The sequence below is a fragment of the Acidovorax sp. YS12 genome, from assembly GCA_021496925.1.
Classification (GTDB): Bacteria; Pseudomonadota; Gammaproteobacteria; order Burkholderiales; family Burkholderiaceae_C; genus Paenacidovorax.
In genome coordinates, this window is the sequence record CP053915.1 from 2,042,728 (window position 1) to 2,097,790 (window position 55,063).

Genomic DNA, 55,063 nt, shown 5'->3' on the forward strand with positions numbered 1-55,063 from the left:
GGGCACGGCCGTGGTGCTGCTGGACATGCGCATGGAGCCGCTCTCGGGCCCCATGACCTTCGAGCAGCTCAAGGCCCTGGGCTGCCCCTGGCCGGTGCTGTTCCTCACCGGCCACGGCGACGTGGGCAGCGCCGTGGAGGCGGTGAAGAACGGTGCCTGGGACTTCCTCGAAAAACCCTTCCAGGACAACATGCTGGTGGACCGCGTGGAGCAGGCCATGCGCGCCGTGCGCGCGCAGACCGACGCCGAGCGCGAGGCCCAGCGCCTGCGCCAGGCCCTGGCGTCCCTGAGCCCGCGCGAGCGCGAAGTGCTCGACGAACTGATCCGCGGCCACTACAACAAGAACATCGCCGAGCACCTGGGCATCACGGCACGCACCGTGGAGTTCCACCGCGCCAACATCTTCGAGAAGATGGGCGTGGAGTCGGCCATCGAGCTGGCGCACAAGCTCGGGCGCCTCACGCCCATGGGCGGCGGGCGCTGAAAGCTATCGAAAAGAGAGCTGCAAGCGCTTGCCAGCAAAGGGCTGGAGCCATTTTTCCCTCTTATTTCCCACCCCACGCGAGGGATGCCCGCGACCCTGCCTAGAATGGCGGGCCGGCCCCCAGGCCGGCAATCGCGTCTTCAGGGCGGGGCGGAATTCCCCACCGGCGGTAGGCGAAGCAGCGGCACCCGTGCCGCCGGTCTTCGCGAGCCCGCGAGCGCCCCTGGCCAGGCATCGCCCTGGCCGGGGGGTCAGCAGATCTGGCCACACACCAGAGCCGACGGTCACAGTCCGGATGAAAGAAGATGCGCTGCCCGTGCGTGCCCTTTTGGCACAGCCTTGGCATGGCCTTGGCCGTGCGCAGGGGCGCGTGCGGCTGCGTGCCCCGAAAACGTCTTCTCAACCTACTCAAGAGGAGCGTTTGAATGTCTCAAACCCACACCACCACCGCGCACCAGCGCGTCCAGACCGCCCTGCAGGCCGTGCGCCAGGGCGTCCCCATCGTCCTGCTCGACGATGACGACCGCGAGAACGAGGCCGACCTGATCGTGGCCGCCGAACGGCTGACCGAGCAGACCATGGCCCAGCTCATCCGCGACGGCAGCGGCATCGTCTGCCTGTGCATGACCGACGAAGACCTGCGCCGCCTGGAGCTGCCGCCCATGGTGGAGCGCAACGAGAGCGCGCACGGCACGGCCTTCACCGTCTCCATCGAGGCGCGCCACGGCGTCAGCACCGGCGTGAGCGCGCGCGACCGGCTGACCACCGTGCAGGCCGCCGTCCACCCCGAGGCCCGGCCCCAGGACCTGGTGCGCCCCGGCCACGTCTTCCCGCTGCGCGCGCACCCGGGCGGCGTGCTGGCGCGCCAGGGCCACACCGAGGGCACGGTGCACCTGTCCCGCCTGGCCGGGCTGCGCCCCGCCGGGGTGCTGTGCGAACTCATGAACCCGGACGGCACCATGATGCGCGGCGCGCAGGTCACGGCCTACGCCAGCGCGCACGGCCTGCCCGTGCTCACCATCGCCGACCTGGTGGAGTGCAGCGGCGCGTGAACCGCCCTTGTGTGGATTGCGCTGGCGGCTCTCTTTTTTGATCTCTTGCTGTGGATTTGCTTCCCGGGGCCGGGACTCGCCCCGGCGGGCGACTCCCTTTTCTTGCGCGTGCAAGAAAAGGAAGCAAAAGAAGCACGCCCCTGCTGCCCGTATCCCCTTCGCTAAAGCGAAGGGGCAGCCTGCGGTGCTCGGGCGCGGGGCGGTGCCGCGTAACTCACTGCGCGCCTACGGCGCTCCGTTCAAACAGACGCGGCAAGTCAGTTCACGAAGCGCGTGTGTCCTGCGGCACACGCGCCCGCCCCACGCCCTGCGCTCCTCGGTACGGCCAGAAGGGGGTTGAAGACGACACGGGCCATCGCTGCGCTCGGCCCCCAACACGCAGGCGCTGCGCGCCGCGAAGTCCAGGCCGAGCGCAGCGATGGCCCGTGTCGTCTCCACCCCCTTTCAGGCTGCGCCTGGGGCGAGGCGGTGGCGGGGTGGCATGCGCGAAGTCGCGCATGCTTCGTGGTCTGACTCGCTGCGGCTGTTTGAGCGAAGCGCCGCAGGCGCGCAGCGAGTTCCGCAGCGCACCCCGCCAGCGTCTCGCCCCAGGTGTGCCCCGTAGCGCAGCGAAGGGGCCGCAGACTGCGGGGCGCGTTTCTTTGCCTCCTTTCTTGTCGCGCGACAAGAAAGGAGGTCGCCCGCCGGGGCGAGTCCCGGCCCCGGAAAGCAAACCCACCACAAGCATCAAAACAGCCCTAAACCCAATCCCAGCAAGCGCCACAAGCTATCAAAAAACAACCGACACCTTGAAAGGCACGGTGCCTATGGCGCCCGCCCCGGCGCGGCGCACAGATAGCCCGCGAGCATGTCCACGATGGTCTGCTCGACCTGCGCCATGCCGTGGCGCGGCAAGGGCGTGATGACGGCCGCGTGCACCAGGGATTCCATGGCCTGCAGCACCGCCCAGGTGGCCAGGTCGAGGTCGCGCGGCGCGATCTCGCCGCGGTGCTCCTCCAGCAGCTGCCGGATGCGCCGGAAGATGCCCTGGTCGGCCGGGCTCTGCTCGGTCGGCGCGTCGAAGAACGGAAACTCCTTTTCCAGCACCCGGTGCAGCGCCGGCGCGACCTGGTGCGCCGCCAGCAGCGCGTGGACGATGGCCGCCAGGTGCCCGCGCAGGCCGCGCGGCTGGGCGCCCGCCAGCACCGCCTCGATGGCGGCCTGCATCTGCGCCGCGTGCTGCTCGTGCAGGGCCGTGATCAGCGAATCCTTGTTCGGGAAGTACTGGTAGACCGAGCCCACACTCACCCCGGCGCGCTCGGCCACCAGGTTGGTGTTGGTGCCGGCGTAGCCGCGCTCGGCCAGAACGCGAGCCGTGGCTTCCAGAATGACCTCGACCAGCGCCCGGGAACGGGCCTGGCGCGGGATTCTGCGGGGCTGGGGCAGTGCCTGCATGGGGGATTCCAAAGGCGAGTTTTCAACGTGAGCGATGGCTCATATTCTCGCAGATACCGAGCAAATGCTCATATCTGGAGTCCATCCCATGCCTTCCCATGCGCCACCCGGCGTCAATGTCTTTCTTCGGCTGCTGCCCATCACGCTGGCGGTCTTCATTGGTTTCCTCGCCATCGGCCTGCCGCTGCCGGTGCTGCCCCTGCACGTGCACGACGGGCTGGGCCTGAGCCCCCTGGTGGTGGGCGTGGTCATCGGCGCGCAGTTCGCCGCCGCGCTGCTGTCGCGCGCCTGGGCGGGCCACCTGGCCGACACCCGGGGCGCCAGGCGCGCCGTGGTCACGGGCCTGCTCGTCTCGGCCAGTGCGGGCCTCGCCTACCTGGCGTCGCTGGCTTGCGCCACGCCCGCCGCCTCGGCCGGGGTGCTGCTGCTGGGGCGCGTGCTGCTGGGCTGCGGCGAGAGCCTGGTCGTCACCGGCGCGCTGAGCTGGGGCGTGGGCCTGGCCGGGCCGCAGAACGCGGGCAAGGTGATGGCCTGGGTGGGCATCGCCATGTACGGCGCCTACGCCCTGGGCGCCCCGGCGGGCGTGGCCGTGCATGCGGCCCACGGCTTCGCGGGCATTGCCGCCGCGAGCTGCCTGGCCCCGCTGCTGGCGCTGGGCGCGGTGTGGGGCGTGCGGGCGGTGGCGCCCACGGCGGCGCGGCGCACGCCGTTCTACCGCGTGCTGGGCAGCGTCTGGCTGCCCGGGCTGGGGCTGGCGCTGTCCAGCGTGGGCTTCGGCGTCCTCACCGCCTTCATCGCCCTGCTGTTCGCGGCCAAGGGCTGGGGCAACGCGGGCCTGGCGTTCACGGCGTTCGGCCTGGCCTTCATCGGCGCGCGCCTGGTCTTCGGCCACCTGCCCGACCGGCTGGGCGGCGCGCGCGTCGCGCTCGCCTGCGTGGTCGTCGAGGCCGTGGGGCAGTTGCTGATCTGGGGCGCCGACACGGCCGCCCTGGCCTACCTGGGCGCGGCCCTGACGGGGTTCGGCTACTCGCTGGCGTTTCCCGGCTTCGGCGTGGAGGCGGTGCGCCGCGCGCCGCCGCAGAGCCGGGGCGTGGCCATGGGCGCCTACGTGGCGTTCCTGGACATCGCGCTGGGCATCACCGGCCCGGCCCTGGGCGCGGTGGCCGGCGCCTGGAACGTGGGCGCGGTGTACCTGGCCGGCGCCGTGGCCGTGGGCCTGTCGCTGCTGGTGGCCGTGGGCCTGCTGGCGGCGCCGCTGCCGGGAGGCCGCCATGCGTGACGCGACCCCGCCCCGCACGGCGCGCGCGCTGGCCGAGGTGCTGGCCGCCCGCACGCTCACGCCGCACATGCGGCGCATCACGCTGGGCGGCGCCGAGGTCGCCCGCTTCCTGCAGGCGGACGGCATCGGCGCGCCAGCCGCCTGGGTGAAGGTGTTCCTGCCCTGCGGCACGGGCCGCGCCTACACCCTGCGGCACATCGACCGCGCGGCGGGAACGCTGGACGTGGACTTCGTCCTGCACGGGCACGGCCCGGCATCCGGCCCGGCCTCGGCCTGGGCCGCCCAGGCGCGGGCCGGGGAGCGCGTCGGCATCGCGGGGCCGCGCGGCGGCGGCTTCGCGCTGCCCGCCGACGCCCGCTGGGTGCTGCTCGCCGGGGACGCCACCGCCCTGCCGGCCCTGCAGCGCATCGCCAGCGCGCTGCCCGCGCACGTGCAGGCCAAGGTGTACGCCGAGGTGCCCAAGGCCGCCGACCAGCAGCCCATCGACAGTCCCGCCCGGCTGCGCACGGAATGGTTCACCGAACGCCAGGCCCCGGGCCTGGCCCTGTGCCAGGCGCTGCTGCACCGCCCGCTGCCCCCGGGGCCGGGCTATTTGTGGATGGCGGGGGAGTCGCAGGCCATGCGCACCCTGCGGCAGCACTACCTGCAGGCGCGCGAGATGGAACCCCGGCGCCTGCATGCCCAGGGGTACTGGAAGGCCGGCCAGGCCGACCACCGCGAGGGCTGAGGGCCGACCACCTGACGATCACGCGCGCACCGCGCTCCGGAACGCAGTGGCCAGCGCATCCAGCGCGTCGCGCGGCCGCCCGGCGCGCACCCGCGTGTGCAGCAGCACCGGCAGGCGCGGCAGGGCGGGCAGCCCGAGCCTGCGGCCCACGTCCTCGGCCCCCAGCGGCAGCATGCGCGGCGCCAGCGCGGCCACGCCCAGGCCGGCCATGACGGCGGCGGCCACGGCGGCGATGCCGCCGCCGGTGAACACCTCCGTCCACGGCACGCCCGCCGCGTCGAGCACCTGCCCGGCCAGCGCGCGCACGCCGCAGGGCGCGGCCATCGTGGCCAGCGGCAGCGGCTCGCCCGCGCGCGGCTGCCAGCCCGGCGCGGCGAACCAGCCGAAGGGCTCCTCGGCCAGCAGCTCGCCATCGCCACGGCCCGCGTCCAGGCGCACGATGGCGGCGTCCAGCTCGCGCCGGTCGAAGCGCTGCAGCAGCTCGCCCGACGAAGCGATGCGGATCTCGATCAGCAACTGCGGCGCCTGGGCGTTCATGCGCGCGATGAGCGCGGGCAGCTCCAGCCCCGCCACGTGGTCGCTGATGCCCACGGCCAGGCGCTCGCGCGCCGTGGCACCCGCGGCCAGCGCGCGCGCGTGCGCCTCCAGCAGGGCGCGCGCATGGCCGAGAAAGGCCGCGCCCTGCGCGGAAAGCTGCACGTGGCGCGGCGTGCGCTCGATCAGCCGCACGCCCAGCCGCGCCTCCAGCCGCTTGAGCTTGAGGCTCACGGCCGCCTGCGTGGCGCCCAGGGCGTCGGCGGTGCGGGTGAAGCTGCCCAGTTCGGCGATACGGACGAAGGCCTGGACGGCGTCGAGGTCGAGGGGGCGGTCAATCATTTCAAAAAATTATCTCTGATATTTTTTTTGATAACTTGTTGAAATCATTCTCGCATCCTAAGGTGGCACCCATCGCCCCCCCCCCCCAAAGGAACCACCATGCCCCTCGTTCACATCGCCCTGCGCGCCGGCAAGCCGCCGGCCTACCGGCAAGCGCTCTGCGACGGCGTGTACCACGCGCTGCAGGAGACCTTCGACGTGCCCGAGGACGACCAGTTCATGGCCATCACCGAGCACGAGGCCGCCAACTTCCGCTACGGCGCGGCCTACCTGGGCGTGGCGCGCAGCGACGACTTGGTGTTCATCCAGATCACCGCCAGCGCCACCCGCACGGCGGCGCAGAAGAAGGCGCTGTACCGGCGCATCGCCGAGCGGCTCGGCCAGCAGCCCGGCCTGCGGCCCGAGGACGTGTTCGTGAACCTCGTCGAGGTGGCCCGGGAGAACTGGTCTCTGGGCCTCGGGCAGGCGCAGTACGCCGAGGAATTTCGATAAAAATGGCCACTAGCCCTTTCCCAGCAAGCGCAAGGAGCTCCTGAAAGCAGAGCAACCGCTCAAGGCTCCGCACCCTGCCGCGCACGCCACTGCACCGGCGTGCACCCCGTCCAGCGCTTGAACGCGCGCCAGAACACCGCCGGCTCGGCAAAGCCCAGCGCCTGGCCAATGTCGGCCAGCGCGCGCCCGGGCTGCGCCACGGCCTGCAGCGCGGCCTCGCGCCGCACGGCGTCCCGCAGCGCCGAGAAGCTCAGCTGCTGCGCCCGCATGCGCCGCGCCAGCGTGCGCTCGCTCAGGCCCAGCGCCTGCGCGGCCTCGGCGCGCGTGGGCACGCGGCCGGGCAGCGCGGCGGCGATCCAGGCGCGCAGCTCCTGCGCCAGCGCGCCGCCCTCGTGCAGCACCGCCAGGCGCTGCGCCGCGTACTGGTGGTGCAGGCGCGCCAGTTGCGCGTCGGCCTGGGGCAGGGGCGCGTCGAGCAGCGCGTTGTCCAGCAGCACGCCGCTGAACGCCTGCTCGAACGCCACCGGGCAGCCGAAGGCCTCGCGGTAGCCCGCCAGCGGCCCCACGCGCGGCTGGCTGAACTGCACCTGCAGCGGGCGCACGGCCTGGCCCGTGACCCAGCGCGAGAACGCCACCACCGCCGCCAGCACCGCCTCGATCTGGTGCGGGCTGAACGCCAGCGCGCCCTGGCGCGGGTGGTAGACCACCCAGCCCGCCTGCGCGCCCGCGATCATCTGGAAGCGCCCGCCGTCGCTGATCAGGCGCTGGTACTGCTGCACCACGCCGATCGCCCCGCGCAGGCTGGGCGCGGACTGCAGCAGGTAGCTCACCACGTTGAAGCTGCCCGGCCCCACCAGCGCCCCGGCCTTGAGGCCAAAGCCCGCGTCCTGCGTGCAGTGCGCCGCCGCGCGCCACAGCCGCGTGATGTGGTCGATGGGCCAGCGCTCGCGCGCCAGCTCGGCCGGGGCAATGCCGGCCTGCGCCAGCAGGCGCGCGCGCGGCACCCCGGCGCGCTCGCCCGCCGCGAGCACGGTGTTCACCCAGCTCATCGATACGCTGGCCTGCAAAGTCAAAACAGATGGCCTCCAAAGTCAATGTAAACCCATCATAAGGGCCTATCGTTGCCAGCCAGCGCACCGCCCAGAGTGCGCGCAAGGAGACTGCCGCATGGCAACCCAACATTCCGACGCCGTCGTCCTCGGCGGCGGCCTGGCCGGCATCGTGGCCGCGCTGGAGCTGCTGCGCGCGGGCCAGCGCGTCACGCTGGTGGACCGCGATACGCCCGAACGCTTCGGCGGCCTGGCCCTGTGGGCCTTCGGCGGCATGGCGCTGGTGGGCACACCGCTGCAGGCGAAGATGAAGATCCCCGACACGCCCGAGCGCGCGCTGGCCGACTGGCTGCGCTTTGGCGAACTCGGGCCCGAGGACCATTGGCCCCGCGCCTGGGCGCGCCACTACGTAGAGCACTCGCGCGCCCAGGTGCACGACTGGCTGGTGCAGGAGGGCGTGAAGTTCATGCCCGCCGTGAACTGGGTGGAGCGCGGGCTGCACGGCGACGGCAACAGCCTGCCGCGCTACCACATCGTCTGGGGCACCGCGCGCGAACTCACACGCTGCCTGGTGGCTGCGCTGCGCCGCGCGGGCGAAGGCGGCATGCTCACGCTGCTGCACGGCCACCGCGCCACGGCACTGGAGCGGCAGAACGGCCGCATCGCGGGCGCCATCGCCGTCAACGAGGCCACGGGCGAGGAAGTGCGCCTGCAAGCGCCCGTGGTAGTGCTGGCCATGGGCGGCATCAACGGAGGGCACGAGGAAACGCGCGCCAACTGGCCCCCGGGCAGGCCGCAACCCGCCGCCATGCTCAACGGCGCGCACCCCTTCGCCGACGGCAAGCTGCACCGCCACGCCGCCACGCTGGGCGCGCAGATCACCCACGCGGGCGAGATGTGGAACTACGCGGCGGGCTTTCCGCACCCATTCCCGCATTTCGACGGGCACGGCCTGTCGGCCATTCCGTGCAAGTCGGCGCTGTGGCTGAACCACCGGGGCGAGCGCATCGGCCCCGAGCCGCTGGTGACCGGCTTCGACACGCACTGGCTGTGCCAGCGCGTGGCGCAGCAGGAAAAGCCCTGGACCTGGCACCTGCTCAACTGGCGCATCGCGGCCAAGGAGTTCGCCATCTCCGGCGCCGAGCACAACCAGCGCATCCGCGACAGGCAGTTCCCGCTGTTCCTCAAGGAAACGCTGCTGGGCAACCACCGCCTGGTGCGGCAGATGCAGCGGCAAAGCCCGCATTTCCTGGTGGACGACACGCTGGCCGGGCTGGCCGCGAAGATGAATGCGCTGACCTGCTCGCTCGACGTGGCACCCGAGGCATTGCAGGCCACGGCCGATGCGTTCGACGCCAACTTCGCCCACGGCAGCAAGCTGCACAACGACGACCAGATCCGCCGCATCCTGCACGCGCGCCAGTGGGGGCCGGACAAGCTGCGCACCTGCGCGCCCGCGCCGCTGCAACAACCCGGCGCGGGGCCGTTCATCGCCATCCAGATGCAGCTCATCACGCGCAAGAGCCTGGGCGGGCTGCAAACGGATTTGCAAAGCCGCGTGCTCGACGGCGCGGGCCAGCCCATCGGCGGCCTGTACTGCGTGGGCGAGGCGGCGGGCTTCGGCGGCGGCGGGGCCAATGGCAAGCGCTCGCTGGAGGGCACCTTCCTGCCCGGCTGCATCCTCACGGGCCGGGCGGCGGCGCGCGCCATCGCGGCCGGCGGCTGAGACAACCACGGCGAAAGGAGACGACACCATGCAGGGAGACATCGTTTCGGGCGTGCTGCTGCCGCTCATCCTGGCGTTCATCATGTTCTCGCTCGGCCTGGGGCTTACGCCGGCCGACTTCCGGCGCATCCTGGCGCAGCCGCGCGCGCTGCTGGTGGGCGTGGCCTGCCACTTCGTGCTGCTGCCGCTGGTCTGCTACCTCATGCTCACGCTGCTCGGCATGGGCGGCGTGTTCGCCGTGGGCTTCATGATCCTGGCCGCCTGCCCCACGGGCAGCACGTCGAACCTGCTGACCTACCTGGCGCGCGGCGACGTGGCGCTGGCGCTGAGCTTCACCGCCGTGGCCAGCGTGCTCACCATCTTCACGCTGCCGCTGGTCGTCACCTGGGCGCTGGGCCACTTCCTCGGCGCGGCGCGCGCCGTGGACGTGCCCGTGGGCCTGATGATGGGCCAGGTAGCGCTGGTGCTGGGCGTGCCCGTCAGCCTGGGCATGTGGGTGCGACGGCGCTTTGCCGCCTGGGCGCTGCGTTTCGAGCCGCGCGCCACGAAGGTGGCCACGGTGCTGTTCGTGCTCATCGTGGTGCTGGCCGTGGCCAAGAACTGGGCGCTGCTGGTGGACAACTTCGGCTCGCTCGCGCCCTTCGCCGTGGTGCTCAACCTCAGCATGCTCACGCTGGGCTTCGCCGTGGCCTGGGCCGCGCGGCTGTCCTACCGCCAGTCGGTCACGCTGGGTATCGAGACGGCGGTGCAGAACGCCGCGCTGGCGCTGGTGATCGCCAGCACCGTGCTCAAGGACGACGCCATGGCCATCCCCGGCGCGCTCTACGGCGTGCTGATGTACGCCGGCGGGCTGGTCTTCGCGCTGGCCATGCGGCGCTTCGGCCACGGCCGCGCCACGGAGGCCGCCCATGCTGCCTGACCTGTCCTACCCCGCCTCCACCGAGGACTGGCGCCGCCTGGCCGCCAAGCGCCTGCCGCGCTTCCTGTTCGACTACATCGACGGCGGCGCCAGCGCCGAGCGCACGCTGGCCGCCAACGTGAGCGACCTTGCCGCCCTGCGCCTGCGCCAGCGCGTGCTGGTGGACATGGCCCAGGTGGACACCCGCGCCACCCTGGCGGGCCAGCCCTGCGCAATGCCGCTGGCGCTGGCGCCCATTGGCCTGGCCGGCATGGCCGCGCGCCGGGGCGAGGCACAGGCCGCGCGCGCCGCGCACGCGGCGGGCGTGCCGTTCACGCTCTCCACCGTGGGCATCTGCGCGCTGGATGAAGTGGCCGCCGCCAGCGCGCCGCCCTGGTTCCAGCTCTACATGCTGCGCGACCGCGGCGCCGTGCGCGCGCTGCTGGACGATGCGTGGGCCGCAGGCTGCCGCACGCTGGTCTTCACCGTCGACCTGCCGCTGCCCGGCATGCGCCTGCGCGACATCCGCCACGGCATGGCCGCCAGTGGCGCGCGCCCCGCGCTCATCCGGGCCGCGCAGGTGCTGGCGCGCCCCGGCTGGGTGTGGAACGTGGCGCTGCGCGGCAAGCCGCTGCGCTTTGGCAACCTGACCGCGCAGGTGCCCGGCGCGCGCGACCTGAACGCCTTCAAGGCCTGGGTGGACGCGCAGTTCGACCCCGGCGTGACGTGGAAGGACATCGAATGGCTGCGCGGCCAGTGGCAGGGCCGCCTGCTGCTCAAGGGCATCCTCGACGTGGAGGACGCGCGCGCCGCCGTGGCCGTGGGCGCACAGGGCATCGTCGTCTCCAACCACGGCGGGCGCCAGCTCGATTCCGTGGCCTCGACCGCTTCCAAGCTGCCCGCCATCGCCCAGGCCGTGGGCGCGCAGACCGAGGTGCTGATGGACGGCGGCGTGCGCGGCGGCGTGGACATCTTCAAGGCCCTGGCGCTGGGCGCGCGCGGCGTGCTCGTGGGCCGCCCCTGGGTCTGGGCGCTGGCCGCGCAGGGCGAGGCGGGCGTGCGCACGCTGCTGGCCCAGTGGCAGCGCGAGCTGCTGCTGGCGATGACGCTGGCGGGCGTGACGCGCACCGCCGACATCGGCCCGCGGCACCTCGACACGGATTCATAGCCAAATCAGCCTCTAGCGCTTACAGGACAAGCGCAAGCAGCTATCAAAAAAGGAGAAACCATGAACGGCGCACAAGCCCTGCTCCAGACCCTGGCCGACGCGGGCGTGGAGGTCTGCTTCACCAACCCCGGCACGAGCGAGATGCACTTCGTTGCCGCGCTAGACACCGAGCCGCGCATGCGCGCCGTGCTGGCGCTGTTCGAGGGCGTGGCCACCGGCGCGGCCGACGGCTACGCGCGCATGGCGGGCAAGCCCGCCGCCACGCTCTTGCACCTGGGCTGCGGCCTGGGCAACGGCCTGGCCAACCTGCACAACGCGCGCAAGGGCAAGGTGCCGGTGGTCAACATCGTGGGCGACCACGCCACCTACCACACGCGCTACGACGCGCAGCTCCAGTCCGACATCGAGACCGTGGCGCGCAACGTCTCGCCCGGCTTCGTGCGCACCGCGCAAAGCACCGCCGCGCTGGGCCAGGATGCGGCCGACGCCATCGCCGCCGCGCGCGGCCTGCCGGGGCAGGTGGCCACGCTGATCCTGCCCGCCGACGTGTCCTGGGGCGAGGGTGGCCAGCCCTGCCCGCCGCCGCAGCAGCCCGCGCCCGCCGCCGCCAGCGACGAAGCCGTGCAGGCCGCCGCCCAGGCCATCCGCTCGGGCGAGAAAACCATCGTGCTGCTCGGCGGCCAGGCGCTGCGCGAAGGCGCGCTGCGCACGGCCGCCCGCATTGCCGCCAGCACCGGCGTGCAGTTGCTGGCCGAGGTCTTCCCCACCCGCATGGAGCGCGGCGCGGGCCTGCCCTTCGTCGAGCGCGTGGCCTACCTGGCCGAGCTGGCGGGCGTACAGCTCGCGGGCGCGCGGCACCTGGTGCTGGTGGATGCCAAGCCCCCCGTCTCGTTCTTCGCCTACCCCGGCAAGGCCAGCGACCTGGTGCCCGAGGGCTGCACGGTGCACACCCTGAGCAGCCCCGCGCAGGACGCGGCGGCCAGCCTGGAGAAACTCGCCGCCACGCTGGGCGCCGCCACCGAGCCGCCGCTGGCCCCCGCCCGGCGCCCGGAGCGCCCGCGCGGGCCGCTCACCGCGCCCAAGGTCTGCAAGGCCGTGGGCCACCTGCTGCCCGAGAACGCCATCCTGATCGACGAAGCCATCACCTCCGGCCTGATGCTGGGCACGATGACGGCGGGCTGCCCGCGCCACGACCTGCTGACGCTCACGGGCGGCGCCATCGGCCAGGGCCTGCCCAACGCCGTGGGCGCGGCCATCGCCTGCCCCAGCCGGCCGGTGATCGCGCTGATCGGCGACGGCACGGCCATGTACACCATCCAGGCGCTGTGGAGCATGGCGCGCGAGCACTTGCACGTGGTGTCGGTGATCTTCAACAACGCCAGCTACTCGGTGCTGAACGTGGAGCTGGAGCGCGTGGGTGCCGAAGAGGCTGGCCCCAAGGCGAAATCGCAGCTCGACCTGAAAGGGCCGGTGCTGAATTTCGCGCAACTGGCCCAGGGCATGGGCGTGCACGCGGTGCGCGCCCGCACGGCCGAGGACTTCTGCCAGGCGCTGGAACATGCGCTGGCCCACCCGGGGCCGCACCTGATCGAGGCGCTGGTGCCCGAATCGCTCGCGGGCGCCAAGCGCAAGGTGCTGCCGTGGCTGCTCAAGTCGCTGCCCAGCCTGCCTGCGCCGGTGGCGCGCGCGCTCAAGCGCAAGATCGCGCCATAAGATCGTGAACCAATGGGATGGACGCCCCTACCCTAAACGGCATCAAAGTGCCAAAGTGGAGACGTCAGTTCTCTTCCACTTCAACGAGCAGGAGCGTCCACCATGAAGGTTACAACCATTGGCATCGATCTGGCCAAGAATGTGTTTCAAGTCCACGGCGTTGATGAACACGGTCGGGCAGTGTTCAACAAGCCGCTCAAGCGCAACCAGATAGCGGCATTCTTTGCCAACCTACCCGCCTGTCTGATCGGCATGGAAGCTTGCGCCAGCGCCCATCACTGGGCACGCAAGCTCCAGGGCATGGGCCACACCGTGCGCCTGATGGCCCCGCAGTTCGTCAAGCCCTACGTCAAGACCAACAAGAGTGATGCCGCCGATGCTGCTGCCATCTGCGAAGCTGTTACCCGCCCGAGCATGCGTTTCGTGCCCGTCAAGAACATCGAGCAGCAAAGCGTACTGGCCCTGCACCGGGTGCGACAGGGGTTTGTCCTGGCCCGCACCGCGCAAGCCAATCAAATCCGGGGCCTGCTCGCCGAGTTTGGGCTGGTCATTCCACAGGGCATCGGCCACATCCACCAGCGGGTGCCAGAGCTCATCGAGGATGCTTCCAATGAACTGCTCGGCATGTTCCGCCAGCTCATGAACAAGCTGCTGGAGCACCTCAAGGAGCTTGACCGCCAGGTTCAGGAACTGGAAGCGCAAATCGTCGCCTGGCACCGCCAAAGCGATTTGAGCCGCAGGCTCGAACAGATACCCGGCATTGGCCCCGTGACGGCTTGCGCATTGGTCGCTTCGTTGGGCGATGCCAGGCACTTCAAGGATGGTCGACAAGTGGCTGCCTGGCTGGGCCTTGTGCCACGCCAGCACTCCAGCGGGGGCAAGCAAAACTTGCTGGGCATCAGCAAGCGGGGCGACACCTATTTGCGAACCTTGCTGATTCACGGTGCACGCTCGGTGATCTACCACACGCAGAACAAAGCATCCGACAGTGCGCAATGCCGCTGGGTCAATGGCGTGCTACAGCGGCGCAACAAGAACGTGGCAGCGGTGGCGCTGGCCAACAAGAATGCACGCATCGTGTGGGCCTTGCTCGCGCATGACAGAAGTTACGAGTCAGGCTACACACGGCAAGCAGCCTGAGCAGCCACAGCGCCGCTACGGCAGGAACAACGACGACAGGGAGCAAAACCACCGATTGCTCAAGCAATCATGAAGTGATGGCAAGACAGGTCAGACCGTGGTGGATGCAATCCGATGAGAACGTAGCACTTCGAGTGCGCTGAACCGATAGGAAATCCGCCAGCGAATCCCATCAGGGACCGTGGCTCATGCCACATCAAGTCCGGATATACGGGTGCAATCTTTACCTACTTGACAGCACTGCATGAGGGCTTGGCTTATTCGGGGCGTCCATATACGTTCTCAGAACGTGAACAGGGTCACGCGCCGTCGGGCATCTTCTCCACGCTGCCCGAACGCAGCACGCGCCCGTCGGCGCCGAAGGTCACGGTGAAGACCATTTCGCGGCTCGGCGGGTCGATCCAGTTCCAGTCCCAGTCGGTTTCCTGCTTGAGCGCGAAGGCCATCTGCTTGGCGGGCTTGCCCAGCAGGCGGCGCACGGCCTCCTTGTCCATGCCCGGCTGCACCTTGGCGAACTGGTGCGGCGCCAGCACCTGGCGCAGCGCCGTCATCTTGCCGCCGGGGCCGATGGTGATCATGTAGTTCTGGTGGCCCATGGGCTGGCGGTTGTACTCCAGCGTGCGGCCGCCATCGCTCTCCTGCCAGATGCCATCGGGCTCGCCGAAGCGCTCGCGCACGTCGGCCTCGGTGGAGACGTCTTCCTCCAGTTCGCGGATGCGCTGGGCGTCGCAGCCCGCCAGCGCGAGCAGGGCCAGCGCGCCAGCGCCCAGCAGGCGGGTGATACGGTTCAAGGGCTTCATGGGTGTGTCGCTAAAATCGAGGGTTCTGAGAGGTTCACCGTCCATGTCTATTTTCCGCCGTCCCGACTACCAATCCGAAACCACCCAGTTCATCAACCAGATGAAGACGCAGAAGCCCGAGCTGGATGCCCAGCAGCAGGCCGGCCGCGCGCTGCTGTGGGACAAGAACGTGGACCGCACGCTGTGGGACGACTACCGCGCCGGCCGCGTGGCGCAGAAGTCCTACGTGTACTACGCCTACAGCCAGACCGATCAGCAGTAAAAACAGCCTCCAGGCCAATACTGGCAAGCGCTGGCAGCTATGCAAGCAGTAGCAGGCAGGGGCCCCGGGAGCGACGCCGATGCGCCCCCGCCACCGGCCGCCATGCCCGAGGTGGTCGACCAGGTGGCGCTGGCGCGCCTGTATGGCGAGCCGCTGTTCGCGCTGCCGCAGGACCTGTACATCCCGCCCGATGCGCTGGAGGTGTTCCTCGAAGCCTTCGAGGGCCCGCTGGACCTGCTGCTGTACCTGATCCGCAAGCAGAACTTCAACATCCTCGACATCCCGATGGTCGGCGTCACGCGCCAGTACCTGGCCTACGTCGATGAGATCCGCAGCCGCAACCTGGAGCTGGCGGCCGAGTACCTGCTGATGGCAGCCATGCTCATCGAGATCAAGTCGCGCATGCTGCTGCCGCCGAAGAAGCAGGAAGGCGCCGAGGAAGCCGAGGACCCGCGCGCCGAGCTGGTGCGCCGCCTGCTCGAATACGAGCAGATGAAGCTCGCCGCCCGGCAGCTGGGCAACCTGCCGCAATACGGGCGCGACTTCCTGAAGGCGCAGGTGACCATCGAGCAGAGCCTGGCGCCGCGCTTTCCCGAGGTGCAGCTGAGCGACCTGCAGGACGCCTGGCGCGACATCCTGAAACGCGCCAAGCTGGTGCAGCACCACCGCATCACGCGCGAGGAGCTCTCGGTGCGCGAGTACATGGGCATGGTGCTGCGTGCGCTGCAGGGGCGGCGCTTCGTCGAGTTCGAGGACCTGTTCCAGCCCGAGAAAGGCAGCACCGTGATGGTGGTGACCTTCATCGCGCTGCTGGAGCTGGCCAAGGAAACGCTGATCGAAATCACCCAGGCCGAAGCCTTCGCGCCCATCTACGTGCGTCTGGCCTATACCCCGGCCTGAGAACACTCCTTTTTCGCCTCTCCGCCATGACAACCCAAGACTTTGACGTGCTCATCGTGGGCAGCGGCCTCGCCGGGCTCACCGCCGCGCTGCGGCTCGCTCCCACCCACCGCGTGGCCGTGCTGACCAAGCGCCAGCTGCACGACGGCGCCAGCGGCTGGGCCCAGGGCGGCATCGCCGCCGTGCTGGCCGAGGGCGACAGCTTCGACGCGCACGTGCAGGACACGCTGGTGGCCGGCGCCGGCCTGTGCGACCTGGCGGCCACGCGCTTCGTGGTGGAGAACGCGCCCGACGCCATCCGCTGGCTGCAGGGCCTGGGCGTGCCGTTCTCGCAGGAGGACGGGACGCTGCACCTCACGCGCGAGGGCGGCCACAGCGCGCGGCGCATCGTGCACGCCACCGACGCCACCGGCGCCGCCGTGCAGCGCACGCTGATCGACGTGGTGCGCGAAACGCCCGGCATCACGCTGTTCGAGCACCACACGCTGGTCGACCTGATCACCTCGCGCAAGCTCGGGCTGCCGGGCGCGCCGCGCTGCCTGGGGCTGTACGCACTCGACGAAGCCGCCGACGCGGTCGTCACCTTCCGCGCGCCGCAGACCATCCTGGCCACGGGCGGCGCGGGCAAGGTCTACCTCTACACCACCAACCCCGACACGGCCACGGGCGACGGCATCGCCGCCGCGTGGCGCGCGGGCTGCCGCGTGGCGAACCTGGAGTTCATCCAGTTCCACCCGACCTGCCTGTACCACCCGCACGTCAAGAGCTTCCTCATCACCGAGGCCGTGCGCGGCGAGGGCGGGCTGCTCAAGCTGCCCGCCAGCAAGGGCGGCACGCGCTTCATGCCGCAGCACGACGCGCGCGCCGAGCTGGCGCCGCGCGACGTGGTGGCGCGCGCCATCGACTTCGAGATGAAGAAGCACGGCCTGGACTGCGTGCACCTGGACATCTCGCACCAGAGCCCGCGCTTCCTGCAACTGCACTTCCCCAACATCCTGGCGCGCTGCGCCGAGCTGGGGCTGGACATCACGCGCGAGCCCATCCCCGTGGTGCCGGCGGCCCACTACACCTGCGGCGGCGTGCTCACCGACCTGGCCGGGCGCACCGACCTGCAGGGCCTGTTCGCCATCGGCGAGACCGCCTGCACCGGCCTGCACGGCGCCAACCGCCTGGCCAGCAACTCGCTGGTGGAATGCATGGTGTACGCGCGCGCGGCGGCCCAGGCCATTGCCGAGGTGCCGCGCGCCGCCTTGCCCGCCGTGCCGCCCTGGGACGACAGCCGCGTGACCGACGCCGACGAGTGCGTGGTCATCTCGCACAACTGGGACGAGCTGCGCCGCTTCATGTGGGACTACGTGGGCATCGTGCGCACCGACAAGCGGCTGGAGCGCGCGGCGCACCGCATCGCGCTGCTCACGGGCGAGATCCACGAGTTCTACTCGAACTTCCACGTCAGCCGCGACCTGCTGGAGCTGCGCAACCTGGTGCAGGTGGCCGACCTGATCGTGCGCAGCGCCCAGATGCGCCACGAGAGCCGCGGCCTGCACTACAGCCGCGACTGGCCGGCGCTGGCCGCGCCGGCGGCGCCCACCATCCTCGTGCCCGCGCTGCAGCGCTGAGCACCGCCCACCCACACGCGAAAAAGCCCCGCAAGCATGGCTTGCGGGGCTGACTGAGGCTGGATGCACGCCCGGGCTGCTGGCTTCCCCATCCGAAGGCTGAAACCCGGCGGCGCCGGCTGGCCTCAGAAGTTGTGGCGCAGGCCGATTTCGTAGCCGGTGAGGCTGTTGCCCACGCCAGGCGTCGGGCTCAGCGACGAGCCCAGCTTGCGCGCGGCCTTGTCGTCGTTGCTCAGGCGCGCCACGGCCGCATACAGCTCCGTGCGCTTGGACATCTGGTAGCCATAGCCGATGGCGAAACGCTTGGAATCGTTGTTGTCCACCTTCTTGTCCTTGTACAGGGAGAAGGCGGCACGCAGCTCGCCAGGGCCCACGGGGGCCTTCACGCCGAAGCTGTACAGATCGACGCGCTTGTCGTTGCCGCGCTCGGAGGCGATCAGCACCATGGGGGTGACCACGCCGAAGTTGTACGAAGCGCCCAGGTTGAAGTTCTTGTAGTCCACGGTGTCGGCGGTCGTGCCGCCCTTGACGACGCCGTAGGCCGCGGCCACGTTCAGCGGGCCGTTGGCATAGCCCACGCGCAGGCCGATCGTGCTGGAGAGGCTGGTGCTGCCGGCCTGCTCGCCGAAGCCGTAGGTCACCTGGCCATACACGCCGCCGAGCTTGGGCAGCAGGTAGCTCACGCCGTTGGAGACGCGCTTGGGATTCGAGCCCTCGGGCGTGCCGGTGGCCGAGCCGCTGATCAGGTTGTGGCCGTTGATGGCGCCCATGCCGGTGTCGCCGAAGGCATGGAAGGTTTCCAGGTTCTGGTACGACGGGGTCTTGTCGCGGCCCAGGCGCACTTCGCCAAAGCCACCCATCACGCTGACGGTGGAGCGGCGGTCGAACTTGAAGCCGGAGCCGCCGTCATCGACGTTCAGGCCGCCTTCGAGCCAGAAACCGGCCTTCAGGCCGCCACCCAGGTCTTCCACGCCGCGAAAGCCCAAGCGGCTGCTGGAGTTGCCGCCGTTGGCCAGGCCGGACACGCTCTTGCCGGTGGTGGAGATGCGCGCTACGGAAACGTCGGCCACGCCGAAAAGGGTCACGCTGGAGCTTTGGGCCGAAGCGCCTGCGGCGGTGGCCAGTGCGGCCAGGGCAAGGAGGGTTCGTTTCATGGTATTCAACTGTGGTTATGTGAATGGGAAAAGCCCGAGGGCTGCGTGCATTACACGAACCACCCATGAAACCTTCGTGAAAACCCGTAGCACAGCACCGCATTGGCAAAAAAACCACAATCGTGCCCGCGGCGCTGCCCACCGCGCAGCCCGGGGGGTTGTATAGACTCACAGGTTTTTCACCCGCATCGCCCCCTACGCCCCATGTTCCGCACCCTGCTCAAATCCAAGATCCACCGCGTCAAGACCACGCACTGCGAGCTGCACTACGAGGGCTCGTGCGCCATCGACGAGGACCTGCTCGACGCCGCCAACATCTGCGAGAACGAGCAGGTGCACATCTGGAACGTGGACAACGGCGAGCGCTTCGTCACCTACGCCATCAAGGGCCAGCGCGGCAGCGGCATGATCTCCGTGAACGGCTCGGCCGCGCGCCGCGCCGCCGTGGGCGACCTGCTCATCATCGCGGCCTTCGCCCAGGTGCACGAGGACCAGGTGGCGGCCCACCAGCCGCAGCTCGTGTTCGTGGACGAGCACAACCGCCAGACCGCGCTGCGCCACCACGTGCCCACGCAGCCCTTGTGACGCCGCCCGCCGACGCCCTCGCCGCGCGCAGCCTCGCCAGCGTCTGGCACCCCTGCACGCAGATGAAGCGCCACGAGGCCGAGCCGCCCGTGGCCATCGCGCGCGCGCAGGGGCCGTGGCTCTACGGCACCGACGGCCGGCGCTACCTCGACGGCATCAGCTCCTGGTGGGTCAACCTGTTCGGCCACGGCCACCCGCACATCCAGGCCGCGCTCACCGACCAGCTCGCGCGGCTCGACCACGTGATGCTCGCGGGCTTCACGCACGCGCCCGTGGTGGAACTGTCCGAGCGCCTGGCCGCGCTCACGGGCCTGGGCCATGCGTTCTACGGCAGCGACGGCGCATCCGCCACCGAGATCGCGCTCAAGATGAGCGCGCACTACTGGCGCAACCAGGGCCGCCCGGCCAAGAGCCGCTTCGTGGGCCTGGCCGGCGGCTACCACGGCGAGACCGTGGGCGCGCTCGCGGTGACCGACATCGCCCTGTTCCGCGAGGCCTACGCCCCGCTCGTGCGCCTGGCCGCCACCGCGCCCAGCCCCGACGCGCGCGGCGCCCGGCCCGGCGAATCGGCGCGCGGCGTGGCCCTGCGCGCCGCCGCCGCGCTCGAAGCCTGGCTGGCCGAGCACCACGCCACCACGGCCGCGCTGATCCTCGAGCCCCTGGTGCAGTGCGCCGCCGGCATGGCGATGCATGACGCCGAATACCTGCGCCGGGCGCGCGCGCTGTGCGACCGCTACGAGGTGCACCTCGTGGCCGACGAGATCGCCGTGGGCTTCGGCCGCACGGGCAGCATGTTCGCGCACCAGCAGGCGGGCATCCGGCCCGACTTCCTCTGCCTGTCCAAGGGCCTCACGGGCGGCACGCTGCCGCTGTCGGCCGTGCTGACCACCGACGTGGTCTACGCTGCCTTCTACGACGACGACGTGGCGCGCGGCTTCCTGCACTCGCACTCCTACACCGGCAACCCGCTGGCCTGCCGCGCGGCGCTGGCCACGCTGGAGCTGTTCGAGCAGACCGATGCGCTGGCGCGCAACGTGCAGCGCGCGCAGGCCATCGACGCGGCCTGCGCGCCGCTCACCGCGCACCCGCGCGTGCGCCACGCGCGCCGCCAGGGCATGGTCTGGGCCTGGGACGTGGACACACAGCTCCCCGACTTCGCGCGCCGCTACCACCGCCACGCCATGGCGCGCGGCCTGCTGCTGCGCCCCATCGGCACCACCCTCTACGCCATGCCGCCCTACGTGCTCGACGACGAGGCGGTGCAGCACCTCGCCCACAACGCCCTGGCCGCGCTCGACGCCACGCTGGCCGAGGAAGCCGGCGCGGCCGCCCCCACCGAGGAGCGCCTGCCATGACCCTGGGCGTGTTCGTCACCGGCACCGACACGGGCGTGGGCAAGAGCTTGGCCTCGGCCGCGCTCCTGCACGCGCTCGCGCGCCACCACGCGCGCGTGGTCGGCATGAAGCCCGTGGCCGCGGGCGCCGGGCTGCACGGCGGCCAGCTCGCCAACGAAGACGCCGTGCTGCTGCGCGCCGCCTCCACCGTGGCCGTGCCGCCCGAGCTCGACAACCCCGTGCTGCTGCCCGAGCCGCTCTCGCCGCACATCGCGGCGGCGCGCGCTGGAACGGCCATTTCCATTCCCGCCATCGTGCAGAGCTACCGCCAGCTCGCCGCGCGCGCCGACGCCGTGGTGGTCGAGGGCGCCGGGGGCTTGCACGTGCCGCTGTCCGACACCGAGACCGGCGCCGACCTGGCCCAGGCCCTGGGCCTGCCCATGGTGCTGGTCGTGGGCCTGCGCCTGGGCTGCCTGAACCATGCCGCGCTCACGCTGGATGCCATCCGCGCGCGCGGCCTCGCGCTCGCGGGCTGGGTGGCCAACCGCATCGATCCGCACATGCTGGCGCCCGAGGACAACATCGCCTGGCTGCGCCAGCGCCTGGGCGTGCCGCTGCTGGCCGAACTGCCGCACCAGCCCCGGCCCGACGCGCGCGCCCTGGCCGCGCTCTACCAATTGCCCGCCGACTGGACATGACCACTGCTCCCTCTTGGATCGACGAATTCCCCGCGCGCATCGCCGCGCTGGACGATGCCCACCTGCGCCGCAGGCGCCGCGCCGTGGTGCCCGCCGAGGGCGCCCACCTCACCGTGGACGGCGTGCCCATGCTGGCCTTCTGCAGCAACGACTACCTGGGCCTCGCGGCACACCCCGCGCTGGCCGAGGCGGCCCGCGCGGCCACGCACGAATTCGGCGTGGGCTCGGGCAGCTCGCCGCTGGTCAGCGGCCACAGCACGGCCAACGCCGCGCTGGAGGACGACCTCGCGCGCTTCGTGCAGCTGCCGCGCGCGCTCTACTTCTACGCGGGCTACGCGACCAACATCGGCATCGTGCCCGCGCTCGTGGGCGAGGGCGACGCGCTGTTCTCCGACGCGCTCAACCACGCCTGCCTGATCGACGGCGCGCGCCTGTCGCGCGCCACGGTGCACCGCTACGCGCATGCGGACCTCGCGGCGCTGGGCGGCCTGCTCGCGGCCAGCCCCGCGCGGCGCAAGCTCGTCATCACCGACGCCGTGTTCAGCATGGACGGCGACGTGGCCGACGTGCGCGCGCTGCTGGCCCTGTGCGAACGGCACGACGCGCTGCTCTTGATCGACGACGCCCACGGTTTCGGCGTGCTCGGCCCCGAGGGGCGCGGCACGCTGGCCGAGGCGGGCCTCACCGGCGCGAACGCCTCGCCGCGCGTGCTCTACATGGCCACGCTGGGCAAGGCCGCGGGCGTGGCGGGTGCCTTCGTCGCCGGGCCCGGCGCGCTCGTCGAATGGCTGGTGCAGAAGACGCGCAGCTACATCTTCGCCACGGCAGCGCCCGCGCTGCTCGCGCGGGCGCTGCAGGCCAGCCTGCGCGTGATCGCCGCCGAGGGCTGGCGGCGCGAGCAGCTCGCGGCGCGCATCGCCCAGTTGCGCACCGGCCTGGCGCCGCTGCTGCAAGGCACGCACTGGCGGCTGGGCGACTCGCGCACGGCCGTGCAGGCCCTGGTCATCGGCGCCAACGACGAGGCCCTGGCCGTGATGGACGGCCTGCGCGCGCGCGGCCTGTGGGTGCCCGCCATCCGCCCGCCCACGGTGCCCGAGGGCACGGCACGGCTGCGCATCGCGCTGTCGGCCGCGCACACCGAGGCCGACGTGCAGCGCCTGCTGCAGGCGCTGGCCGCGCTGCGCCCGGCGCACGCCTGATTTGTTCCACCCGGAGGTTTTCCATGCCCCACCTGACCGTCGAATATTCCCGCAACCTCGCCGGCTTCCCCGAAGCCCAGGCGCTCACCGAGCTCAACGCCGCCGTCTGCGCCAGCCCCGAAGTGGCCGACGAGGCCGACCTCAAGACCCGCATCGTGCCCGTGCCGCAGTTCGCGGTCGGCACCGCGCCCGCGAACCGCGCCTTCGTGCACGCGCAGCTGCGCCTGCTCTCGGGCCGCAGCGACGCGGTGAAGAAGGAACTGTCGGACGCCATCGCCGCCGTGCTGCGCCGCCTCACCCCGCAGCCAGCCGGCATGCTGGTGCAGCTCAGCGTCGAGATCGCCGACATGGACCGGGGCAGCTACTACAAGGGCCGCCTGTAAACCCCGCGGCTTCCACCACGGCCCCGCGCACGCGCTGCGCGCAGTGCCTGCGCCCGCCGCGCGCCTGCCTGTGCGCGCTGATACGGCCGGTGCACAGCCCCGTGCAGCTGCTGGTGCTGCAGCACCCCGCCGAGGTGCTGGAGGCCAAGGGCACGGCGCGCCTGCTGCACCTGTGCCTGCCGGGCAGCCGGCTGGAAGTGGGCGAGCGGTTCGACCCCGCGCAACTGGCCGCCTGGCTGCACGCGCCCTGGCGCGCGGGCGATGCGCCGCGCCACGGCGTGCTGCTGTACCCGCCGACACCCCACGGCGGTTCCCTGGGCCTCGCGGCCAGCGCGCCCTGGCCCTGCCCCACGCCCGCGCCGCACGCGCTGCGGCTCATCGTGCTCGACGGCACCTGGCGCAAGAGCCGCAAGATGCTCTACGCCAACCCCGCCCTGCAGACGCTGCCACGCCTGGCGCTGGCGCACCCGCCGCCCTCGCGCTACGGCGAACTGCGCAAGGCCCAGGCCGCGCACCAGCGCAGCACGCTGGAAGCCACGGCCTGCGCGCTGGCGCAGCTCGATCCCGCCGGCCCGGCGCCGCACGCGCTGTGGCAGGCTTTCGAGGGCCTGCTGGCGCAGCAGGCCGCGCTGCGGCAGCCATTCGCCCGTAACACGGCCTGAGCGGTGTATCAGGGTTTTTGCCGTAACTCCTGTAGCTCTTTTTCCAGGCCCTGCAGCTCAGCCTCCAGCGCTTGCGTGCGTTCGTTGCAGGCTTCCTCGGCCGCTTCCATTTCACCGGCGGCCTCCTGCGCCTCCAGCCTGCCCGCCACCGTGCGCCGCCGTTCGGCCAGCGTCTGGCGTTCGGCCAGGGCCGCCCGTTCGCGCGCGCACTGGGCACGGTGTTCTTCGAGGTCGGCCTGCGCGTTGGCCACGCCACTGGTTTCCAGCGCGGTGCGGCGCTGCCAGCGTTCGCCGAAAACGCCCTCCTTCTTCGCGGCAGGCGCGCGCTTGGCGGGGGCGGAGGCGGAGGCGGGCACGGCGGGCCCCGTGGGGAGCTTGACCTCGATCTCCTCCCCCTGCCCCGGGCAACGGGCGTCCTGGAAGGTGACCTTGCCATCGGCGCCCTGGCATTTGTAGATGGCCCAGGCTGGCGTGGCCGGGAGCAGCGCGGCGGCCGCCACGGCGGCCATGGCCCATGTCGTCTTGCGCATCGACTTCCTTTCCTTCGCGCAGGCCCGCCGCAGCAGGCGCCATGCGCTCATGTTTCGATAGCTGCTTGCGCTTTCCCGGTAAGGCCTGGAGGCCGATTTGACTGCTAATTTCCGTACAGGAAAGGTCAGCGCCCGCCCGCGGGCCGCAGCAGCGCCATGTACTGGCGGTACTTGGCATTGTCGGGGTTGATCTCGTTCACGCGCTCGAGCAGGCCCATGATTTCGGCCAGCAGGGCGTCGGAGCGCCCCTCGGCGCGCATCTGCCCGATCAGCAGGCCGCACAGGTTCATCATCATCACCTCGCTGTGCGGCAGGTTCTGCAGCGCGATGCGCAGCAGCCGCGCGCCTTCGGCAAACTGGCCCTGGCGCCCCAGCAGCACGCCCTGGTTGTTGATGCTGATGGCTTCCTCGCGCGACTCGGCGATGAGCGTGCGCCCCTCCTCGCCCATCTGCGCCTGCTCGAACAGCTCCTGCACCTGGCCGGAGAGCTGCGCATCCTCGTGGTGCGACTTGACCAGGTTGCGCATCAGCGCGCAGGCCTGCTCCTTGCGCCCCTGGGCCAGCATGCTATGGGCCACTTCCATGGCGGTCTGCGGGCTGGCCTTGTCGGCGTGGCTGGCCAGCAGCGCCTCGACCTGCGCCATGGCGGCCTGCGCCTCTTCGGCCTGCCCCGCCTTGTGGTGCACGGCGCTTTGCACGGCGGCGGCCTGGATGGCGATGTTGACGCCGTCCTTGCTGTCCTTGAACACCTCGTTGGTGCGCTTGAGCAGCTTCAGCGCCTCCTCCGGGCTGTCGTTGTCGGACAGCACGCGCGCCAGCGCCACGTAGGCCGCGGGGTGCTTGTTGGAGGAGAACTCGCTGATCTGGATGGTTTTCTCGAACGCGCCCTGCGCCACGTCGAGCGCGCCGTTGCGCCAGGCGGTCTCGCCCAGCGCCCGCTGGCGGTAGGCCGAGTTGGGCGAGAGCTTCACGGCGGCCTGCAGCACCTGCTGGGCCTGGGGCTTGTCGCCCATGGCGTCGAAGGTCTTGGCGAGCCAGTCGGCGGCCTCGATGAACATGCGGTTTTCCTCCAGCACCTGGCGGAACTGGCTGCGCGCCATCTCGTACTGGCCCTGGTGGAAGTACACCTTGCCCAGGCCGGTGCGCGCCCAGGGCACGCTGCGCGCGGCCAGCACCGACTCGAACAGGGTCTTGGCGCCGTCGTAGTCGCCCAGCTTGAGCAGCAGGTCGCTCTTGATGCGCAGGATCTCGGGGGCCTTGCCGCCCTCGCCCGCCAGCAGCTGGTTGCAGCGCGCCAGCGCCGTGGCGTAGTCGCGCCCGCGCAGCGCCTCCTCCACGCCGCGCAGGGCCTGCTTCTTGACGATGAGGCGCTCCAGGCGGCCTTCGAGGATGTTCTGGTTGATCGGCTTGAGCAGGTATTCGTCGGGCTTGGCCTCGGCCGCGCCCATGATCATCTCGGCGGTTTTCTCCGCCGTGACCATGACCCAGATGGTGGACACGCCGATGTAGTCGTGCAGCCGCGCCTCGTCCAGCACCTGCTGGCCGTTCAGGCCGATGCCAAGGTTGAAGTCGCAGATCACCACGTCGTAGCGGTTGGTGCGCAGGTGGTTGAGCGCGTCGCGGCCGCTGGCGGCGGTGTCCACGCGCGTCACGCCCATGGAGCGCACCAGGTCGCGCAGGATGGTGCGCATGCCCTGGTAGTCGTCCACGACCAGCACCTTGGCCTTCGTCAATGCAGCAGATGGCATGTTGTTTGTTCTTTCCTACGGCAGCCGCACGACGAAGCAGCCGCCGCCCCAGGCGCCGCCGTTCTCGATGATGAGCATGCCCTGGCGGCCGCCGTTGCGGTGCACGCGCGCCACCTGGGCCGAGAAGTAAAAGCCCAGCCCGGTGCTGCCGGTGCGGAAGTTCACCCCGGCGGCGCTGGCGTTCACGCGCTCGTCGCGCAGCATGTGCGCCGGGTAGCCCTGGCCGTTGTCCTCCACGCGCAGCTCCAGGCACCCGCCGTCGATGCGCGCGGCGATGCGGATTTTGTCGCGCGTGTAGTGGAAGGCGTTGTTCAGCGCGTTCAGCAGCACCCCGGCCATCAGGTCGCGGTCCAGGTACCAGTAGCAGCCGGCGTCGCAATCGACCTCCACCCCGATGTCCTTGAACGCCATGACCGGCCGGTACATCGCCAGCGCGTCCTCGACCAGCTCGGCGACCGGGCACTCGGCGATATCGACCGGGTAGATGGCCTTGTCCAGCTTGTACAGGCTCAGCAGCTGGATGAGGTTGGCATTCATCCGGTTGGCCTGGTAGATCACGCCCCCCAGGTCGGTGTAGTCCTGCATGTCGCCGTGGGCCTTGCACTGCGCGGCGATTTTCTCCAACGCGCTGATCTGCACGTTCAGCGAGTTCTTCATGTCGTGGATGGACGAGGCCATCAAATCGGTGAAACTGATGTCATCTTGTGCCATGGAGCATCTTCCGTCGGGCCTGCGTTGTGCGCGTCCTTTATCGTGCCATGCCGGGGCGGCGTTGCGCGCCACGCGCGGCCAGGGCAACGACTCCTTTTTTCATAGCTGCCAGCGCTTGCCAGGCAAGGGCTGGAGGTTGTTTCCGATTGTATCCCGGGCACGGGCGGGCGCGCCCGTGGTGCGGCGGCGGCGCTACACCAGCCGCGCGTCCAGCCAGCCGCGCAGGCTGTTGACGAAGGCCCACTGCCGCACGCGCGGCACGTCCTGCAGCCGCAGCAGCCCTTCCTGCACGCGCCCCTGGCGCAGCGCCACGGCACGGCCCACGCCCGGCAGCAGGCCGCAGTCCAGCGGCGGCGTGATCCAGCGCCCGTCGAGCAGCGCGGCAATGTTGCCGAAGGTGGTCTCGGTGATCTCGCCCGCCGCGTTGTGCAGGATGGTGTCGAACACGCCCGACCCGGCGGCGGGCGCGAACGCCGCGTAGTGCGCGCGCCGCGTGGTCTTGTGGCGCACCCATTCGCCATGCGCCTGCACCAGCGGCCGCGCGGCCAGCGCCAGCCGCACGGGCTGCGGCGTGGCGGCCAGGGCGAAGGCCTCGGCGCGCGGCGCGCCGCGCGCGTCCAGCAGCAGGCGCACGCGCCAGGGCCCGCCGGGGTACGCCTCGGCCAGCGCACGCAGGCAGCCCTGCACGGCAGCCTCCTCGAACGGATAGCCGAAGTGCGCGGCCGACGCGCGCATGCGCGCCAGGTGGTCGGCCAGGTGGCGGTAGGCGCCGCCCTCCAGCGCCAGGGTTTCCAGGATCTCGAACGGCGCGCTGGCGCGCTCCACGAAGGCGCGCTTGGCCTCCCATTCGCGCCACTCCGCGTCGCTGCGCGCGCCCCAGACGATGCCGCTGCCGATGCCGCAACGCGCCTGCGCACCCTGCAATTCGATGGTGCGGATCGGCACGTTGAACGTGGCCGCGATGGCACCGGTGCCGTGCTGCGGCGCCGGGCGCAGCAGGCCCAGCGCGCCGCAGTACACGCCGCGCGGCCCGCCCTCCAGCGCGTGGATGGCGCGCATGGCCTGCACCTTGGGCGCGCCGGTGACCGAGCCGCAGGGGAACAGCGCGGCCAGCACGTCCACCAGCCGCGTGCCGGCACGGGTGCGCGCCTGCACGTCCGACGTCATCTGCCACACCGTGGGCAGTTGCTCGGCATGGAACAGGCGCGGCACGCACACGCTGTGCGGCGCGGCGATGCGCGACAGGTCGTTGCGCAGCAGGTCCACGATCATCACGTTCTCGGCCCGCTCCTTGGGGCTGGCGCGCAGCTGCGCGGCCTGCGCCGCGTCCTGCGCGGGCGTGGCGCCGCGCGCGGCCGTGCCTTTCATGGGGCGCGCGAGGATCTCGCCCTGCCCGTCGGGCCCCGCCTGCCAGTCGAAGAACAGCTCGGGCGACACCGACAGCACCTGCGTGCCATCGCCCGCGTCCACATGCGCCGCGTAGCCCTCGGGCTGCGCGCGCTGCAGCGCGGCGAACAGCGCGGCGGCATCGCCCTCGAAGCGCCCATGCAGCGGCGCCGTGAAGTTGACCTGGTAATACGCCCCGGAGGCGATGCCCTGCTGAATGTGCGCCAGCGCCTGCTCAAACGCCGCCAGCGCGGGCTGGCCGTGCCAGTCGATCACGGCAGCGCCCTCTTCCCGCGCCGGCGGCCATGCCCCGGGCGCATCGTGCACCGCGAACCATGCCAGCGCAGCGCCCTCTTTCGGTGCATGCACCACCAGGGCCGGGTCGAACGCCGGAGCGGCCTCGTAGCACAGCCAGCCCAGCACCCAGGCGCCGGCGCGCGCCGCCGCCTCGGCGGCCTCGACCACCGGGCGGACCTCGTGCAGGGCATGGGCGGCCAGCACCCGGCGCGGGGCGCCGAAGGCATGGCGCAACCGTTGCGCGCCAGCATCACGCGGATCAGAAAAATCAATGAATGAAATCACGTCAGAACGGAGCAGGATTTGTGCACTTGTTCGCACATAGGAACGCCAGTCAACGCCCCCTGTCTGGGCCGCGATTCTGGCACCGTTTTTGCTTCGAGCCTCTCATAGTGTTTCCATCATTGCCAAGCGCAGCGATGCCGCTATACAACCCTGGTTCCTATTGATATCTCTGAGGAGTTCTGAATGACGATTTCGCGCAAGTTGTTTATCGCCGCCGTGGTGGCAGGCATGGGTTCGGCAGCCATGGCCCAGGAGCAGGTCGTCAAGATCGGCCACATCGGCCCCGTCTCCGGCCCCCAGGCCCACTTCGGCAAGGACAATGAAAACGGCGTGCGCATGGCCATCGAAGACCTGAACGCCAAGGGCCTGGAAATCGGCGGCAAGAAGGTCAAGTTCCAGCTGGTGGCCGAAGACGATGCCGCCGATCCCAAGCAGGGCACGGCCGCTTCGCAGAAGCTGTGCGACGACAAGGTCGCCGGCGCCGCCACGTTCCTGAACTCGGGCGTGGCCATCCCCTCCTCCAAGGTGTTCCACGACTGCGGCATCCCCATGATCACGGGCGCCGCCACCAACCCCGAGCTGACCAAGCCGGGCTGGAACACGACCTACCGCGTCATCGCCAACGACAACGCCCTGGGCGCCGCCCTGGCCGACTACGTGGCCAAGATCGCCAAGCTCAAGACCGTGGCCGTGGTCGACGACCGCACCGCTTACGGCCAGGGCCTGGCCAGCGTGTTCAAGAGGGAAGCCGAGAAGCAGGGCGTGAAGGTGGTGGCCAGCGAGTTCACCAACGACAAGGCCACCGACTTCATGGCCATCCTGACCTCGATCAAGGCCAAGAAGCCCGACGCCATCTTCTACGGCGGCATGTACGGCCAGGCCGGCCCGATGCTGCGCCAGATGGCCCAGCTGGGCATGAACGAAGCCAAGCTGCTGGGCGGCGACGGCATCTGCGTGCCCGAGCTGGCCAAGGTGGCGGCCGGCGCCAAGCCGCTGGAGAACGTGGTCTGCGCCGACGGCGGCGCCTCGCTGGCCAAGATGCCCGGCGGCAGCGACTGGAAGAAGCGCTACGACACCAAGTTCCCCGGCCAGTTCCAGGTCTACAGCCCGTACTTCTACGACGCCACCATGCTGCTGGCCGACGCCATGAAGCGCGCCAACTCGTGGGACCCGAAGGTGTACATCCCCTTCCTGCAGAAGTCCGACTACGCCGGCGTGACCTCGCGCATCCAGTTCGAGGCCAACGGCGAGATGAAGAACCCCAGCTACACGCTGAGCCAGTTCATCAACGGCACCAAGACGCCGATGGAACAGAAGTAATCCACGCAGGTCCCATGCAAAAAGCCCGCTTCGGCGGGCTTTTTGCATGGGCGGAAGCCGAATGGTCATGGCAGGCCGCCGATGAAGTTGCGCTTGGGCTTGTAGCGCGTACGCAGCTCGGCCAGCCATGCGGTCTGTTGCGCCGAGGGCAGGCGCTCCAGGATCTCGCGCACCAGTTCCAAGGGCTTGGCATAGGGAGACGTTGCGCTTTCCATGGCCTGCGCGAACACGCGCCGCAGCAGTTGCGCGGCATCGGCGTGATGGCGCCGGGGCAGCTTGCGCGCCAGGGTTTCCAGCGTCGCGGCCGCGCAGCGCACGCCGCTTTGCTGCACCAGGGCCAGAGCCTCTTCCAGATCCCGGTCGGCCAGCAGCCAGGCGGTGCGCAGGCTCACGTCGCGCTCCATGGCACCCGCCTGCTGGCCGTAGGGATTTTTGCGCCGCGCCTGCAGCGCATCGGCTTCGCGCTGCTCGGCCCAGGCGAACAGTTCGGCGCGGTAGGCGGCGCGGTCACGCCCGGCACGCCCGGCGGCTTTCAATACGGACTGGTAGACGTCCGGCGAGGCGTTGGCCGCCAGGCGGCGGCGCCAGATAGCCAGGGCTTCCTCGTCCCAGCCGTCGCGCTCGTAGCAGCGCAGCAGGTCGTCCTCGCTGCGCCAGTCCTGCGGATGGCGTTTGGCCGCCGCCTGCGCCCACTGGAAGGCCTCGCGGTACCAGCCCTGGGCTTCGCACAGGGCCACGAGGTCATGGAATTCGCCCGGGTCGGCGGCGCTGGCGGCCATGGCATCGCGCAGCGCGCGCGGGTCGCCCTGGGCCGCGATGCTGGCGAGGTAGCGGCCGCGCAGCTGGCTGCGCTGGTAGTCATAGCGGCCCGTGGCCGGGTGGCTGCGCTGCCAGCCGTCCCACTCCTCGCGCACGCGCTCGGTGTAGCGGGCCAGCACGGCGGGGCCGGCCGCAGCCAGGATGGCTTTTTCGTCCCACAGGCCCCAGGGGTCTTCGGCCATGAGCGTGAACCAGCGCTCCACCCACGCGGCGGGCGGCGGCGCGGCATGCAGGGCCTGCGTCAGCAGGGCGATCAGGTCCTGCATCAGCCCGCCCAGCTCGCCGTTGGAATCGTCGGCGTGTTCGGCCACCTTGTACAGGCAGCGCAGCGCGTGCTCGCACAGGGCGCGCAACTCGGCCGGGTCGCGCTGCAGCCAGGGCTGCAGCAGGGGCAGCACCCGGCCCGCGCGGCGCATGTAGGTGGGCATCTCGTGCCAGTCGAGGTAGCCGCTGCGCTGGCGCAGCAGGTCGCCGATGGCGCCGCGCAAGGCCTTGGTGTCGCTGCCCGCGCTGTGCTCGGCCTGCCAGGCCTTGAGGTCGGCCATCAGGGCGCGGTCGTTCCCGGCCCAGGCCCAGAGGCGTTCGGCCAGGGCCTCGGCAGGCTGCGCCCGCACGAAGGCGTGCAGCGCATCGCGGTTGCTGGCCTGGGTGCGGGCCCGCTTGGCCGCGGCGGCCACCTTGCGGGCGGCCTGCGCGTGCGGCGCGGAGGCCTCGCCACCCAGCGCAGCGCGCCAAGCCAGGCACAGCGCCACCTGGTGCTTGCAGAAGTTGCCGTCCTGCGCGTGGGGGCAGTCGCACGCCCCGTCCAGATCGTCCTCATCGTCGATCCACACGCGCACCTGGTAGGCGTGGGTGCCCTGTACCACGGCCGCCAGCGCTGCCTGCTCGCCGGGCACGGGCTCGGCGTCTTCCAGGGCTTGGATGGCGCCGCTGGCGGCATAGGCCTGGCCGCGCGCGAAGACGGCGGCGCCGCCGAGTTGCCGCAATGCGGTATCGGATAGCAAGGGGAGCAAGAAAGCAGCCATGGGAATTTGAGCCAAATCGGCCTCCTGCGCTTATCCAGAAAGCGCTAGCAGCTATGAAAAAATGAGCAACCGCCCCTGGTCGTCAGGAAGCCAGGTGGTTGCAGGTGCGCTCAAGGATATCCATGACGAACTGCACATCCTTCTTGTTCAGCGGCTTGAGCATGCGGGCGATCTCGTTGGCGCCCGATTGGGTGGAGCCGCTGACGCGGGGGATGAAGGCTTCGACGGGGCAGTTCAGCGCATTGGACAGTTCCACCAGCCGGGGGATGGTCAGCATCACCACGCCGCGCTCCATGCGCGAGACGGCTTCCGGGCCTACGTCCAGCAACTCAGACAACTGGTCTTGCGACAGCCCGGCCTGCAACCGGCGGGCGCGGATGGCTGCGCCCACTTCCATTGCAATGCTGCGCTCAAAGTCGTCCTTCATTGGGTTGCTCCATGTCAACCCCGTAGGTTGATAGCAACCTCTATTGACATGAAGAACAAAAAAGGTGGAAATTCCACAAAAAGCAACCCATAAAGTCAGAATCCATTCCCTAAAACTAGCGATAGCACACAAATTGCCGTTCTGCCACCCCGCATTTGCGGGATAGCGCATGCGCCATTTGGCTTGCTCAAATGCATCAGACAGCTTCAACCCAACCAAACCGCCAGGAGACGCCCATGCCTGCATACACAACACAATCGGCCCAGGCCGAACTGGCCTACCCTGGCCCCCTGGCCCAAGCCGCCCAAGGCGATGGGGTCAAGCGTCTTCAGGAATGGCTCGCCCTGTCGGGACGTGGACTGGTGCTGGACGGCGACTTCGGCCCGGCTACGGCCCGTGCGCTCGCAGCCTTCCAGGCAGACAACGGCCTGTTTCCATCTGCCACCCTGGATGAAGGCACCTGGAATGCGCTGACGGCCCCCATGCAAAACGCCCTGGACGCCCAGCCGGACCCCGGCGTACCTTATGACATTGCCGTGTGGCAGGTGGCACGCGCTCACATGCGCCAAGGCGCCGCCGAGGTAGGCGGGGACAACCGGGGGCCGTGGGTGCGGCTCTATGCCCGTGGGACGGAAGGCAAGGAAGTCCAATGGTGTGCGTACTTCGTCACCTTCATCCTGAAGCAGACCGCCACGGCGCGGGGCTCCAGCGCTCCACTGCGGGGCTCCAGTTCCTGCGACACCCTGGCCAGGCAGGCGCAGGATGCGGGCCGGTTCGTCGAAGGCTCGCACCCGGATGCCAAGGGCAACGCGCCCAAATTGCAGCACGTCTCGATCTTTCTGGAGCGGAAATCCCCCATCGACTGGGTTCACACGGGATTTGCCTACGCCTTTCAGGCAGGCACCTTTCAGACCATCGAGGGAAATTACGGGGACAAGGTTGGCGAAGGCGGCGAAAGGGGCATCAAGACCCGGTCGCTGAACGGAAAATACGACTTCATCACAATAAATTGATGACACATATTAAAAGTATTTTCCCAATAACTCATCAACAGCCATCGTGAAATTCAGAAGATCATTTATCGTCGCCTTCATTTTAATGTCAACGCACGGCCTGGTTCTTTCCCAGAGAGTCGTTCGAGGCATTTGCGATGGCCACCCTGGTTGCCCAAAATCAGGCACAGCCAATCAACAAAACAATACCAATAGCAACTCCTCTGCGGAAAGAGCGCAACAAGTGCTCAAGGCCATTGGCGCTATCGGTGCGGCAATCGGGCGTTCCGAAGAAGCTGCCGCAGAAAATGAGCGAAACAACGCTCCACGCCAGCAATTGACCAATAGCGATCCTCAATCCGATGCCTGCCCCGCCAGCATCATGGCTGGAGGCGGCCCTTTTGATTTGGCTGGCGCCATTGCCCAGGCAGGGTCGGCAAGGGCGTTACTGGCCCGTACAGAACAGGCACTGCGGGAAATGTCAACGCAGGACTGCGCCACCTATCCCAATGCGGAAGTGTGCAGAGTCACCAAGGCAGTGACCAGGGATGTCAATGCTGCGCTCAAGAAGTGCATTACCGCAGGCGCAAACAACGCAACAGGAGAAAATGCAAGCGAACAACCTAATACCCATGAGGAATGCGAGAACCGCCATCGGGGCGGCGGACAATTTACAGAATATTTAGCCTGCGTGCAAAGAGTGGCCAGGCAAATCATGAACGATGCAGATGCAGCCTTCAATGCAATCCAGTCCCAGCCCAATGTCGTGGCCGCTGAAAGCAACCCTTGGGCACCTGCTCCATTCACGCCACCAGACCCCAAGCGCGACTACAGCGGGCAATCTTGCTCGTATTTCACCAAACCAGCACGCGAAGGGGATCATCGCCTCAATTATTATGCCGATGATTCATTCGTATGCTATGGCACCACCATGTACAAATGCGTGGCCCGTCACTGGCAGAGCAAAGGGCCATGCTCCGCATACCAGGATTCTGGCCAATTCCGCGCAGAAAAGCTCGAGTCATCAACCTTGAACACAAAGGTGTATGAAGAATGAAGCTCACGCCACAATGGATCTTGGTGATTGCCTTGGCGTCAGTGGCCAGCATTTGTTCCGCCCAAGAAAAAACCCCAAGGATTGCACCTAAAAAATCGGGTACGCCAGCCCCCAGCGCACCACAGAGACTTTCAAGTAAAGAAATTTTCTCCCGCGCATTTCAAGCATTGCAATCCAATGATCCGGCAACAGCAGCGGATTTATTTCGTGCCGGTCTTGAAAGCGATCCAAACGATGAAAATGCCTGGCTCTATCTTTTCAAGGCGCAGATGCTATTGGGAGATGCAAGTGGTGCTGAATTATCAAAAGCCAAGGCATTAAGCCTTGGCATGCCCGGTGCCAAATTTGAATCCGCCAAGTCTGCGAAGATTTCAATACCACAACTACCGACAGCCCCCTTCAATATAATTAGCCTGCCAGAAGAGGTAAGACAAAGAATTGAAGAAGACCCGGCTTACCGCCTACCCACTCCCCCCGGAGGATTCGATGCAGACGCACAGTCAGACTTTTCAATCCTCGATGACAGTGGATCAAGTGAATTGGGTGGGTCAAAAGAAATTTTCGCCCTGGGCGGATTGGTATACATTGCAGGTTATAGCGGGACATACAAAATAATTACCAAAATAACTATAAATGGAGAATTATTTCAAAACAAGAAGGGGAACAAATTTGGAATAAAGACCAGCACAATCACAATACCTCCGCCCCAAATCAACACAGCTCTTAATTCATACATCCGCGAAGATAAAATATTTTTATGCGAAGCAATTCGTGAAATACCAAGAATAAAGATTGGCTCAATTTACAACAACCTTACCCTGTCAACAGAACAAACAAATCTGATGATGTACAAATGCTCTACAACTCAGGGAAAAACAGAAAGCGACCTAAAAACACTTGATGCAGCCAACACGAACCTCATCAAATTCTCTTTTGCAACAAAGGCGGAATATATGTTTTATATTCCATCAAAAAAACTATTAATAAGAAATATCAAAGAAGATCAATTGCACCACTACCAATAAAAAGCAGGTCAATCATGTCAAATACCATAGGATTCATCAGCGGCGTACAGATCAACGAAGACGACGATGGCCGCGTCTGGTATCGATCCGGCGCATCCATCGACGCAGACGGTGCCAATGGCCAAAACGGGCAGCCCGTCGCCTACAACGACACGGACACGGGCACTGATCACCTCGCCAACGGCGGCATGCGGCTGGTGGCCGGGCGTGTGGTGCGCACCGGAGATTCCGCCATTGCCATCCTGGGGCCGGACGGCCAGCCCAGGGTGTTTGCGGGCGGGTTGATTGCCTCGAAGACGTGGTACAGGCACCCGGGCATGTCGGCGGACGACCCGGCAGCCTATGTGGATGCGGAGACCGTTCCCTATGTGGTGGTGCCGCCCCTCATCGTCAAGGAAACCGTTGGTGTGGTGCGCGGTTGCAAGGCGCGCGTGACCTACAAGGGCCGCACCGTGGATTGCGTGGTGGCGGACAAGGGGCCGAGCGCGCGCATTGGCGAAATCAGCATTGCAGCGGCCCGCGCCTTGGGGATTCCCCACAGCCCCAAGAACGGCGGCATCGAGGGCAAACTGGTCGACTACGAGCTATGGCCTGGGCAGGCTGCCGAGGGGTTTGTATTGCAACCGGCGTGAGCGAGGCTTCGCGCGTGCGCAGCGACGGGCCGCAGCATGTGACCGTGCATGGGCGGGATGAAGTCGTCGTGATCGCGGCGGAGAATTTCCGGCGGCTGCAAGGGGGGCGCACGGGCCAGGCGCTGGTCGATGTGCTGCAAGCCTCGCCCTGCCGGGATGTGGAGTTTGTCTTGGCTCCATCCGTGGCCGCGCCTGTGCAGGACGTGGAACTGTTGTGACGAAGGGCTCTTTGGAGCCAAATAAGCCACCAGCGCCCGTCCACCAAGCGCCAGCAGCTATCAAATCCGAAGCATCTCCATCACACCGCCCCGATATTCGGCACCAGCGCCCCCGGCGCCTGCCCGTTCCTGAGCGCCGCCGTGAACGCCAGCATGCGGTCGATGGGCTGGCGCGCACGCGGGATCAGGGCCGGATCGACGTGGATGGCGTTCGCCCCCGTCTCCAGCACCCGCGCCACGTCGGCCAGGCCGTTCATCGCCATCCAGGGGCAGTGGGCGCAGCTCTTGCAGGTGGCGCTGTTGCCAGCGGTGGGGGCTTCGTAGAAGGTCTTGCCGGGGTTGAGCGTGCGCAGCTTGTGCATCATGCCGTTGTCGGTGGCGACGATGAATTCCTGCGCATCCATCTCACGCGCCGCCTTGAGGATGGCGCTGGTGGAGCCCACGGCGTCGGCCAGGGCCACGACTTCGGCGGGGCTTTCGGGGTGGACGAGCACCTTGGCGTGGGGGTGCTCCTGCTTGAGCGCCTCCAGCTCGTAGGCCTTGAATTCGTCGTGCACGATGCAGGCGCCGTTCCAGAACACCATGTCGGCGCCGGTTTCGCGCTGGATGTAGGCGCCCAGGTGGCGGTCCGGCGCCCACAGGATCTTGTGGCCCGCGTTCTTCAGGGCGCTGACGATGTCGAGGGCGCAGCTCGACGTGACGAGCCAGTCGGCGCGCGCCTTCACCGCCGCGCTCGTGTTGGCATAGACGACCACGGTGCGATCCGGGTGCTGGTCGCAGAAGGCTGAAAACTCTTCGACGGGGCAGCCGAGGTCAAGCGAGCAGGTGGCGTCCAGGTCGGGCATGAGCACGGTTTTTTCCGGGCTCAGAATTTTCGCCGTTTCGCCCATGAAGCGCACGCCGCTCACCACCAGCGTCTGCGCGCCATGGTCGCGGCCGAAGCGGGCCATCTCCAGCGAGTCGCTGACGATGCCGCCGGTTTCCTCGGCCAGATCCTGCAGGTCCGGGTGCACGTAGTAGTGCGAGACCATCACCGCGTTCTTTTCCTTGAGCAGGCGGCGGATGCGGGCCTTGAGTTCGGCGCGCTCCGCCTGCGAGGGCTCGGGCGGCACGCGCGCCCAGGCGTGCTTCGTGGAGCAGACGGCGCCTTCCGCATCCGCCAGGGGCTGCTCGTACTCCACTTCCTTGAGGGCAATCGTGGGGGTCATGGTGTGCTTCTAGATATCTTGCAGGCGCATCGAGAAATCGGTGGCCTTCACGTCCTTGGTCAGCGTGCCGATGGAGATGCGGTCCACGCCGGTTTCGGCCAGCGCGCGCAGGCCGTCGAGCGTCACGCCGCCCGAGATTTCCAGGATCGCCCGGCCGGCGTTGATGCGCACCGCTTCGCGCAGCATGGGCAGGGGCATGTTGTCCAGCAGCACCATCGTGGCGCCCGCCGCCAGCGCCTCGGCCAGTTGCTCCAGCGTTTCCACCTCGATCTCGATGAACGCGGCCTGCGCGGCTACGGCCTGCGCCGCCTGCAGCACCGCCGTCACGCCGCCCGCGGCGGCGATGTGGTTCTCCTTGATGAGCACGGCGTCGTGCAGGCCGATGCGGTGGTTGGTGCCGCCACCCACGCGCACCGCGTACTTCTGCGCCAGGCGCAGGCCGGGCAGGGTCTTGCGCGTATCGACGATGCGCGCGCGCGTGCCCGCCACTGCGTCCACGTAGGTGCGCGTCTTGGTGGCCACGGCCGACAGCAGTTGCAGGAAGTTCAGCGCCGTGCGCTCGGCGCTGAGCAGCGCGCGCGCGCTGCCTTCGATCTCCAGCACCACCTGGCCGGGCGCGCAGCGCTGGCCCTCGGCCACCTGCCAGGCGAGCTGCACGCCGGGGTCGAGCGCGCGCAGCGCGGCCTCGGCCCAGGGCGCGCCGCAGATCACGGCGTCCTCGCGCGCCAGGATGCGCGCGCGCGCGCGGCGCTGCGCGGGCACCAGGGCGGCGGTCAGGTCGCCAGGGCCCACGTCTTCTTGCAGGGCGCGGCGCACGTCCTCGCGCGCCAGCGCCACCAGGGCTTCGGGAGTCATCGGGGTGTCACAGTCCTTGTTCATGGGGCGCCAAGCATAGCGGCATCGCCATGCCAACAGGGGCGAATGCTATAAAGCCCGGCCGCCAGCCTGCCAGGAAGGACGGGGCCACAGGGAGGAATCCGCATGGAACAAGCCACGGTTGCGCCGCCATGGGCGCAGGCCGCAGAACACGCCATCGCCGCGGGGCAATGGCACGGCGCCTGGTGCGCGCTGCTCGACGCCGCCCTGCCCGCGGCGCTGGCGGCGCAGCAGGCGGTGCTGGCGCGCCTCGACGCCTGGGACGCCCTGCCCACGCAGGCCCCGGCCGCACAGCGCGCCAGCCTGCTGCGCGCCACCCTGGCCGCCTTGGAGGCTGCCCACGCCGCCCATGCCGCCAGCGCGGCGCATGGCGCGCACGCACACGCACCAGACGCGCCGGCCGGGCAGGCCTGGCGGGTGCAGGGCACGCAGTTGGTGAAGCGCTACCGCAGCGGCGGCTTCACGCTCGGCCCGGTGGACGTGGACGTGGCGCCCGGCCGCATCCTCGGCCTGGTGGGCGAGAACGGCAACGGCAAGACCACGCTGCTGCGCCTGCTCGCGGCCGACCTGGCGCCCGACGCCGGCCAGCTCGACTGGGGCACGCCGGCGCACGACCCGTACGCGCTGCGCGCGCGGCTGGCCTACATTCCGCAGCGCCCGCACCCCTGGGGCGGGCGGCTCATGGACCACCTGCAGTTCGCCGCGCGCAGCCACGGCGTGGCGGGCGAGGCCAACCATTGCCTGGTGGAACTGGTGATCGCGCGGCTGTCGCTGCGCGCCTTTCGCGGCCACGCGTGGAAGCAGTTGTCCTCGGGCTACAAGATGCGCTTCGAGCTGGCACGCGCGCTGCTCACCCAGCCGCGCGTGCTGCTGCTGGACGAGCCGCTGGCCAACCTCGACATCAACGCGCAGCAGACGCTGCTGACCGACCTGCAGTCGCTCGCGCGCTCGCCCTGGCGGCCCATGGCGCTGGTGCTCAGTTCGCAGCAGCTCTACGAGGTGGAGAAGGTGGCCGACGCCGTGCTGTTCCTCGACCGGGGCCAGCCGCGCAGCGTGCAGGATCGCTTCGCGCAGATGGGCGGCTGCGCCGTCGAGTTCGAGACCGCCTGGCCCGTGCCCGCGCTCGCCGCGTGGCTCGGCCAGTTGCCCGCGCACACGCACCAGGTCAACGGCCAGACGCACATCGTGAGCTTCCACGGCGCCACCAGCGCCGCCGGTTTCCTGCGCGCCGCCGTCGATGCCGAAATGCCGCTGGGCTATTTCCGCGACATCACCGCCTCCACCCGCCGCCTCTTCGTCAAATGATGAGCACCCCCCTGGGCCGCTGCGCGGCTTCCCCCCGCTCTCGCAGCGCTGTGCGCTGCGGGCAGGGGGACGCAGCCCTCGCTGCGGGGCGGCCCTTGCGCGGCTGCCCACGCTGGGGCCGCGCCAGTTTCATGCGCCGTAGGTAGCGCATCACGTTATGGAGACTTGATATGACCGCTGCCTGGGACCGCTGGTTTCTGATGCGCTGCCCGCTGCTGTGGCAACTGCGCCTGCACTGGTACCTTCCGCTGGCGCTGCTGTGGTGCCTGCTGATGTTTGGCGGCTGGATCGGCTGGATGGGCCAGCCCGCGCGCTGGCTGGGCAGCAGCGCCAGCGAGGTGGCGCGCTGGCGCACGCCCGAGCAGCAGGCGCTGGAGGCGGGCACTGTCATCGCCTGGATCGTCGCCTTCGGCCTGGCGCTGTGGTGGCTGTGGCGCGTGCGCATCCACAACCGCTGGCGCGAATACGCGCCGGCATCGCGCCTGGGCCTGTGGCAGGAGTACCTGTGGGGCGCCCTGTTCTTCGGCCTGCTGCTGGCCCCCGGGCTGCTGCTGGGCACGGCCTACAGCCAGCGCGTGCAGCGCCTGTGGCAAGGCCACGACATCGTCGCGCAGCAGCAGGCCGCGCGCTACGTGCGCCTGTGGGAGCTGCTGCTGGCGCCCGGCAACGCCGCCCGGCTGGCCGAATGGGCGGATGCCGCGCAAACCACCCCAGCCATCCCGCAAGCCGTGCGGCCGGCGCAGGACGATGAGGACGGTGAGGGCGATGAAGACGCCGAAGATGCGCCGTGCCAAGCCACCCGGGCAGCCGGCCCGGGCTGCACCGCCGATCCGCAGCAGGCCCTGCGCTGGCTGGCGCAGGGCGACGCCGAGGCCATCGGCGCGCAACTGGCGCAGTACGGCGCCGCCCTGGGCGCCTGGGGCTACACCGCCGCGCAGCCCGCGCAGGAGCAGGCCCAGGCGCTCATCGGCGCGTACCAGGCGGCCCTGCAGTCGCCCCTGGCCCGAGAATGGCAGGCCTACAAGGCCCGCAACCCCGCGCCCCCGCCGCCCCCGGAGCGCGCCCGGCTGGTGCGCGAATGCCAGGACACCGACTCGCACGACCCGCGCGCCTGCTTTCCCAGCGACCTGGCACGCACCCCCGCGCAGTGGAGCGAGAACCTGCGCGAGACCATGGCAAGCTACCGCAGCCACACCCCGCCGCGCTTCGCGCGGTGGACGCACCCGCGCCACGGCACGGCCCTGCCCAGCCTCGTGGAGCACCACCTGCAAGGCGCGAAAACCTCCGATGCCACGCGGCGCAGCCTGCACGCCCGCCTGCTCAACGCCGCCAGCGCCGGCTTCTTCGTGGCGCTGGCGCTGGTCGCCGCGCGGCTGCTGTCGCTGCGCCAGATCGCCGCCCTGTGCGCGGGCCTGACGCTGTCCGCCCCCCTGCTGGTGCTGCTGGGCATGCTGGGCCTGGCCGACAGCGTCACCCTGCCGCTCGTGCCCGCCGCGCTGCTGGCCCTGGCCGGGGTGCGCATCGTGCTGCTGCGCCGGCCCTGGGGCGGCTCCACGCTGCTCGGGCTGGGCATGGCGCTGGCGCTGCCCGGCTTCGCCAGCCTGTGGCACCAGGCCGCCCAGGCCCTGCCTGCCGGCCCCGGGAGCGCGAAATACTGGCTCGCGCTGCTGCTGGGCGCGCCCGCCCTGGCCGCCAGCACCGCCGTGCTGGTCGCCGCGATCTCGCCGCTGGGGCGCCGCTGGCGCGCCCTGCCGGAGCGTTGATGCTCCTGAAAAAGGAGCTGCTTGCGCTTGCCGTGCGGTCACTCCAGCATGGTTTTGTCCCATAAACGAAAGACAGCAAGCGCCAGCAGCTATCAAAACCATAGCAACACCCAGTTGCCAGGGTGTTTCGGCCCGCCGCCGCATCTGGCATAGACTCGCCCCCAATTCCACAACCCCCGACCGGAGCGCACCATGACCAGCCCCGCCGCCACCCCGGGCACGCCCTACGGCACCCTGCCCCCCGCCTCGCCGCTACCCCAGCGCCGCCCCATCAGCCTGCCGCGCCTGGCGCAGATGCGCGCGGCGGGCGAGAAGATCGCCATGCTCACCGCCTACGACGCCACCTTCGCCGCCGTGGCCGACGCGGCGGGCGTGGAGTGCATCCTGGTGGGCGACTCGCTCGGCATGGTCTGCCAGGGCCTGCCCAGCACCGTGGGCGTGTCGCTGGAGACCATGGCCTACCACACCGCCAGCGTGGCGCGCGGCCTGCACCGCGTGCAGGGCACGGCCTGGCTGGTGGCCGACCTGCCCTACGGCAGCTACCACGAGTCGCCCGAGCAGGCGCTGCGCAGCGCCTGCCAGCTCATGCAGGCCGGCGCGCACATGGTCAAGCTCGAAGGCGGCGGCTGGACCGCGCCCACCGTGCGCTTCCTGGTCGAGCGCGGCATTCCCGTATGCGCCCACCTGGGCCTGACGCCGCAGACCGTGCACGCCCTGGGCGGCTACCGCGTGCAGGCCAAGGACGACGTGGCCGCCGCCGAACTGCGCCGCCACGCGCTGGAGCTGCAGGCCGCCGGCGCCAGCATGCTGGTGCTGGAGATGGTGCCCGCGCTGCTGGCCGGCACGCTCACGGCCGAGCTGGCGCACTGCCACACCATCGGCATCGGCGCGGGCAGCGGCACCGCCGGGCAGGTGCTGGTGCTGCACGACATGCTGGGCATGAACCTGGGCAAAATGCCGCGCTTCGTGCACAACTTCATGCAGGACGCGGGCAGCGTCAAGGGTGCCATGCAGGCCTACGTGCAGGCCGTGAAGAACGGCAGCTTTCCCGACAACCAGCTCCACGCCTGGTGAATCCAGCCATGCAAATCGTCCACACCATCACCGACCTGCGCGCCGCCCTGGCCGCCCACCCTGGCGCGGGCCACCCCGCCTTCGTGCCCACCATGGGCAACCTGCACGACGGCCACCTGGCCCTGGTGCGCCAGGCCAAGCCGCTGGGCCGCGTCATGGTGGCCAGCATCTTCGTCAACCGGCTGCAGTTCCTGCCGCACGAGGACTTCGACAGCTACCCGCGCACCCTGCAGGCCGACGCCGACAAGCTGCGCGCCGCGGGCTGCGACGTGCTGTTCGCGCCGTCGGAAAAAGACCTGTACCCGCAGCCGCAGACCTTCAAGGTGCAGCCCGACCCGCAACTGGCCGACCTGCTGGAGGGGCACTTCCGCCCCGGCTTCTTCACCGGCGTGTGCACCGTGGTGATGAAGCTGCTGGCCTGCGTGTTCAGCGGCGGCCCGGGCACGGCCGTGTTCGGGCGCAAGGACTACCAGCAGCTGCTGGTGATCCGCCGCATGGTGGAGCAGTTCGCGCTGCCCATCGACATCGTGGCCGGCGACACCTGCCGCGCCGCCGACGGCCTGGCGCTGAGTTCGCGCAACGGCTACCTGGGCGACACCGAGCGCGTCCAGGCCGTGCAGCTGAGCCAGGCGCTGCGCGCGCTGGCCGACGCGGCGCTGCAACCCGGCGCCAGCCTGCCCGCGCTGGAGGCCCAGGCCCTGGAGCGCCTGCGCGCGCAGGGCTGGCAGCCCGACTACCTCACCGTGCGCCAGCGCGCCGACCTGCAACCGCCCGCCGGGGCCGCGCAGCCGGGCCAGCTCGTGGCGCTGGGCGCGGCGCGGCTGGGGGGGACGCGGCTGATCGACAACCTGGAGTTTTGATGTGCATTTCGGGGGGGAGCGCTTATCTGGCTTGCGCGGGTAGCTCTCTTTTTTGATCTTTTGCTGGGAGTTTGCTTCCCGGGGCCGGGACTCGCCCCGGCGGGCGACTCCCTTTTCTTGCGCGTGCAAGAAAAGGAAGCAAAAGAAGCACGCCCCTGCTGTCCGTATCCCCTGCGCTTCGCTCCGGGGCAGCCTGCGGTGCTCGGGCGCGGGGCGGTGCCGCGTAACTCACTGCGCGCTGCGCACTTCGCTCAAACAGACGCGGCAAGTCAGTTCACGAAGCGCGTGTGTCCTTCGGCACACGCGCCCGCCCCACGCCCTGCGCTCCTCGGTACGGCCAGAAGGGGGGTGGAGACGACACGGGCCATCGCTACGCTCGGCCTGGCGCGCGCGGCGCGCAGCGCCTGCGTGTTGGGGGCCGAGCGCAGCGATGGCCCGTGTCGTCTCCACCCCCTTTCAGGCTGCGCCTGGAGCGAGGCGCTGGCGGGGTGGCATGCGCGAAGTCGCGCATGCTTCGTGAACTGACTCGCTGCGGTTGTTTGAGCGAAGCGCCGCAGGCGCGCAGCGAGTTCCGCAGCGCACTCCGCCAGCGTCTCGCCCCAGGTGTGCCCCCACGCGCAGCGTGGGGGTCGCAGACTGCGGGGCGCGTTTCTTTGGGTACTTTCTTGCCGCGCGGCAAGAAAGTACCTCGCCCGCCGGGGCGAGTCCCGGCCTCTCCCCTGAAACCCCCAGCAAAAGATCAAAAAAGAGAGCTACCCGCGCAAGCCAGACAAGGAAAAACCCCCGATTCCCCCATCGAATCCAACTACCGCACCATCCACCGCATCAGCCTGTCGAAGGCCGCGCCATAAGGCGGCTTCATCAGGCCGATGCCCGCCAGGCGCGACTGCGCGAACACCGGCCGGTAGTGCGAGAAGCTGCGAAAGCCGTCCTCGCCGTGGTACGCGCCCATGCCGCTGGCGCCCACGCCGCCGAAGGGCAGATCGTCCTGCGCCACGTGCAGCAGCGTGTCGTTCAGCGTCACGCCGCCGCTGCGCGTGCGCGCCAGCACCTGGTCGATGGCGGCCTGGCCGCGCTCGAACACGTACAGCGCCAGGGGACGCGGGCGGGCGTTGATGAAGTCGATCGCTTCGTCCAGGCTGCGGTAGCCCAGCACGGGCAGCAGCGGGCCGAAGATTTCGTGCTGCATCACCGCCAGCGCTGGCGCGGGGTTGAGCAGGATGCGCGGCGTCATGCGGCGCAGGCCGGGGTCGTCCGGCGCGTCGGCCAGGGGCAGCGCCTGCACGCCCGCCGCCTCGGCCTCGGCCAGCCAGTCGGCCAGGCGCAGGTACTGGCGCGCGTTGATGATGCGGGTGTAGTCGCGGTTGTGCGCCAGGTCCGGGTACAGGCGCCGGGCCACGGCCTGGGCGGCGCGCGCGAAGGCGGCCTCCTGCCCGGCGGGCAGCAGCACGTAGTCGGGCGCGATGCAGGTTTGCCCGGCGTTGAGCAGCTTGCCCACCAGCACGCGCTCGGCGGCGTGCGCCAGGTCCGCGCCGGGGCCGATGACCACGGGCGATTTGCCGCCCAGCTCCAGCGTCAGCGGCGTGAGGTGGGCGCTGGCCGCGCGCATGACCGCGTGGCCCACGGCGGTGGAGCCGGTGAAGACCAGGTGGTCGAAGGGCAGCGCGACGAACGCCTGGGCGGCTTCGGCGTCGCCCCCGACCACGCGCACCTCGTCGGCGGGGAAGGTTTCGGCCAGCAGCCGCGCCAGCAGCGCGCCGAAGGCGGGCGCGTGCTCTGACGTCTTGAGCAGCGCGCGGTTGCCCGCCGCCAGCGCGCCGGTCAGCGGCCCCGCGCTGAGCATGAGCGGGTAGTTCCACGGCGCGACGATGCCGACCACGCCCAGCGGCTGCGGCAGCAGGCGGCTGCGCCCGGGCTTCAGCCACAGGCCGGTGGCGCGGCGGCGCGGGCGCATCCAGCGCGGGCCGTGGGCCAGTGCGTGGTCGATGCCCGAGATCACGGGGAACAGCTCGGCCAGCTCGGTCTCCTGGCGCGGGCGCTGGCCGAAGTCGGCGGCGATGGCCGCGCAGATCGCGTCACGCTCGCGCAGCAGCAGGGCGCGCAGCGCGCGCAGGCGCCGGGCGCGTGCGGGCCAGTCCCATGCGGGCTGGGCGCGGCTGGCGGCGCGCAGGGTCTCGAACAGCGGCACGAGGGTGCCGTGGATGTCGTGGATGTCGTGGGTATTGGCGTTCATGGTCAGAAGCGCTTGGCGATGCTGAGGATGAGCTTGGTGGTGTCCATGCGCCGGGCGGTGCCGCCCTCGTCCACGGCGACGAAGGGCGCGCGGTCGCGCACCTTGGCGCCGGCCACCTCGGCGCCGAAGACGACGCCCCAGCGCGTGTGCTCCAGCCCCAGCCGGTAGTCCATCGTGTCCATGCCGCGGAAGTTGCGCACCTTCTGCCAGCCCAGGTGGCCGATGAGCTTGGTGCTGCCGTTGAGCGGGTAGGCCAGGTCGAGGTCGAGCAACTGCGTGCCCCGGCTGTGGCGCATGCCCTGGCCGTAGCAGTCCAGCGCCGCCGCCATGTCGCTGGCCAGGTAGCTGGGGCAGATGGTGGAGGTGTTGGCCCCGCGGAAGTCCCGGCTCACCACGTGCAGGTAGCGCGCGGTGAGGTAGCCCCAGCCCAGCTCGCCCACGAGGTAGCTGGTGTGAAAGCTGGTGTCGGCCACGCCGGTGGGCTCGAAGTTTTCATCGAAGCCGGTGGGCGCGCCGCGCACCCTGGCCCGGGGGAACCATTCGCGCGCGGCGGCCACGCCATAGTGCAGCGCGCTGGGATCGCCGCCGCGCCATCCCAGGGCCAGCATGGGGTTGAGGCGGTTGCTTTCGGGGTAGTTCACGCGGCTGACGCTGCCGAGCTGGAACTGGCCGATCAGGCCGGACTCGTGCGCAAACTCCACCGTCAGCTCCGCGCCGGGCCGGCCGAAGGTGTCGGAGACGCCGCGCGTCTTGCGGTCGCTGGAGAGCTTGAGCGTGGTGTCGATGCTGTAGCTGGCGATCTCGGGCTCGTCGGCGGCGGGGGCCTGGGCATGGGCCAGGGCGCAGGCGCCCGCGAGCGCGGCCAGGACCAGCAGGTGCTGGGTGCTTTTCATGGGGGTCTCCTCGGGGCGGGTCAGCGGGGCGCGCAGGGCTGGGCGGGTGCGGCGGTGCGGGTCATTTCCTCGGTCTCGCCCAGCACCTCGACGCCGACGTAGGCGCGCAGGGCCAGCATGGCGCCCTGGGCGCGCAGCACGCCCTTGTAGTTCTTCTTGCTGCGCGGGTCATGCACCCAGCCGTCGCGCCAGGCCTCGCCGTCCCAGCGCTTGAGCTTGGCGATGCGCACGCCGCAGGCGTCGGCCGGCGTGCCCGCGTCCTTGTCCCAGACGATCTGGCCGCACAGCGCGCCAGGCGCGTCGGCGCATTCCTTGAATTCGATGATGGCGGCCTGGTCGGCGCTGAGCCAGGTGCCGTGGGCGTCCTTTGCGGTGGCCGCGTGTGTGGGCAGGGCCACGTACGCGGCCAGGCAAGCCGCCAGGGTGAGGGGATATCGCATGGTGTCTCCTTGTTGTGTATTGGTATATGGAAAGGTTGGGGGAACGGATTCAGGGCATGGGCTGCAGCACGGGCCAGTGCTCGACCACCTCGCCGCCCGCGACGACGACGATGTCGCCGAACTGCTGCAGCAGCGCCTCGCTCTTGTGCGGGCGCAGGAACACCGTGTCGCCGGGCGCGAGGTTCTGCAGGCCCGAGCCGACCAGAACCTGCTGGTTGGGCGACTGCCCGTACAGGCCGCTGGTGGCCAGGCCCTCGGGCGACACCGGGTCGGCACGCCACTGGCCGCCGTACAGGAACACGCCATGGCGCTGGTTGCGGTCCCACGCCTTGGCGAGCCCGCCCAGCCACTCGACCCCCATGGGCAGCTCGAAGGCGCCGCTCTTGAGCACGGGCGTGGCGATGAAGCAGGCGCCCTCGCACCCGGCCAGGTGCGGCAGGTCGAATTCGGTGGGCTTGACGAAGGCCGAGCCGATGCTGACCTCATTGGCCGCGCCACGGCCGTCATGCAAGTGGAAAGTGGGGGAGCCGGCGGCATTCCAGGTCAGCGCATCGGCCTGGGCCTGAAGCGGGGGCAGCGCGGCCAGGGCCTGCGCCTTGTAGTCCGTGTAGACCTTTTTGGCGTGCGCTTCGGCGCGGCTGCGCGCGCCGGGCAGGTCGGGGATGGCGCTGACGTGCGGGTCGTAGCCCATCATGCCGCTGAACTGCAGCAGCGGCTCCTCGCGCAGCAGCCCCAGGGCCGCGCCCAGGGCCTCGGCGCTGGCGAAGCCGCCCCGGTGCAGGCCTACGTCGATCTCCAGGTTGACGCGCAGCGGCTGGCCCAGCGCGCGCGCCAGCTGGCGGTATTCGGCCAGGCGCGCGGGTGTGTCGACCAGCCATTGCAGCTGGCGGCCCGGGTCGAACGCGCCGCGCACATGCTGCTGGTAGAACGCCTGCGCCGCGCCCACCGGCAGGGGCTTGCCCAGCAGCAGGTCGTGGCTGGGCATGTCGGCGGCCAGGCGCAGCAGGTAAGGCAGGTTGAAGACCATCTGCCGCGTTGTCCCGGCCTCGCGCGTGATCTGCTCCAGCAGCGGCAGCGAAGGCAGCGACTTGGCCACCACGCGCAGCGGCATGCCCTGCGCCTTCAGCACCAGCACCTGGCGCAGATTGGCGTGCAGGCGGTCGCGGTCGATCACCAGCACGGGAGTCGTGGCGTCGGTGGCACGGTCGGAGCGACGCAGGGCGCGCGCCAGGGCGCTGAAATAGGCCCCGTGTGGCGCGCCGCTCACGCCGGGGCGCAGCGCCAGCGCGGCAGCGCCAGCGCCGATTCCAGCCAGCAGCAGGCGGCGCTTCATGCCGCCACCCCGAACAGTTGGCGCAGGTGCGGATTCAGAAAGCGCCCCTGCGGATCCAGCTCCTGGCGCAGCGCCAGGAAGTCCTTGAAGCGCGGGTACAGCGCGGCCAGCTCCGCCGCGCCCTGATCGTGCAGCTTGCCCCAGTGCGGGCGGCCGCCGTGGCGGCGGAAGATGGGGCCGATCTCGCTGAGCAGGTAACCGTGCGCCTCGTCCGCCGCCGCGTGCACGGCAATGGAGCAGCTCGCGCGCTGGTGGAAGGGGCTGAGCCAGGCGTCGTCGGCGGCGACGTAGCGGAATTCGAGCGGGAAGAAGACCTCGTTGCGCTTTTCCAGCGCGGCGATGACCTCCTTCACGCAGGCTACGCCCGCCTCGGCGGGCACGTGGTATTCGGACTCGTTGAAGCGCGTGGGCCGCTGCGTGGCCAGCAGGCGCCAGGCGCGGTTGCGCGCGTCCTCGGTTTGGTGCGGGTCGATCAGCCAGCCCGCCACCTTGCGCCGTAGCGCGGGCGAGAAGCCCAGCCAGTCGCGCAGGCGGCGCAGGTCGCGCAGGATGTCCTCGTCCGCCGCCTGGGCGGTGAGCACCGTGCCGCTGGTGTCCACGTCGTGCGTAATGCCCGCCGCGTAGCCGGTGAAAGGCAGGTAGTAGAACTCGAAGTTGCGGTGCTTGCGCGCCAGCTCGGGCGCGCGCTCCAGCAGTTGCATGGCGGGCTCCAGCCACACGCGGCGGTGCAGGTCGTAGGCCGGCACCACGCGCACCTGGGCCTGGGTGATGACGCCCAGGCTGCCCAGCGACACGCGCGCCGCCGCCAGCAGCGCGGGGTTCTTCGCCGCGCTGCATTCGAGGACATCGCCGCGCGCCGTGACCAGGCGCAGCGCCTGCACCTCGGCGTGCAGCGCGGGCAGCTCGCGCCCCGTGCCGTGCGTGCCGGTGCTGATGGCCCCGGCGTAGCTCTGCACGTCGATGTCGGGCAGGTTGGGCAGCGCCAGGCCCAGCGCGTCGAGCTGGCGCGAGGCCACGGCCAGGCGCGTGCCGCCCTGGACCAGGGCCGTGCCCTCTGCGGGCCCGCGCGCCACGCCCGAGAGGCGGTCGAGCGACACCAGCCACTGGTCGGTCGGCACCAGCGGCACGAACGAGTGGCCCGCGCCCACGCAGCGCAGCGCGGTGCCGGCGGGCGCGTCGCGCACGGCCTGGGCCAGTTCGGCCTCATCGGCGGGCACGAAGCGGCGCCGGGGCTGGCATTGCTGCAGGCCCGACCAGTTCTGCCAGCGCGCGGGCGGAGTCTGCGGCGCGGCGGCTGGCGCAGTGGAGGGGGCGGGTGCGGACGCCTTGGAAGCCGCCTGGGCGCGTGCCAGGCCGGGCAGCAGGGCTGTGCCCAGGGCGGCGCCAGCGCCTGCGCGCAGCAGCGCGCGGCGCGCACGCAGGGAATCGAGAGGGTGGGTCATGGGAAGCAGCGGAAGAAGAGTGAAAAGCGAAGAGCGGGCGGAAGGAATCACGAGGCCATGAACTGGATCAGCGCGCGCAGTTCATCTGCCGTGCAGTCGGCGCACTGGCCGCGCGGCGGCATGCCGCCCAGGCCCTGTTCGGCATGGCGCACCAGGGTGTCCATGCCCTGCTTCAGACGCGGCTGCCAGGCGGGCGCGAAGCCCGTCAGCGGCGCCTGGGCCGCGCTCTGCGCGTGGCAGACCATGCACGAGCGCTCGTACTTCTCGGCCAGGGCCGCATCGTGCGGACGCATCTGCGCGGCACGGGCCTCCTCGGCGGCGCCAGGGGTTTCGGGCGCGCCGCAGGCGGCCAGCGCCAGGGCCAGCAAGGCGAGCGCGCAGCGGCGCGCAGGGAACACAGGGAGTGGAACAGCAGGGAACATGGCACGGCGGATTTGTTAAGAACAATGATCTTAAAAAAAACATTGTTTTTAAACAGGGTTTCCACCTGCGTGTTTGCTCGCTTGGCAGGCCGCATATCCAGGGGTATTCGCGCGCACTGAGAAAACGCATTGCACAATCGGCGGCATGACACGACCTCCCCCGCCCGCGCCGGACAAGGCCCCTCCCGCCGCGCCGCGCGCGCGCCGCCGCGACAAGGAACTGCAGGCGCGCCGGCGCGACCTGCTGGCCGCCGCGCGCAAGCTGCTGCGCAAGGGCGGCGCGCAGGCGGTGACGATGCGCACCGTGGCCGATCTGGTGGGGGTCTCCACCACGGTGGTGTACGCGCTCTTTCCCGACAAGGCGGCGCTGATCGCGCAGGCCGTGGACGACGACCTCAAGCGCTTCTCGCGCCACCTGCAGCAGGCGCTGGCGCAGGCCAGCGACGCGCGCGACGCGCTGCGCCAGGTGGCGCGCGCGTACGCTGCCTTCGGCGTGGCGCACCCGCAGGCCTACCGGCTGATGTTCATGGAAGCCCGGCCCGCCTCGCCGGTGGAGGATTCATCGATCGAATTCGGCAACCCGAGCGAGGACGCCTACGCCCTGGCGCGCACGCTGGCCGATGGCCTGCTGCGCGAGGCGGGCGGCCCGCCGCCCGTGCAGGCCGACATCGACACCACGGCCCAACTGGTGTGGGAGGCGCTGCACGGCGTGACCTCGCTGCGCATCACGCTGGGCGACGACCCGTGGTTCGCGCGCCTGCCGCTGGAGCAGCACATCGACCGCATGGTAGACATCTTCGCGGCGGGGGTGCAGGGCCGCAGCCGTTGATCGGAGGCATGGGCGCCAAACGCCAGACGCCCAGTGGAAATGGCCTCCAGCGCTTTTCCAGCAAGCGCTGTCAGCTATCAAAACAGAAGTACCTTGGCCGTATCAGTTTTCCATGGCGCTGGCGCGCCACCCGCAGCCCATGAAACCGGCGTGGCCCAGGCCAGGCAGCCGCGGAGCTGGCTTTGCCAGGCCGCTGGCTGCGTCCCCCTCCCACGCGCAGCGTGAGAGAGGGGGAAGGCGCCGAAGGTGACTCAGGGGGTGTTTCACTTCAGCGCGCCGGGAAACCGGGCTCGCGGATGGTGATGGTGGGCTTGCCCGGCGGGAGGATGAAGGTGTCGATGAGCACCACGTCCTCGCTGCCCAGGTTGGCCGCGGCCATGAGCACGTTCGGCGGCATGTAGTAGCACGTGCCCGCGGGCCACTTGTGCGGCGCATGGCCTTCCATGAAGCCGGTGATTTCGCCCGTGAGCACGCAGGTATGGCCGCCGTATTCATGCACGTGGATGCCGACGCGCGTGCCGGCCTTGCGGACGCCTTTTTCCACCACGATGCGCTGGCCGTTGACGTCGATGGTGTCGAGCATGGTCGCCGCGTCCACCAGCCGCGCCATGCGGCCCGGCACGGGCTGGCCGTTGATGGTGGTGACGTCCTGCGCCTGCGGCGCGGGGGCCGTGGCGCAGCCGCCCAGCGCGGCAGCGCAGGCCAGCAGCAGGGCCAGGGTGGCGGTCGGAGGGGAGGAAAGGCGCGGCATGGGAGGCTTTCTCGGGGTTGAAAGCCCTGGATTCTAGGGACGCCGAGCCCTATTCCCCGCGCGGATCGCGCGCCATCAGGCGCTGCAGCGCGGCCGGCGCCTGCAGGCGGCCGTCGAGCAGTTCCACCACGGTCTCGGCCAGCGGCATTTCCACCCCCAGCCCGCGCGCACGCGCCACCACGGTGCGTGCGCAATAGACGCCCTCGGCCACGTGGCCCAGCGATTCGACGGCCTGCGCCAACGTGTGGCCCTGGGCCAGCAGCAGGCCCACGCGGCGGTTGCGCGACAGGTCGCCCGTGGCCGTCAGCACCAGGTCGCCCAGGCCGGACAGGCCCATGAAGGTGTCGGCACGCGCGCCCAGCGCCAGGCCCAGGCGCGTCATCTCGGCCAAGCCGCGCGTGATGAGGGCGGCACGCGCGTTCAGGCCCAGCTGCAGCCCGTCGCACAGGCCGGTGGCAATGGCCAGCACGTTCTTCACCGCGCCACCCACTTCGACGCCAGCGATGTCGTCATTGGCATAGACGCGCAGGTGCGGACTGTGGAAGGCCTGCACCAGCAACTGGCGCACCTCGGCGTGCTCGCTGGCCGCGACCAGGGCCGTGGGCTGGCCGCGCGCCACTTCGAGCGCGAAGCTCGGCCCGCTGAGCACCCCGGCGCGCAGTTGCGGCGCCACCTGGGCGCGGATTTCGTGCGCCAGCAGGCCCCAGGGCTGGCCCTCGGCCTGGGCCTCGAAGCCCTTGCACAGCCAGGCCACGGGCACCCGGCAGTCGCGCACCTCGGCCAGCAGCGTGCGCAGCGCAGCCATGGGCGTGCCCAGCACGACAAGTTCGGCGTCGCCGAGCAGCGCGGCCAAGCCGCCGCTGGCGATGCGCAGGGACGCGGGGAAGGGCACGCCCGCGAGGTAGCGCGCGTTCTCGCGCGCGGCCTGCATGGCGGTGGCCTGGGCGGCGTCGCGCGCCCACAGGGCCACGGTGTGCCCGGCGGGGTGGGCGGCGGCGCTCATGGCCATGGCCGTGCCCCATGCGCCTGCGCCAATGACTACTATTTTCATAGCTGGCAGCGCTTTTCTGGTACAGGCTGGAGCACTAAAGCATGCCCAAACCCGCGATAGCGCGCAGGCTTACTGCGCCGTGGCGTTGGCGGCTTCGGCCTGGGCGGCCTGCTGCTGCTCGTACATGGCCTGGAAGTTGATTTCGGCCAGGTGCACGGGCGGGAAGCCGGCGCGCGTGATGGTGTCGGCCACGTTGCCGCGCAGGTAGGGGTAGACGATCTGCGGGCAGGCCACGCCGATGATGGCACCCATCTGCTCCTCGGGGATGTTGCGGATCTCGAAGATGCCGGCCTGCTTGGCCTCGACCAGGAACACGGTCTTGTCCTCGATCTTGGTCTGCACCGTGGCCAGTACGCAGACTTCGAAAATGCCCTCGGCCACGGGAGTGGCTTCCACGCCGAGCTGGATGTCCACGCTCGGCTGCGCCTGCTCCAGCAGGATGGCGGGCGAGTTCGGCTGCTCCAGGGACAGATCCTTCAGGTACACGCGCTGGATCTGGAACACGGGGTTTTCTTGGTCGGCCATGGTTGGGTCTTGCAACTACGTTGGAATAAAACAAAGCCCGCCGGGGAGAGGCTCCCGCAGCGGGCACTTCGCGGCATGCATTATGCATGCCGCCCCCATCAGAACGTGTGAATGAATCCGGCGTGGCCGAGCAGCGCGCCAAAACGCGGCCCATCAAGGCGCAAAGCACAGCCATAGCGCGGGCTATGGCGCGCATTTACAACGCAGAGGGGGCGTGTTTTGGCGTGATGAGCGGGCATGGCGGATTCGTTCACACGTTCTCAGCCCTGCAGCAAGGGCGCCAGGCCGCCGCGCGCGTCGAGCGCCACGAGGTCGTCGTGGCCGCCGACGTGGGTGTCGCCAATGAAGATCTGCGGCACGGTGCGCCGGCCGGTGGTCTCCATCATGTGCTGGCGCTGCGCCGGGTCGGTATCGACGCGGATCTCCTCAATCTGCTCCACGCCCTTGGCCTTGAGCAGTTGCTTGGCGCGGATGCAGTAGGGGCACACGGCGGTGGTGTACATCTTCACGGTGGGCATGGGTCAGCCTTTCTCCACGGGCAGGTTGGCTTCGCGCCAGGCGGCCAGGCCGCCCGACAGGGCCTGGGCGTTGTCGTAGCCCAGCTTCTTGGCCACGGCCACGGCACGCTGCGCGCGCACGCCGCGCGCGCACACCATGACCACGGGCACGGCCTTGTTCTTGACCACGCTGGGCAGGCGCTCTTCGAGCTGTGCCAGCGGCACGTTCTTGGCGCCGCCGACGTGGCCTGCGGCGTATTCCTCGGGGCCGCACACGTCGATGACCACGGCCTTCTCGCGGTTGATGAGCTGCACCGCGTTGGCGGCCGTCAGCCCGCCCGGGCCGCCGCCCATCAGCACGGGTGCCAGCAGCATGCCGCCCGAAACCAGGGCCAGAAGGATGAGATACCAGTTCTCGATGATGAAATTCACGTCAATCCTTGGGATGCGAAACCCCGCAATTCTAGAATGTCGGGTTTTGACCAGCTCTTCCTAGGGAATCCATGCACAAGCTCGTCCTGATCCGCCACGGCGAATCCACCTGGAACCTCGAAAACCGCTTCACCGGCTGGACCGACGTGGATCTGACGCCCACCGGCGTCTCGCAGGCCATGTCGGCGGGCAAGCTGCTCAAGGCCGAGGGCTACGAGTTCGATCTGGCCTACACCAGCGTGCTCAAGCGCGCCATCCACACGCTGTGGTACGCGCTGGACGAGATGGACCGCACCTGGCTGCCGGTGGTCAAGAGCTGGCGCCTGAACGAGCGCCACTACGGCGGCCTGCAGGGCCTGAACAAGGCCGACATGGCCAAGCAGTACGGCGACGAGCAGGTGCTGGTGTGGCGCCGCAGCTACGACACGCCCCCGCCGGCCCTGGAGCCCACCGATCCGCGCAGCGAGCGCGGCGACCGCCGCTACGCTGGCCTGGCGCCCGCGCAGATTCCGCTGACCGAGTGCCTCAAGGACACGGTGGCGCGCGTCATCCCGTTCTGGAACGACACCATCGCCCCTTCGATCCGCAGCGGCCAGCGCGTGGTGATCGCGGCGCACGGCAACTCCATCCGCGCGCTGGTGAAGTACCTGGACGGCATTGCCGACGACGCCATCGTGGGCGTGAACATCCCCAACGGCATCCCGCTGGTGTACGAGCTGGACGACGACCTCAAGCCCATTCGCCACTACTACCTGGGCGACGCCGAGGCCGCCGCCAAGGCCGCTGCCGCCGTGGCCTCGCAAGGCAAGGCATAGGGAACTCAACCAAGGGAACCCGGAAGGGCGCGCCCCTTCCAAGAGGTATATTGAACCGCTACGGGCGAGCAAGGTAAGCGTATGGGCCAGAAACTGAAAATTGCAGGGTGGGTGTCGATCGGCGTGGTCGCCGGGGCGCTGACCACGGTGTCTTTGCAGACCGTGGCGCGCGGCGCCATGACGCCGCTGCCGCTGGAGGAAATCCAGC

The 55,063-nt window shown here is 69.8% G+C and carries 56 protein-coding genes and 1 riboswitch (2 of these 57 running past the window's edge); of the genes, 32 read left to right on the forward strand and 24 right to left on the reverse strand.

The features are described from left to right. Positions 1–484: the 3' portion of a response regulator transcription factor gene (locus YS110_09295; GenBank protein ID UJB64924.1), read on the forward strand. 164 nt of this gene lie to the left of the window's left edge; only the last 484 of its 648 coding nucleotides appear in the window; its start codon lies beyond the left edge, outside the window; the stop codon is at positions 482–484. A 132-nt stretch (positions 485–616) separates the two neighbouring features. Further along, positions 617–795, forward strand: a riboswitch (FMN riboswitch). Positions 796–909: 114 nt separating this feature from the next. Continuing rightward, entirely contained in the window at positions 910–1,536 is a 627-nt protein-coding gene (ribB, locus tag YS110_09300; GenBank protein UJB64925.1) for a 3,4-dihydroxy-2-butanone-4-phosphate synthase, read from the forward strand. Between the two features lie 804 nt (positions 1,537–2,340). Here the strand turns inward: ribB and YS110_09305 are convergent. Beyond that, entirely contained in the window at positions 2,341–2,970 is a 630-nt protein-coding gene (locus tag YS110_09305; GenBank protein ID UJB64926.1) for a TetR family transcriptional regulator, read from the reverse strand. 88 nt (positions 2,971–3,058) lie between these two features. On the opposite strand from YS110_09305, the gene YS110_09310 reads away from it, so the two are divergent. Together YS110_09310 and YS110_09315 are read left to right on the forward strand one after the other, a co-directional pair. Further along, positions 3,059–4,249, forward strand: a complete 1,191-nt coding sequence (locus YS110_09310; protein ID UJB64927.1) for an arabinose transporter — start codon at positions 3,059–3,061, stop codon at positions 4,247–4,249. Continuing rightward, on the forward strand, positions 4,242–4,976 hold the full coding sequence (locus YS110_09315) for a siderophore-interacting protein (protein ID UJB64928.1): 735 nt from the start codon (positions 4,242–4,244) through the stop codon (positions 4,974–4,976). Before YS110_09310 ends, YS110_09315 begins: the two co-directional genes overlap by 8 nt. An 18-nt stretch (positions 4,977–4,994) precedes the next feature. Here the strand turns inward: YS110_09315 and YS110_09320 are convergent, their stop codons facing one another. Next, positions 4,995–5,852, reverse strand: coding sequence for a LysR family transcriptional regulator (locus tag YS110_09320; GenBank protein ID UJB64929.1), 858 nt, complete (start codon positions 5,850–5,852; stop codon positions 4,995–4,997). 99 nt (positions 5,853–5,951) lie between these two features. Between YS110_09320 and YS110_09325 the strand changes: the two genes are divergently transcribed. Next, the gene (locus YS110_09325) at positions 5,952–6,344 is read left to right on the forward strand and encodes a tautomerase family protein (protein ID UJB64930.1); all 393 of its coding nucleotides are present in this window, start codon (positions 5,952–5,954) and stop codon (positions 6,342–6,344) included. A 59-nt stretch (positions 6,345–6,403) separates the two neighbouring features. Here YS110_09325 and YS110_09330 read toward each other — a convergent pair whose 3' ends face one another. After that, entirely contained in the window at positions 6,404–7,417 is a 1,014-nt protein-coding gene (locus tag YS110_09330) for an AraC family transcriptional regulator (GenBank protein UJB64931.1), read from the reverse strand. A gap of 94 nt (positions 7,418–7,511) precedes the next feature. Here YS110_09330 and YS110_09335 point away from each other — a divergent pair, with 94 nt between their 5' ends. The 5 genes from YS110_09335 (at position 7,512) to YS110_09355 (ending at position 14,038) form a co-directional block, all read left to right on the forward strand. Then, positions 7,512–9,119 (forward strand): FAD-dependent oxidoreductase, encoded by a 1,608-nt coding sequence (locus YS110_09335; protein ID UJB64932.1) that lies wholly within the window; start codon positions 7,512–7,514, stop codon positions 9,117–9,119. Positions 9,120–9,147: 28 nt separating this feature from the next. Beyond that, positions 9,148–10,038 carry a bile acid:sodium symporter family protein gene (locus YS110_09340; GenBank protein UJB64933.1) on the forward strand — a complete coding sequence of 297 codons (891 nt, stop codon included), beginning with the start codon at positions 9,148–9,150 and terminating at the stop codon, positions 10,036–10,038. Then, a complete protein-coding gene (locus YS110_09345; protein UJB64934.1) occupies positions 10,028–11,185 on the forward strand; it encodes an L-lactate dehydrogenase in 1,158 nt (385 codons plus the stop codon). Before YS110_09340 ends, YS110_09345 begins: the two co-directional genes overlap by 11 nt. 60 nt (positions 11,186–11,245) lie before the next feature. Next, a complete protein-coding gene (locus YS110_09350) occupies positions 11,246–12,898 on the forward strand; it encodes an acetolactate synthase large subunit (protein UJB64935.1) in 1,653 nt (550 codons plus the stop codon). 102 nt (positions 12,899–13,000) lie between these two features. Beyond that, positions 13,001–14,038 carry an IS110 family transposase gene (locus tag YS110_09355; GenBank protein ID UJB64936.1) on the forward strand — a complete coding sequence of 346 codons (1,038 nt, stop codon included), beginning with the start codon at positions 13,001–13,003 and terminating at the stop codon, positions 14,036–14,038. A 299-nt stretch (positions 14,039–14,337) separates the two neighbouring features. On the opposite strand, the gene bamE is transcribed toward YS110_09355, so the two are convergent. Beyond that, on the reverse strand, positions 14,338–14,838 hold the full coding sequence (bamE, locus tag YS110_09360) for an outer membrane protein assembly factor BamE (protein UJB64937.1): 501 nt from the start codon (positions 14,836–14,838) through the stop codon (positions 14,338–14,340). Positions 14,839–14,881: 43 nt separating this feature from the next. Here bamE and YS110_09365 point away from each other — a divergent pair, with 43 nt between their 5' ends. From YS110_09365 to nadB, 3 genes are all read left to right on the forward strand, one after another. Further along, positions 14,882–15,100, forward strand: coding sequence for a DUF3460 family protein (locus tag YS110_09365; GenBank protein ID UJB64938.1), 219 nt, complete (start codon positions 14,882–14,884; stop codon positions 15,098–15,100). 102 nt (positions 15,101–15,202) lie between these two features. Beyond that, positions 15,203–16,000, forward strand: coding sequence for a segregation/condensation protein A (locus tag YS110_09370; protein ID UJB67408.1), 798 nt, complete (start codon positions 15,203–15,205; stop codon positions 15,998–16,000). A gap of 26 nt (positions 16,001–16,026) precedes the next feature. Next, the gene (gene nadB, locus YS110_09375) at positions 16,027–17,619 is read left to right on the forward strand and encodes an L-aspartate oxidase (protein ID UJB64939.1); all 1,593 of its coding nucleotides are present in this window, start codon (positions 16,027–16,029) and stop codon (positions 17,617–17,619) included. 125 nt (positions 17,620–17,744) lie between these two features. Here the strand turns inward: nadB and YS110_09380 are convergent, their stop codons facing one another. Further along, positions 17,745–18,773, reverse strand: a complete 1,029-nt coding sequence (locus YS110_09380; GenBank protein UJB64940.1) for a porin — start codon at positions 18,771–18,773, stop codon at positions 17,745–17,747. 204 nt (positions 18,774–18,977) lie between these two features. Here YS110_09380 and YS110_09385 point away from each other — a divergent pair, with 204 nt between their 5' ends. From YS110_09385 to YS110_09410, 6 genes are read left to right on the forward strand one after another with little or no spacing between them, the layout of a single operon-like run. Further along, complete coding sequence (locus tag YS110_09385; protein ID UJB64941.1) at positions 18,978–19,358, forward strand: aspartate 1-decarboxylase; 381 nt, start codon at positions 18,978–18,980, stop codon at positions 19,356–19,358. Beyond that, a complete protein-coding gene (locus tag YS110_09390; GenBank protein UJB64942.1) occupies positions 19,355–20,713 on the forward strand; it encodes an adenosylmethionine--8-amino-7-oxononanoate transaminase in 1,359 nt (452 codons plus the stop codon). The genes YS110_09385 and YS110_09390 overlap by 4 nt, the downstream gene beginning before the upstream one ends. Next, positions 20,710–21,390 (forward strand): dethiobiotin synthase, encoded by a 681-nt coding sequence (gene bioD / locus YS110_09395; protein UJB64943.1) that lies wholly within the window; start codon positions 20,710–20,712, stop codon positions 21,388–21,390. The genes YS110_09390 and bioD overlap by 4 nt, the downstream gene beginning before the upstream one ends. Continuing rightward, positions 21,387–22,589 (forward strand): 8-amino-7-oxononanoate synthase, encoded by a 1,203-nt coding sequence (gene bioF, locus YS110_09400; protein UJB64944.1) that lies wholly within the window; start codon positions 21,387–21,389, stop codon positions 22,587–22,589. Before bioD ends, bioF begins: the two co-directional genes overlap by 4 nt. Positions 22,590–22,612: 23 nt before the next feature. Next, positions 22,613–22,972, forward strand: a complete 360-nt coding sequence (locus YS110_09405; protein UJB64945.1) for a 5-carboxymethyl-2-hydroxymuconate Delta-isomerase — start codon at positions 22,613–22,615, stop codon at positions 22,970–22,972. A gap of 47 nt (positions 22,973–23,019) precedes the next feature. After that, positions 23,020–23,634, forward strand: coding sequence for a DTW domain-containing protein (locus tag YS110_09410; protein ID UJB67409.1), 615 nt, complete (start codon positions 23,020–23,022; stop codon positions 23,632–23,634). Positions 23,635–23,642: 8 nt separating this feature from the next. On the opposite strand, the gene YS110_09415 is transcribed toward YS110_09410, so the two are convergent. The 4 genes from YS110_09415 to YS110_09430 all read right to left on the reverse strand — a co-directional run bounded on the left by YS110_09415 (position 23,643) and on the right by YS110_09430 (position 28,591). Continuing rightward, positions 23,643–24,164 (reverse strand): DUF4124 domain-containing protein, encoded by a 522-nt coding sequence (locus YS110_09415; GenBank protein UJB64946.1) that lies wholly within the window; start codon positions 24,162–24,164, stop codon positions 23,643–23,645. Between the two features lie 125 nt (positions 24,165–24,289). Next, entirely contained in the window at positions 24,290–25,912 is a 1,623-nt protein-coding gene (locus YS110_09420) for a tetratricopeptide repeat protein (protein ID UJB64947.1), read from the reverse strand. A 15-nt stretch (positions 25,913–25,927) separates the two neighbouring features. After that, positions 25,928–26,623 carry a HAMP domain-containing histidine kinase gene (locus YS110_09425; protein ID UJB64948.1) on the reverse strand — a complete coding sequence of 232 codons (696 nt, stop codon included), beginning with the start codon at positions 26,621–26,623 and terminating at the stop codon, positions 25,928–25,930. A 192-nt stretch (positions 26,624–26,815) separates the two neighbouring features. Further along, the gene (locus YS110_09430) at positions 26,816–28,591 is read right to left on the reverse strand and encodes a chorismate-binding protein (GenBank protein UJB64949.1); all 1,776 of its coding nucleotides are present in this window, start codon (positions 28,589–28,591) and stop codon (positions 26,816–26,818) included. Positions 28,592–28,774: 183 nt separating this feature from the next. On the opposite strand from YS110_09430, the gene YS110_09435 reads away from it, so the two are divergent. Further along, the gene (locus YS110_09435) at positions 28,775–29,911 is read left to right on the forward strand and encodes a branched-chain amino acid ABC transporter substrate-binding protein (protein UJB64950.1); all 1,137 of its coding nucleotides are present in this window, start codon (positions 28,775–28,777) and stop codon (positions 29,909–29,911) included. 65 nt (positions 29,912–29,976) lie between these two features. On the opposite strand, the gene YS110_09440 is transcribed toward YS110_09435, so the two are convergent. Beyond that, positions 29,977–31,755 (reverse strand): SWIM zinc finger family protein, encoded by a 1,779-nt coding sequence (locus tag YS110_09440; GenBank protein UJB64951.1) that lies wholly within the window; start codon positions 31,753–31,755, stop codon positions 29,977–29,979. Positions 31,756–31,837: 82 nt separating this feature from the next. Continuing rightward, positions 31,838–32,182, reverse strand: coding sequence for a helix-turn-helix domain-containing protein (locus YS110_09445; GenBank protein UJB64952.1), 345 nt, complete (start codon positions 32,180–32,182; stop codon positions 31,838–31,840). A 236-nt stretch (positions 32,183–32,418) separates the two neighbouring features. On the opposite strand from YS110_09445, the gene YS110_09450 reads away from it, so the two are divergent. The 5 genes from YS110_09450 to YS110_09470 are packed head-to-tail and all read left to right on the forward strand — an operon-like array spanning position 32,419 to position 36,106. Then, complete coding sequence (locus YS110_09450; protein ID UJB64953.1) at positions 32,419–33,195, forward strand: peptidoglycan-binding protein; 777 nt, start codon at positions 32,419–32,421, stop codon at positions 33,193–33,195. A 46-nt stretch (positions 33,196–33,241) separates the two neighbouring features. Further along, positions 33,242–34,231 carry a hypothetical protein gene (locus tag YS110_09455; protein UJB64954.1) on the forward strand — a complete coding sequence of 330 codons (990 nt, stop codon included), beginning with the start codon at positions 33,242–33,244 and terminating at the stop codon, positions 34,229–34,231. Beyond that, positions 34,228–35,256, forward strand: coding sequence for a hypothetical protein (locus YS110_09460; protein UJB64955.1), 1,029 nt, complete (start codon positions 34,228–34,230; stop codon positions 35,254–35,256). Before YS110_09455 ends, YS110_09460 begins: the two co-directional genes overlap by 4 nt. 14 nt (positions 35,257–35,270) lie before the next feature. After that, positions 35,271–35,888, forward strand: coding sequence for a hypothetical protein (locus YS110_09465; protein ID UJB64956.1), 618 nt, complete (start codon positions 35,271–35,273; stop codon positions 35,886–35,888). Beyond that, a complete protein-coding gene (locus YS110_09470) occupies positions 35,843–36,106 on the forward strand; it encodes a type II toxin-antitoxin system prevent-host-death family antitoxin (GenBank protein ID UJB64957.1) in 264 nt (87 codons plus the stop codon). The genes YS110_09465 and YS110_09470 overlap by 46 nt, the downstream gene beginning before the upstream one ends. An 80-nt stretch (positions 36,107–36,186) precedes the next feature. On the opposite strand, the gene nadA is transcribed toward YS110_09470, so the two are convergent. Together nadA and YS110_09480 are read right to left on the reverse strand one after the other, a co-directional pair. Beyond that, positions 36,187–37,314 carry a quinolinate synthase NadA gene (nadA, locus tag YS110_09475; protein ID UJB64958.1) on the reverse strand — a complete coding sequence of 376 codons (1,128 nt, stop codon included), beginning with the start codon at positions 37,312–37,314 and terminating at the stop codon, positions 36,187–36,189. A gap of 9 nt (positions 37,315–37,323) precedes the next feature. Then, positions 37,324–38,169, reverse strand: coding sequence for a carboxylating nicotinate-nucleotide diphosphorylase (locus tag YS110_09480; GenBank protein UJB64959.1), 846 nt, complete (start codon positions 38,167–38,169; stop codon positions 37,324–37,326). Positions 38,170–38,295: 126 nt separating this feature from the next. On the opposite strand from YS110_09480, the gene YS110_09485 reads away from it, so the two are divergent. The 4 genes from YS110_09485 (at position 38,296) to YS110_09500 (ending at position 43,192) form a co-directional block, all read left to right on the forward strand. After that, positions 38,296–39,495 (forward strand): ABC transporter ATP-binding protein, encoded by a 1,200-nt coding sequence (locus YS110_09485; GenBank protein UJB64960.1) that lies wholly within the window; start codon positions 38,296–38,298, stop codon positions 39,493–39,495. A gap of 170 nt (positions 39,496–39,665) precedes the next feature. Then, positions 39,666–41,258, forward strand: a complete 1,593-nt coding sequence (locus YS110_09490) for a hypothetical protein (GenBank protein ID UJB64961.1) — start codon at positions 39,666–39,668, stop codon at positions 41,256–41,258. A gap of 192 nt (positions 41,259–41,450) precedes the next feature. Then, on the forward strand, positions 41,451–42,332 hold the full coding sequence (panB, locus tag YS110_09495) for a 3-methyl-2-oxobutanoate hydroxymethyltransferase (protein ID UJB64962.1): 882 nt from the start codon (positions 41,451–41,453) through the stop codon (positions 42,330–42,332). 8 nt (positions 42,333–42,340) lie between these two features. Further along, the gene (locus YS110_09500; GenBank protein UJB64963.1) at positions 42,341–43,192 is read left to right on the forward strand and encodes a pantoate--beta-alanine ligase; all 852 of its coding nucleotides are present in this window, start codon (positions 42,341–42,343) and stop codon (positions 43,190–43,192) included. A gap of 805 nt (positions 43,193–43,997) precedes the next feature. Here the strand turns inward: YS110_09500 and YS110_09505 are convergent. The 6 genes from YS110_09505 to YS110_09530 are packed head-to-tail and all read right to left on the reverse strand — an operon-like array spanning position 43,998 to position 49,955. Further along, a complete protein-coding gene (locus YS110_09505; protein ID UJB64964.1) occupies positions 43,998–45,425 on the reverse strand; it encodes a coniferyl aldehyde dehydrogenase in 1,428 nt (475 codons plus the stop codon). 2 nt (positions 45,426–45,427) lie between these two features. After that, positions 45,428–46,318: a hypothetical protein gene (locus YS110_09510; protein UJB64965.1), complete on the reverse strand. Its 891-nt coding sequence runs from the start codon at positions 46,316–46,318 to the stop codon at positions 45,428–45,430. Positions 46,319–46,338: 20 nt separating this feature from the next. Further along, positions 46,339–46,758, reverse strand: a complete 420-nt coding sequence (locus YS110_09515) for a DUF2147 domain-containing protein (protein ID UJB64966.1) — start codon at positions 46,756–46,758, stop codon at positions 46,339–46,341. Positions 46,759–46,807: 49 nt separating this feature from the next. Beyond that, entirely contained in the window at positions 46,808–48,091 is a 1,284-nt protein-coding gene (locus YS110_09520) for an alanine racemase (GenBank protein UJB64967.1), read from the reverse strand. Beyond that, positions 48,088–49,533: an FAD-binding protein gene (locus YS110_09525; protein ID UJB64968.1), complete on the reverse strand. Its 1,446-nt coding sequence runs from the start codon at positions 49,531–49,533 to the stop codon at positions 48,088–48,090. The genes YS110_09520 and YS110_09525 overlap by 4 nt, the downstream gene beginning before the upstream one ends. 47 nt (positions 49,534–49,580) lie before the next feature. Further along, on the reverse strand, positions 49,581–49,955 hold the full coding sequence (locus YS110_09530; protein UJB64969.1) for a cytochrome c5 family protein: 375 nt from the start codon (positions 49,953–49,955) through the stop codon (positions 49,581–49,583). Between the two features lie 145 nt (positions 49,956–50,100). Between YS110_09530 and YS110_09535 the strand changes: the two genes are divergently transcribed. Continuing rightward, positions 50,101–50,784: a TetR/AcrR family transcriptional regulator gene (locus tag YS110_09535; GenBank protein UJB64970.1), complete on the forward strand. Its 684-nt coding sequence runs from the start codon at positions 50,101–50,103 to the stop codon at positions 50,782–50,784. 268 nt (positions 50,785–51,052) lie between these two features. On the opposite strand, the gene YS110_09540 is transcribed toward YS110_09535, so the two are convergent. The 5 genes from YS110_09540 to YS110_09560 all read right to left on the reverse strand — a co-directional run bounded on the left by YS110_09540 (position 51,053) and on the right by YS110_09560 (position 54,040). After that, a complete protein-coding gene (locus YS110_09540; GenBank protein ID UJB64971.1) occupies positions 51,053–51,535 on the reverse strand; it encodes a cupin domain-containing protein in 483 nt (160 codons plus the stop codon). Positions 51,536–51,584: 49 nt separating this feature from the next. Continuing rightward, a complete protein-coding gene (locus YS110_09545) occupies positions 51,585–52,586 on the reverse strand; it encodes an NAD(P)-dependent glycerol-3-phosphate dehydrogenase (protein ID UJB64972.1) in 1,002 nt (333 codons plus the stop codon). 69 nt (positions 52,587–52,655) lie between these two features. Beyond that, positions 52,656–53,111 (reverse strand): protein-export chaperone SecB, encoded by a 456-nt coding sequence (gene secB / locus YS110_09550; protein UJB64973.1) that lies wholly within the window; start codon positions 53,109–53,111, stop codon positions 52,656–52,658. Between the two features lie 260 nt (positions 53,112–53,371). Then, the gene (gene grxC / locus YS110_09555) at positions 53,372–53,629 is read right to left on the reverse strand and encodes a glutaredoxin 3 (protein ID UJB64974.1); all 258 of its coding nucleotides are present in this window, start codon (positions 53,627–53,629) and stop codon (positions 53,372–53,374) included. A 3-nt stretch (positions 53,630–53,632) separates the two neighbouring features. After that, a complete protein-coding gene (locus YS110_09560) occupies positions 53,633–54,040 on the reverse strand; it encodes a rhodanese-like domain-containing protein (GenBank protein ID UJB64975.1) in 408 nt (135 codons plus the stop codon). Between the two features lie 71 nt (positions 54,041–54,111). Here YS110_09560 and gpmA point away from each other — a divergent pair, with 71 nt between their 5' ends. Together gpmA and YS110_09570 are read left to right on the forward strand one after the other, a co-directional pair. Next, positions 54,112–54,855, forward strand: coding sequence for a 2,3-diphosphoglycerate-dependent phosphoglycerate mutase (gpmA, locus tag YS110_09565; protein ID UJB64976.1), 744 nt, complete (start codon positions 54,112–54,114; stop codon positions 54,853–54,855). Between the two features lie 81 nt (positions 54,856–54,936). Next, positions 54,937–55,063 carry the beginning of a S41 family peptidase gene (locus YS110_09570; protein UJB64977.1) on the forward strand. Its footprint extends 1,322 nt past the window's final position, so the window shows 127 of its 1,449 coding nt (coding positions 1–127); the start codon lies at positions 54,937–54,939; its stop codon lies off the right edge, out of view.

Bases quoted from the DNA above. Each gene is read 5' to 3' on its own strand.
- YS110_09350 (UJB64935.1), top strand. From the start codon at position 11,246: ATGAACGGCGCACAAGCCCTGCTCCAGACCCTGGCCGACGCGGGCGTG.
- bioF (UJB64944.1), top strand. From the start codon at position 21,387: ATGACCACTGCTCCCTCTTGGATCGACGAATTCCCCGCGCGCATCGCC.
- YS110_09460 (UJB64955.1), top strand. From the start codon at position 34,228: ATGAAGCTCACGCCACAATGGATCTTGGTGATTGCCTTGGCGTCAGTG.
- YS110_09515 (UJB64966.1), bottom strand. From the start codon at position 46,758: ATGCGATATCCCCTCACCCTGGCGGCTTGCCTGGCCGCGTACGTGGCC.
- YS110_09370 (UJB67408.1), top strand. From the start codon at position 15,203: ATGCCCGAGGTGGTCGACCAGGTGGCGCTGGCGCGCCTGTATGGCGAG.
- YS110_09500 (UJB64963.1), top strand. From the start codon at position 42,341: ATGCAAATCGTCCACACCATCACCGACCTGCGCGCCGCCCTGGCCGCC.
- YS110_09415 (UJB64946.1), bottom strand. From the start codon at position 24,164: ATGCGCAAGACGACATGGGCCATGGCCGCCGTGGCGGCCGCCGCGCTG.
- YS110_09340 (UJB64933.1), top strand. From the start codon at position 9,148: ATGCAGGGAGACATCGTTTCGGGCGTGCTGCTGCCGCTCATCCTGGCG.
- YS110_09310 (UJB64927.1), top strand. From the start codon at position 3,059: ATGCCTTCCCATGCGCCACCCGGCGTCAATGTCTTTCTTCGGCTGCTG.
- YS110_09540 (UJB64971.1), bottom strand. From the start codon at position 51,535: ATGCCGCGCCTTTCCTCCCCTCCGACCGCCACCCTGGCCCTGCTGCTG.
- grxC (UJB64974.1), bottom strand. From the start codon at position 53,629: ATGCCCACCGTGAAGATGTACACCACCGCCGTGTGCCCCTACTGCATC.
- panB (UJB64962.1), top strand. From the start codon at position 41,451: ATGACCAGCCCCGCCGCCACCCCGGGCACGCCCTACGGCACCCTGCCC.
- gpmA (UJB64976.1), top strand. From the start codon at position 54,112: ATGCACAAGCTCGTCCTGATCCGCCACGGCGAATCCACCTGGAACCTC.
- nadB (UJB64939.1), top strand. From the start codon at position 16,027: ATGACAACCCAAGACTTTGACGTGCTCATCGTGGGCAGCGGCCTCGCC.
- bioD (UJB64943.1), top strand. From the start codon at position 20,710: ATGACCCTGGGCGTGTTCGTCACCGGCACCGACACGGGCGTGGGCAAG.
- YS110_09520 (UJB64967.1), bottom strand. From the start codon at position 48,091: ATGAAGCGCCGCCTGCTGCTGGCTGGAATCGGCGCTGGCGCTGCCGCG.
- YS110_09445 (UJB64952.1), bottom strand. From the start codon at position 32,182: ATGAAGGACGACTTTGAGCGCAGCATTGCAATGGAAGTGGGCGCAGCC.
- nadA (UJB64958.1), bottom strand. From the start codon at position 37,314: ATGACCCCCACGATTGCCCTCAAGGAAGTGGAGTACGAGCAGCCCCTG.
- YS110_09435 (UJB64950.1), top strand. From the start codon at position 28,775: ATGACGATTTCGCGCAAGTTGTTTATCGCCGCCGTGGTGGCAGGCATG.
- YS110_09440 (UJB64951.1), bottom strand. From the start codon at position 31,755: ATGGCTGCTTTCTTGCTCCCCTTGCTATCCGATACCGCATTGCGGCAA.
- YS110_09525 (UJB64968.1), bottom strand. From the start codon at position 49,533: ATGACCCACCCTCTCGATTCCCTGCGTGCGCGCCGCGCGCTGCTGCGC.
- YS110_09380 (UJB64940.1), bottom strand. From the start codon at position 18,773: ATGAAACGAACCCTCCTTGCCCTGGCCGCACTGGCCACCGCCGCAGGC.
- YS110_09420 (UJB64947.1), bottom strand. From the start codon at position 25,912: ATGCCATCTGCTGCATTGACGAAGGCCAAGGTGCTGGTCGTGGACGAC.
- YS110_09490 (UJB64961.1), top strand. From the start codon at position 39,666: ATGACCGCTGCCTGGGACCGCTGGTTTCTGATGCGCTGCCCGCTGCTG.
- YS110_09485 (UJB64960.1), top strand. From the start codon at position 38,296: ATGGAACAAGCCACGGTTGCGCCGCCATGGGCGCAGGCCGCAGAACAC.
- YS110_09335 (UJB64932.1), top strand. From the start codon at position 7,512: ATGGCAACCCAACATTCCGACGCCGTCGTCCTCGGCGGCGGCCTGGCC.
- YS110_09535 (UJB64970.1), top strand. From the start codon at position 50,101: ATGACACGACCTCCCCCGCCCGCGCCGGACAAGGCCCCTCCCGCCGCG.
- YS110_09530 (UJB64969.1), bottom strand. From the start codon at position 49,955: ATGTTCCCTGCTGTTCCACTCCCTGTGTTCCCTGCGCGCCGCTGCGCG.
- YS110_09450 (UJB64953.1), top strand. From the start codon at position 32,419: ATGCCTGCATACACAACACAATCGGCCCAGGCCGAACTGGCCTACCCT.
- YS110_09405 (UJB64945.1), top strand. From the start codon at position 22,613: ATGCCCCACCTGACCGTCGAATATTCCCGCAACCTCGCCGGCTTCCCC.
- YS110_09385 (UJB64941.1), top strand. From the start codon at position 18,978: ATGTTCCGCACCCTGCTCAAATCCAAGATCCACCGCGTCAAGACCACG.
- YS110_09505 (UJB64964.1), bottom strand. From the start codon at position 45,425: ATGAACGCCAATACCCACGACATCCACGACATCCACGGCACCCTCGTG.
- YS110_09425 (UJB64948.1), bottom strand. From the start codon at position 26,623: ATGGCACAAGATGACATCAGTTTCACCGATTTGATGGCCTCGTCCATC.
- YS110_09305 (UJB64926.1), bottom strand. From the start codon at position 2,970: ATGCAGGCACTGCCCCAGCCCCGCAGAATCCCGCGCCAGGCCCGTTCC.
- YS110_09345 (UJB64934.1), top strand. From the start codon at position 10,028: ATGCTGCCTGACCTGTCCTACCCCGCCTCCACCGAGGACTGGCGCCGC.
- YS110_09355 (UJB64936.1), top strand. From the start codon at position 13,001: ATGAAGGTTACAACCATTGGCATCGATCTGGCCAAGAATGTGTTTCAA.
- ribB (UJB64925.1), top strand. From the start codon at position 910: ATGTCTCAAACCCACACCACCACCGCGCACCAGCGCGTCCAGACCGCC.
- YS110_09470 (UJB64957.1), top strand. From the start codon at position 35,843: ATGGCCTGGGCAGGCTGCCGAGGGGTTTGTATTGCAACCGGCGTGAGC.
- bamE (UJB64937.1), bottom strand. From the start codon at position 14,838: ATGAAGCCCTTGAACCGTATCACCCGCCTGCTGGGCGCTGGCGCGCTG.
- secB (UJB64973.1), bottom strand. From the start codon at position 53,111: ATGGCCGACCAAGAAAACCCCGTGTTCCAGATCCAGCGCGTGTACCTG.
- YS110_09320 (UJB64929.1), bottom strand. From the start codon at position 5,852: ATGATTGACCGCCCCCTCGACCTCGACGCCGTCCAGGCCTTCGTCCGT.
- YS110_09325 (UJB64930.1), top strand. From the start codon at position 5,952: ATGCCCCTCGTTCACATCGCCCTGCGCGCCGGCAAGCCGCCGGCCTAC.
- YS110_09545 (UJB64972.1), bottom strand. From the start codon at position 52,586: ATGAAAATAGTAGTCATTGGCGCAGGCGCATGGGGCACGGCCATGGCC.
- YS110_09510 (UJB64965.1), bottom strand. From the start codon at position 46,318: ATGAAAAGCACCCAGCACCTGCTGGTCCTGGCCGCGCTCGCGGGCGCC.
- YS110_09480 (UJB64959.1), bottom strand. From the start codon at position 38,169: ATGACTCCCGAAGCCCTGGTGGCGCTGGCGCGCGAGGACGTGCGCCGC.
- YS110_09315 (UJB64928.1), top strand. From the start codon at position 4,242: ATGCGTGACGCGACCCCGCCCCGCACGGCGCGCGCGCTGGCCGAGGTG.
- YS110_09465 (UJB64956.1), top strand. From the start codon at position 35,271: ATGTCAAATACCATAGGATTCATCAGCGGCGTACAGATCAACGAAGAC.
- YS110_09365 (UJB64938.1), top strand. From the start codon at position 14,882: ATGTCTATTTTCCGCCGTCCCGACTACCAATCCGAAACCACCCAGTTC.